The organism is Enterobacter cloacae complex sp. CDL013 (assembly GCF_049238805.1).
Classification (GTDB): Bacteria; Pseudomonadota; Gammaproteobacteria; order Enterobacterales; family Enterobacteriaceae; genus Enterobacter; species Enterobacter hormaechei_C.
This window is the reverse complement of the sequence record NZ_JBMKGT010000008.1, coordinates 113304-169025: the sequence shown is the minus strand read 5'-3', so window position 1 is coordinate 169025 and position 55722 is coordinate 113304. Positions and strand designations below refer to the sequence as shown.

Here is a 55722-nt window from a genome sequence, read left to right as displayed (position 1 = left end):
ATTTTGCCGTTGAGGCTCAGGTCCGGCGTGGTATACGCCAGCACGCAGACGATGCCGAACGGGATAGCGCCAAACAAAATCCATGGACGGAACTTGCCCCAGCGGCTGCGGGTGCGGTCGGCAATCAGCCCCATGCACGGGTCGGAGATCGCATCCAGCGCGCGGGCCAGCAGGAACATGGTGCCGACAAACCCGGCGGGAATACCAAAAATATCGGTGTAGAAAAACATCATATAAAGCATGACGTTATCAAAAATGATATGGCTGGCGGCGTCTCCCATGCCGTAGCCAATCTTCTCTTTTACTGAAAGTACTTCGCTCATATTTTTATCCTTCACGCTGTAGGGGGCGCTGAGACCGGTTGCATTGGTTTTAAACCATTGTTTCAGGAGCGGGTATTGCGTTTTCTGGTTAAGAGATTACGTTTCTTGTTTTTTGTGATCGGGATAAAAGTTGGTGAGCACGAAATGCTAACCTGAGGATTTTCTTAAGAATTAGCTGAAACAGGGGGATTCAGGTCAAAAGAGAGGTGAAAAAAGTGGTGTGGGGTATGTGGTAAATGCCTGAAAGTAGCTATAATGCGCCCCGCCTCCATGTAGCAATCGAGGCGCGGAAGATCGTCATCTCCGGTGAGGTGGCTGGACTTCAAATCCAGTTGGGGGCGCCAGCGTTCCCGGGCAGGTTCGACTCCTGTGATCTTCCGCCAAACCCCCTCCGCAGCCATCCGAGAAATTCTAAAAATTCCTTATTTTTTAATATATATAGTGAATAAATCATCCGTAACCGTCCGACAAGTTCTCCCTGAATCCGTGAAAAATATGTATAGTGATGTGTATAGATTTTTTATACATATTTTTGACTTATACACATGCTACTAACAGACATACAAATTAAACGAGCAAAGCCCCAAGACAAGCCCTACACATTGAACGATGGACAAGGCCTGTCATTACTCATCAATCCAGACGGCTCAAAGGGCTGGCGCTTCCGTTTTCGCTTTGCCGGTAAAGCACGGCTAATGTCATTTGGCAGCTACGACCTTGTGAGCCTCGCAGAAGCACGTGAGAAACGCGATAGAGCCCGTAAGCAGGTAGCAAACGGCATAGACCCAGTAGAAGAACGTAAAGCCCAAAAGCTGGCACAGCAAATCTCAACAGAGAACTCATTCGAAGCCATATGTCGAGAATGGCACACCAACAAAGCTGACCGCTGGACAGTAGCCTATCGCGAGGAAATCATTAAGACATTTGAACAAGATGTGTTCCCGTTCATTGGTAAACGCCCTATCAGTGAAATCAAACCATTAGAACTGCTTGAAGTATTGCGACGAATAGAGAAGCGTGGAGCACTAGAGAAGACCAGAAAAGTGCGCCAAAGATGCGGCGAGGTCTATCGCTATGCAATCATAACTGGCCGCGCTGAATACAATCCTGCGCCTGATTTAGCCATCGCTCTGGCCGTTCCTAAGCAAAAACATCATCCATTTCTATCTGCCGAAGAATTGCCTCATTTTATTCGGGATCTCGAAGCCTATACCGGTAGCATCATCACCAAAAATGCTACGAAGATAGTCATGCTGACTGGTGTAAGAACGCAGGAGATGCGTTTTGCTACGTGGGAAGAAGTAGACCTCGAAAAAGGTATATGGGAGATTCCAGCAGAACGTATGAAAATGCGTAGGCCTCACATTGTTCCTTTATCTACTCAGGTAGTTGACCTTTTTAAACAGCTTAAACCTATTACCGGCCAATACCCATACATCTTTATTGGCAGGAACAACCGCAGCAAACCGATCTCGAAAGAAAGCGTATCGCAAGTGATTGAGTTACTTGGTTACAAAGGACGTGCTACCGGTCACGGTTTTAGGCATACAATGTCGACAATTCTACACGAGCAAGGGTTTGATAGCTCATGGATTGAAATGCAATTGGCGCATGTAGATAAAAATACTATTCGTGGAACATATAACCATGCGCAGTATTTAGAAAAAAGAATCTCTATGATGCAATGGTACAGTGATAATATTTATTCAAACAAGGAGTTCACATGGCAAAAATAATAAGCATGATCAACTGGAAAGGTGGTGTTGGTAAATCGACCCTATCTTTACATATTGGCGTTGGATTAATGCTAGGTTCAGATGAAAGACCAAAAGTGCTACTTATTGATTTGGATCCTCAATCAAATTTATCATATTTAGCTCTTGGAGTGAAAAAATACGTACACCATGTATACACCAAAAAAAAACCCACATTAAAAAATATATTTGATGATTATTTTGACGGTAAAACATTCAATACCCGTGCAGCTATAATAAAACAACCAATAGCCGCTGGCCCTGGAGAAATTTGGCTTAATGTTGATTTACTACCCTCCCATCACGAATTAGTACTCGTTGACATGATGTTAGCAAGGGAAAAGAAAAGTGCATCATCTCACCAAAGGGAAACAGAGCTTGAACTTGATAAGATGGCAATTATTAAAAAAGCAATAGATCAAGTTGCAGATGAATATGATTATATTATCCTTGACTGCCCGCCAAATATAAACCTTGTTACACAGAATGCATTCTTTGCGAGCGAATTATACCTAATACCTGCAATTCCAGATTTTCTTTCTACTGTCGGTATTTCTCTTATTAAATCAGAAATGGATAAGCTAAATAAAAATTTCAGAGGAATGATTCAATATTCAAATTCAAATATTGAATTTAATGACACTGAAATGCTTGGGATCATTTTCAACATGGTAAATGAATATGGTGAGAAGCCCAAAGCGACTCACGAGGAAACAATAGAAGATGTAAGAAAACAACATCCGAATATGGTATTCGAAAATTATATTACAGATGGTGATGGAATATCTGTCGCTTCTGAAAATAACTTAACTGTTTTCAGTTACGGATCTTTACCTCGCTCTAAACCTAATGCAGAAAAGCAAAGCCATTATCTGACTAAAGTCGTTAGCGAACTCTATGAAAAATTGGAGAATATATAATGAAGACTCATGAGTTAATTTCCTTAGCTGAATATATATCTAAGATAATGGCTCACTATCCAAACAAAAGTGTAGAGTATGCTCTGGATGATATATTAAATTTGCTAGAAACACGCAACAGCGAAACATCGCTCACCAATAAAAAAGAACCAAAAACGCAAACACAAATAAATAGTAGATTATCTAAATCTATAAAAGACAGCATTTCACTACAATATGTCTTTGGAGGAAACTCGAAACCAGACGATGAAACTAGTGAATCATTAAGTAATTTATCTCTCGCCGAGCTAAAAGAAATAGCAACTAAAATGGGCATTAGGACATCATCAAGGCAAAATAAAGGTGTGTTAGTTATGAATATATCCAAAACAATGGAACGGAGAAAGATAGATTCAACAATTAAAGATAAAGATAAAGATAAAGATAAAGATAAAGATAATTAATGCCGTCTTTTAAACATAGTTTTCGCCCTCTTACATTTAGGGGGCGACAAGGGTTAATTATTATAAAAAATAACTTAATACACTCATCACCATTTGATTGTACTATACGGTAAAATACATAAACTCTGCAAAATTAGTAATAACTGATTCAACTAGATGGCCGAGTTTAATATTAAAGATAGCCAAATGCCGCATAAGCGGCATTTTTAATAACACAGTGTAAAATGATTAAATTTTCTCAGATATAGCCTTACAGATACTTGCGTTTTTAAATAAAGTAGCAAGGAATTTATCTTTGTAGTTCTCTTCAATTTCTAACATTAATTTCTCAAGCATACATGCTGTGCTTTTCTGCCAGTCAATTGTATTAATATCAAAATCAAAGTTATTTGCAATTTTATGGATTGCCAGTGTTCTAAAAACTAGAAATGCTAACATTCTATTGCCATGAACAAGAACTCCATATTCCTTACCCGATTTTTTAGGTAGGTTTGCAATCATTGAACCAATAATTTCATCTATTTTTCGCAAGGCGAAAACAGTATTCCGCAAGTAAATACCATTAGTTTGTGGGTTGAAAATGGTTTTATATGGCGCTTTCTTAAGATTGTCATAAAAACGACCAATTTCTCTTTTTGCCTGAACTGCCAGACCAACTTGCGTAGATGCGCAAGCCAATGCAATAGTCGCCTCAGATAAATCAATTATGGCGGTAGAAGTTTTAACGTTCTCACTCCTGACTATATTATACTCAATACCTTCAAGTGACAATTCTTTTTTCAACCGTATTTGTTCGTCATCTAAGGAGACAAAGTCTCTACTCTCGATCCTATTTTGACGGTTGTTGGTTTTTGTCACACTAGCACCAAAGTCCTCAGGCGCTCCTTCTAGTGAAATTAACCGGATAGGTAAACGTAATTTATTAAGGTTCGCCCCGCCATCCTGCGCATATTTACCAATTACGCTTACTGTTTGTGCACCATTAACAATACTAATATTATTCGCTTTAAACGAACCAATATCTCTACTATTTCCACCAACCATTGATTTCTTTATGGATTCGGCAACAATTGTTACACCGTTATTGTAATACCAAAAATTCTCAGGTTGTTCTTCAATTGTTCTCTTAACTTCATCATTTACTTCAGTGGCACCTAACATTTGTCTAATATTTTTGGCAAATAGTCTTTTCCCTTTTTTCACCCACCAATTTGCAACTTCTTCGCCAGCTACAATCCCGAAGAAACCTTGATGTGGTTCTTCAATTTTTCCCCATTGCGAGAGACCAATCTCAAGATCGATTGGTTCACCATCCATACCAGATGCAAGCCCACTATGTATTATCGCCTGATTTAGATGGTGGAAATTAACAACATCCTCACTAGTACCATCACCAGCATCGTTTAACTCATTAAGTATTGAGTCCATTACTTGCTGGTTATGTTTACTTAGAGTATTTGAACCAGTATGAATTAAAACAAGATCGAACTTCGTATCAAATTCACCTAAAGCAGTTTCAATCATCTGCTTTTTAAGATTCACTTTATTGTTAAATTTATCAAGTTCAAGATTAATGAGATCCAATACACCATCTTTAAACTTTCTTAAGTCACCGTTATCAGGCTCTCCTGTTCCATCTTTTTTCCATTTAGATTGAACAATGATCATTCTTTTACTTGAAGGAGAATAATGAATTGCATCAATACCATTATCATCGGCACCATCAACAACTGCTGACGCAGCTTCATCTATCGATGTATCTCCAATACAATAAACGGCGTATGCAGAAAGACAACGGGTTAATATTTTAGTTTGTATTTCTTTATCTATAGGATTGAGATCACTGCTATCAATTTTATCAGCGAATAACGCATTAATTTTGCTTCCAATTTGATTTACGTGAATAATGCTCATTTTTTATTTATCCTTTAAGGGGAGCACTGAGAGGGGTTAAAATTTTCATACCTTTTTCTACGCGTTTTTGGCCGTTGAATCAATTACTTTAGTCAGTTCTGGCGCGCAGTGCTCTCCCCGCCACGCCTGCACGCTTAAGGGGGCGCTTTTAATGCAGGCGCATGACCGGCCTCAGAGCGCGCCAGTGCTGGCGCTGGCGGGGAATTCAGTGTTGTTAAAACGCATGCAAAACCATGCACCTATGCATGCATGGCTTTTATACGTAAAAATGGCGGGATTTTCGGGGATTTTTAAGCGGACTACTGCACGGCCAGTTCTGCACGGCGGCGGGTGTAATTCAGGTTCTGTGCAGGCGTGAATTTTTCACGATTATCATCGCGCGAAGCCGCATCAGGCCTGAATCCGATGGCCGTTAAAATGTCATTATCCTGCGCCGAATAATTAATTTTTTCACCGGCGACCAGCCAGAGCTGTAGCGCCTCACGCAGACAGTCGAGTGAATGCTGCATGGCACAGCGCTGAACGGCGGAGTGTTGCCCGGAATAATTCATCAGCTCCGGGGCAAGGGCGGCGGCCAGCTCCGCGCCGTGTACCTGCATAAAATCATTTAAACGGTCGCGGATACTGATGCGCTGCACCTCCTCATGCGAACGGATATAGCGACCGGCAGCCTGATTAATTTCCCATTTTTTCACGTCGATAATCTCGCGCAGGGTTTGCAGGCTCCGGCCGCTGTGGCCGTTACCGGCAAGCTGTTCGCGGTATGTCTGTTCGGCCTGCTTCAGTTCATCCCGGCGTTGCAACCAGGCGGATTTGTTTGCCTGACAGGCCTCAAAGGCTTTCTGTAGAGTCAGTATGGTCACGTATGTTTCTCCTGATGACTGGCCGTGCTTACGCACCGGCACGGTTAACGATGGCCGCCGGTGCGGGTACCGGGATGACCGGCTCTGTTGCCGGTGAACGAATAACCCCGTCGATGGATTCAAGCGTGCGGAACGTGGCCGAGCACTCGATGTTCATGCACTGGTGATAGCGCTGTTTGACGTTATCGGACAGATACCGACTGGTGCGGGAATGCGCGCTGGTTTTGCAGAACGGGCAGTGAAACATGCTTACCCCTCCGCTTTTGTCTCGCCATTTTCAGCCAGTTTTCTGGCAAGCATCATTCTCTTCGCAGGGCTGCGTAACAGCTCCGTATCAACGTCAGTAATCTGCGGCCGGTGCATGCCCGTCACGGACAACACCGGCTCCTGCGTCATATCGAAGTGATACAGGCTGCCCTGACGACTCAGCGCATCGCGCAGCTCGCCAGTGGCCACGGACTGCGGGGCGCTTTCTCCCTTCATTTCGAGGGCACGAATGCGCAGCAGGAAAGCGCGGATGAGGGTGACAGGAACCGCATTGACAGCCTGAGCCCATTCCGCACCGGCATAAGCGGTAAAGGCATCTTCATGCGCTGAAAGGTATTTATTGCCGGTGGAGCAGGCAGTCAGCATGGCGCGCGTCCGGTCGGCCTCCAGCTCCGCAATCAGGCCGGTAAACTCGTCGGCCAGCTCGCGACTGGCGATACGCCTGCTGTGCTCAGCTTTCATTTCAGGCGTGAGACTGCCGCGCAGGGTGCGAAAGCGGCTGCGCCAGTCCTGCTCCGCCTCAGCGCTCTCATCGAGGGCTGTCTGCCGCTCCTGCTTACAGCGTTCAATGGACGTATCAATCTCTTTCAGCGCCTGCATGCTGGCCGCGTGGGTGTCTCTGGCCGCAGTGAATGCGCTCAGCTTGTCGGTGATGTGCGGACTGTTCTCTGCGTACTGCTGAGCGGCTACATCTTGCAGGGCGGTGATGAGTGTTTCGGGTTTCATGTTCAGGCTCTCCGTTTATTCAACCTGTAATGATTCTGCCCTTCATCACACAACATCTCGATTCATTGCAGTTGTGGCAGTTCTGGCACAAACAGCACTCAAAACCCGGCTGGCCAGAGAAAGGTCTCAGCAAAACCTTACTCATCGTTTGTTTTTTTACTTATAACTATTCACCACTGTTCACTGAAAAGAAAAAGACAATTAATACAGTAAGATAAGGGGTGAACAGTTGAGGTTGTGACTGTTCACCAACTGTTCACCAACTGTTCACCAACTGTTCACGCTATAGAAATTTAGCATTGCCTCATAATTACGTTAATTTCTATTAATTAACATATAACCATAGGTGTAATTAATCGAAGATAAATTCTTATTTCCGCCTGAAGCCATTTAAAGTCATTTAAAGCAATTTGAAATTTTGCTGCTCAAAATTCAGACAGTCTGTGCCATGCCTCATACAAAATTCACTTGTTGCATCAGACCAAAATATTCACAAAATAGAGCGCTACCTGATACCGGACGGAAACGTCCGGATCTCTGCGGATATTAACGAGGTAGCGTTATGCATACAGTTTCATCAGCACTATCGACCCACACTGGCACGCACCCGATGCCGGTTTCATCCCCGGCTCAGGAACGTTTTTTACGTCTTCCGGAAGTAATTCATCAGTGCGGCCTGTCCCGCTCCACGCTCTACGATTTAATTGCCCGTGATGCTTTCCCGGCTCAGGTTTCCCTCGGGGGTAAGAATGTCGCTTGGCTACAATCTGAAATCACGGCGTGGATGGAAGAACGTATCGCCCACCGTAACCGGAAATACAACGCATGAATCAGAACCGTTTTCACAAAGCCCCTTTTTCTGGCTTGCATCTGTTGTGTGTTTCCTGGTACAGTTTTGTCGCTGTCGCAAAATCGACAGCCGGGCGTAGGAACCCGTGTTACTTCAAGGCGACACCAGACGCGCCATGCGTCTTTTTTTACGTCGTTGCTCAGGCACACCTTATTTTTGGGCTGTGGTGGTTTCACACCAGCCTGTATCAGATAATGGTGGTCCGGGCGGGGCAGCCCTCGGGCTGGCCGGTTTCCTTGAAGGCCGGTATTCCTACCCCCGTCCGGGCTACCACCCATGAGTGTAGGAACTCTGGTGGTAGCAATAACTGCTACTTCAAGGAGGTTGCCCCTATGGCTACGACCCTCACCCCGTCACACCCGCAGTTTGTCTTTGTGTTTGCTGCCGTCCGTCGCGCAGACCGTAAGCCCCGTATCTGTATGCTCCGCACCGTTGCCGGTGACGAGCTGGCCGCCCGTCGCACCCTTGTCCGCGAATACGTGCTTTCCCTTGCCGCCCGTCTGCCGGTTGTGGAGGTGTCACATGCCTAATAAAAACACACCTCAGACCGTCTCAGCGCGTCGTGATGACCTTAACCCCATGCAGGAACACCTCAGCATAGAGGCGTACCATAAACTCAATCGCGCAAGCGCCGTCTCACAGTTCATTGGTGGAGATTTGCTGCACCGTGAACTGAACGGTCTACACCAGCTATACCTGCCGCAGATTTTTAGTTATATCCATGAGGACGTTAGCTACGTACTGGAAGAGCTGAAAGCCAAAGGCCTGTGCCGTGACTTTCTCGCCACGACATCGGGGAACGGAGGGGAGCACCATGTTTGATTTCCCTCAGCCGGGTGAAACATACCGTTGTTCAGGCTTTCCTGACGTGGTGGTGTCAGGCATTCTGGCCGACGGTATTCCATGGGATATGCCGTACCGCTGCCCGGGGCAAGTCTGGAATCCCTACCGGCGCACCTACACCATCCTCATTCGTATTATCGCTACTGGTGATATGGCAGAAATTCCACTCGGTCGTTTTTTGCGTGAATTTACCTGCGAGTCTCCCGACGTATTTAAACGCAGTCCTGAAAACCGCCATGCTGTTCTGAGTGAGCTTGCCGCAGACCCGGAATTACAGAAATACCGGGTGCGGAATATCGATAAATATCCTGACGATATTCCCCCGGTTAAACGCCCGGCACCGGTGGCGTATAAATGGCGAAATAATTTCAGGCCGGAAACGGAAATAAAACCGGATAACAGCTACCGCCATTATCTGTAATTACAAAACGATAACGAATATTAAATGTGCGTATCTGCGCAGGGATACGCACGACCTCAGGAGACGAAATTATGCCTGTTAACAGTGCAGAACGGCCGCAAAATATAAATCAGCCCACCATCAGCCGGGCAGACCTTGAATGCCTTGAACACCTTCGCAACGTCGGCCAGCTCGTCGGCGATCTGATGCAGGTGCAGGACTGCACGGCCATTCGTCGTGACCCTGCGCAGCAGTTACAGCTCACCTCCGTGATTTACCTCATGACCGCCCAGCTCGACGGCGTGGTCGAACACTGCAATCAGCGCTGGCTGACCGGGGAGGGTAACGTATGAAAAAGCTACTACCGCCCATATTACGCGCCGCGCTGTATCGCCGCGCTGTCGCCTGTGCGTGGCTGACAGTATGCGAACGTCAGCACCGCTACCCGCACCTCACTCTCGACGCGCTGGAAAGTGCCATTGCCGACGAGCTGGAGGGCTTCTACCTGCGCCAGCATGGCGAGGAGAAAGGTCGCCAGATTGCCTGTGCACTACTGGAAGACTTAATGGAAGCCGGACCACTCAAAGCCGCGCCGTCGTTGTCCTTTCTCGGGCTCGCAGTGATGGATGAACTCTGTGCCCGTCACATGCAATCGCCTGTTATGCACTGAGGGAGAAAATAACGATGAAAATGAACGTAACAGAGACGGTAAAACAGGCGTGCGGCCACTGGCCGCACATTCTCCCGGCGCTGGGTGTGAAGGTCATTAAAAACCGCCATCAGGCCTGTCCGGTGTGCGGCGGCTCTGACCGCTTCCGCTTTGACGATAAAGAGGGGCGCGGCACATGGTTCTGTAACCAGTGCGGTGCGGGTGACGGTCTTAAGCTGGTAGAGAAAGTGTTCGGCATGAACGCATCAGAGGCTGCCGGGAAGGTGAACGCCGTGACCGGCAACCTGCCGCCGGTTGCCCCGGAAGTGATTGCAGCCGCAGAGGCTGAAACCGATACCGACCGCAAAGCGGCGGCCGCACTGGCCGTCAGGCTCATGGAGAAAACCCGACCGGCCAGCGGCAACGCCTACCTGACCCGCAAGGGCTTCCCCGACCGGAAATGTCCGGTACTGTCGGCCACACACAAAACCGGCGGCGTGACGTTTCGCGCCGGTGATGTGGTTGTCCCGCTGTATGACGATACCGGCGCACTGGTTAACCTTCAGCTTATCAGTTCTGACGGTCTCAAACGCACCCTGAAAGGCGGGGCGGTAAAAGGAGCGTGCCACACCATCGAAGGAAAAAAACAGGCCGGAAAACGCCTGTGGATAGCGGAGGGCTATGCGACCGCGCTCACCGTGCATCACCTGACCGGTGAAACCGTTATGGTGGCGTTGTCGTCCGTGAACCTCCTTTCTCTGGCGAGCCTTGTCCGCCAGAAACACCCGGCCTGTCAGATTGTCCTCGCCGCCGACCGTGACCTTAACGGTGACGGCCAGAACAAAGCCGCTGTGGCCGCAGGAGCCTGCGAGGGCATTGTCGCCCTGTCGCCGGTATTCGGTGACTGGAATGATGCGTTTATGCAGCACGGCGAAGAGGCAACGCGGAAAGCGATTTATGACGCCATCCGGCCACCGGCTGACAGTCCTTTCACTACCATGAGCGAAGCGGAATTTACCGCCATGAGCACCAGTGAAAAGGCAATGCGAGTACATGAGCATTACGGCGAAGCGCTGGCCGTGGATGCGAACGGCCAGCTCCTCTCCCGCTATGAGGCCGGGATATGGAAAATCATTCCACCGTCTGACTTTGCGCGCGACGTGGCCGGGTTGTTCCAGCGTCTGCGCGCCCCGTTCTCGTCGGGGAAAATTGCCTCGGTGGTGGAGACCCTGAAACTGATTATTCCGCAGCAGGATGCCCCGGCACGGCGTCTGATTGGCTTTCGCAACGGCGTACTCGATACCGCCACCGGCACATTCAACCCGCACCATAAATCACACTGGCTGCGCACGCTCTGTGATGTCGATTTTACCCCCCCGGTGGAAGGTGAAACACTCGAAACCCACGCCCCGGATTTCTGGCGCTGGCTCGACCGTGCCGCCGGTGGCAGACCGGAAAAGCGCGACGTGATACTTGCCGCCCTGTTTATGGTGCTGGCTAACCGTTACGACTGGCAGCTCTTTCTCGAAGTCACCGGTCCCGGCGGGAGCGGAAAAAGTATTCTGGCCGAAATTGCGACGATGCTTGCCGGGGAAGATAACGCCACGTCGGCCACCATCGAAACGCTGGAATCACCCCGCGAACGTGCGGCTCTGATTGGCTTCTCGCTGATTCGCCTGCCTGACCAGGAAAAGTGGAGCGGTGACGGGGCAGGACTAAAGGCCATCACCGGCGGGGATGCGGTCTCGGTAGACCCGAAATACAAGGATGCATACTCCACCCATATTCCGGCGGTGATCCTGGCCGTGAACAATAACCCGATGCGCTTTACCGACCGCAGCGGCGGTGTTTCCCGTCGCCGGGTGATCCTGCATTTCCCGGAACAGATTGCCCCGGATGAACGCGACCCGCAGCTAAAAAACAAAATCGCTCGCGAGCTGGCCGTAATTGTGCGCCAGCTTATGCAGAAGTTCAGCGACCCGATGACTGCCCGTGCTCTGCTCCAGTCACAGCAGAACTCCGACGAGGCGCTCAGTATTAAACGCGATGCTGATCCGACATTTGATTTTTGCGGCTATCTGGAAGCACTGCCGGAGCCTGAGGGTATGTATATTGGCAATGCCAACATCATTCCGCGCCAGCCGCGCCTGTATCTGTATCATGCCTATCTGGCGTATATGGAAGCCCACGGCTACAAGAATACACTCAGCCTCACCATGTTCGGTAAGGGACTGCCGGCCATGCTGAAAGAGTACGGGCTAAGTTATGAGAAGCGCCGAAAAAATCAGGGCATACAGACAAATCTGGCACTCAGAGAGGAAAGTAACGCCGACTGGTTGCCAAAATGTGATGACCCTATAGCGAAATAACCTACCCTGACCGGCAATAGCCGGTCTTTTTTTACCTGCAAAACGGCAAAAGTGAACAGTAAAGTATTCACTGTTCACCAACCGTTCACTACATAACTATTTGAATATATTAAACAAAATACCGTAGTGAACAGTGTGAACAGTTTTTCCAAAAAAAAGTTTTTTTAAAGAAATTTATCACTGGTGACTTATAAATAGATAGTTTGTCAATATAGAAAATGTGTATAGCAATGTGTATAACAAATGGTAGTTAAATATATAAAAATCAATGAATACAATGTGTTATATGAAAAACAGAACTCCTGTGATCTTCCGCCAAAATTTTAAATCCCCCCCATAAAATTCATTAGAAATTTAACTATCCTTCCTAAATACATTATTATAACACCTACTATCATTAAAATTAAGAATTAATAAAATGAGAATTACTTAAGCCAGAATTAACACAATGCGTTTTATTATCTCTGAATCCATAAGAATTGATGATGAGATTTTTAAAGCATTGAAAAATAAAAATTACAATGAATTTCTTCAAAAAGAGTATGGGGAAGGGTTGGCTGGATTAGGCATGTCTATAAGCTCACCGAATGATTTCACTGAAGAATATAAACATGACCTAAGAAGAGAAATAAAACTTTCTAACAAATCTAAATCTGCCATACTTCATATGTTAAATGAACTCATTAAAGAAGTAAACTTAGAGATGAACTCAACAACCAATGAGTTTTATATTGAATTTAAAAAGATATTTTATAATCATTTCTTTCTTGGTGATGGAAATATAGATCATGATGGTTGGCTTAAAATACTTAATGAAGTGGTCAATAGAATAAAAGACAGTCTACTCGACGAAGATTTTTATTTCCCGATACTAGCCAACGGTCTAGAAAAAGATGAGATAAATTTAGGTATCGCTTCGATCATTCCCAAAGAAAACATCTTCTCGGATATCCAACCCAATTTTACAACCGACGTAATTGAACTAGCCGAAGAGTTTTGTAATTCACAATTACATCCTTATAAACACTTCCTTAAAATAACCATAAAAAACTGCTCTAAAGAGAGAAGGAAGTATTTATCTAAGCAAATCGCCAACTTTATCGTTGGAATAATACAATTATTTAGTGAACATTTTCAAATAGATTCAGACGTGGTTGCTTTATCATTAAACCCGTATCCTAACTACGAGTCCTTTTACATTACAAATAATGATGATGGATACAATTATTGTTTTTCGAGCAAAGGAACAATTGTTCATAGCGCAGTGTTTTGGCAAAAATTCAAACAAGAGAATGCATCAGAACTTGGTAGCATAATAAAACAGATTATAATTCATGCAACAACCCCAAAATCGAATCCCGTTTTGGTGGATAGGCTCATAGATGCAATATTTATTTTTAGAAGTGCAATGCAAGATAATGATGACTCATCAAAAATCGTAAAACTAACTACAGCACTTGAACGCCTTGTAAACACACAAAAGATAACATCACTTCCACATTTATAAGTAGAGTTACACTTCTGCTGAATATGTACCATAAAGACAACAGCGACTGGAGTAGCATAGCAAAAGAAATGTATAACTATCGCTCAGAAATCGTACATGGTTCATGGTCGCTTTATCGTCAAACAAAACCGTTATATGCCAGCCGATATAGTGAACTTACCAGCAAAGCTCTTATATCAGCATGTATAGGTTTCTTTCACGTTGGCTTAAAAAGAGAGGATGACATAAAGTTAATTAACTCTTTTTATGATTATCTTTCTAAAAATAACCAATCCTAACTTACATACCTAACCTTCAATCAGTAATTAAATCCCATTGGGAAATTAATCACCCTCTTGGTTCTTTTCCTTTCTTCCTTAGCGCTTCCCTCGCTAGTTCTTTCAACCAACTAGCAAGACTCACCCCTTCCTCAGCTGCCACTGCATCCAACTGTTCCTTCAATGCCGGATCAATACGCATCTTAAACTGCGGAGATTGTCCGCCGCCTTTTGGTTTTTTTTCGCGCGATACGATTGACATGAGGCCACCTATCCATCTACTCTGACACATATAGGAGGCCACCTAAACCTCCTCTACTAGCAACGCTCCTATGTGCGGGAACACAATCGGAGCGTCTAACCTCACCAACTATCAAGGAGTTGATTATGGCTGATTCGCATTCTACCCCAGACACCGACCAATCCGGAACCGAGCGTTCGTTAATTGTGGGATACCGCCCGAATGTTTTCGACAAATCCACGCCGAAAATCATCCTTTCCGGCAAGTGGCTGCGCGCGGCGGGGTTTGATACCGGACAGCAGGTCACGGTAAAGGTCATGAAAGGATGCATCGTTCTAGTGGCGTATAACGAGCAGGAGCAAAGGATTCTGGACGATTACAAACGCACTAAAGCAAAGTTATGCCAGATCGAGAACACGCTGGCGAGCCTGCAATTATCATAACCGTTCCCACTGTTATCAAGTTGGCTGCTGGGCATGCAGCCAACATAAAAAACAATATAGAATGCCAGATTTCTTCCATAACATCCAAAAAGCAATCGAACCCAACATGTAATGCTAACTTACAAGTTCAATATTTGATGACATTCATCATTTCAATACCTGATGCTATTTTTACTTAGCATTTATCTTACGATGGCAACGAAATCATAATTCAATGTTATAATTTTTGGAAATATATTTGAGAAACTTATACATCGCAAAGAGCAATTTTAAGTCCCACTTCCATATTTTATTTTCTTTTCTATTTTGAAATAAATGTCACAATTTAAATCCATAATGAAGCGTAGTTTCCCTCAGTCTATAAAAGGAGATTGAGATGGCTACACCTGTTTACTTATGGCTTGAGGACGATGCAGGCCGGAGAATTAAAGGCTCTGTCGATGTAAAAGATCGCGAAGGCTCAATAGAAGTTATTGAATTTATGCACTCAATCGAACAACCTATTGATAAGCACTCCGGAAAAATCACTTCAAAACGTATTTGTAGCACCTATGCATTCATGAAAGAGATTGATTCCTCATCCTCATATCTATACAAGGCCTTGAGCACTGGACAAACACTAACAAGAGCAGAATTTATATTTTACAGGATCAACTATAACGGGCTCGAAGAGGCTTACTTTAAGACAACTTTAGAAAATGCAAGAGTAGTTCAAATTGAACCACTCATGTTTGACATTAAACTACTGCAAAACGAACGCTATACACATTGTGAATATGTAGATCTAACATATGAAAAAATTACATGGCATTACATAGATGGAAACATCATTCATTCTGATACCTGGAAGGAACGCGCTTAAGGAGAAAGTATGTCCTGGGAATATAATGTAAAAGTGCACAAATTTTATCTTGATGGTGTTTATCAGTTCGATGCAGATTATGCAGGAGCAAGTGGTTACAAAAACGATCCATCTCAAGAATGTGTAAAACACAGTGGGCCTCTACCTCGAGGGAAATACACAATTGGTTCCCCTCATAATTCTGCCCACACAGGAAAATATACCCTCAGCCTCACGCCCTACTCGACAAATGATATGTGTGGCAGAGACTCATTTAAAATTCATGGTAAAAGCAGTTTGCACCCTGATGACTCTTCAGAGGGCTGCATTATTGCTCCTTTGAGTGCGAGAAGAAGCATCTGGAAAAGCAACGATACGGTGTTGATTGTCAAATGAAGCGTTTAATTTGTTCATTGCCATTACTCGTTGCAGTCAGTTCGCACGTCTCAGCATCTGAAATGACCGGCTTCGCAACACAGTATTACGATGAAGACGGCTCGCTGACGGAAATTTCAACCATAGTGCCCCTTTCCCCGACCATCACGATCGGCAAGAAAACGGTTCAGATGGAAGTTACTCATCTGTCTCAGATTTTCAGTACATACGTGGAGAAAGACAGCTCCGCGCACTGGATCTGCCTTCATGACGACGATGGCACCAATTATTGGTTCATTTCAGATAACGAAATGGGTGCAGGGCTGTTAACTGCGCTAGCCATATCCAGGGATGGCATCCATAAAGAGTGTGTGAATACAACGGAACGAGTCAGTGTCTCAGTCTCTGGCGTTCCATTGTTAAATGCCACTCACGGGGATTTAGTTGAATTGTTCGGCAAAAAAGCAATCGGCAACAGAAAAAAGATCCTGCTTTATCAGGAGACACCTGTACAGGATGGATTTGTTCAGAACAATACCGTCTCTTATTACTTTGATGGCGAAAAATTGCGCGGCGTAATTATCGGGCAAATAACCAGTAACTAGCTTGCAGGCTCCCTCTTTTACAGAAGAGGGCGTTAAGCCTGTCCACTCAACCGCATATGCAACAGCGGAAACGGATTCCCCTGCCCGTCCAGTGCCGAGCGCCCGACCTGCTCAAACCCCATATGACGATAAAACGCCACCCCCTGCGGATTCTGCTCGTTCACATCCACTTCATTTACGCCGAATTCTGCAATGGCATATTGCAGCAGCATTTTCCCGATACCCTTCCCCCGGCTCGCATCATCCACAAACAGCATTTCAATGCGATTTTTATCCACGCCCAAAAAGCCGTGAATAATACCCACGTCATCCCGGGCAATCACAACCCTGAGATTAGGCAAATATGCGTTGAGCAATAACGGACGCAGCGCCGCGATATCGCTTTCCTGCAAAAAGCGGTGCGTGGCGCGAACTGACGACTCCCAGACTGCGACGAGGCGTTCAAATTGCGAGGGGTGTGCGGCTTCTATTTTCATGGTGATATTCCGGTTGAGTAAAGTTTCAGGGCAGCAATGTAATGATATTCAGCTCTGCGACGTGCGCCACACGCCAGGCGTACAACCATACTCCGTCTGGAAATGACGAATAAAGTGCGCGCAGTCGCTGAATCCCATCCGCTGCGCAATATCCGTCACGCTTTGCTGTGAGTTCTTCAGCAGCCAGCAAGCATAGCGCAGCCTGGCGCTGCGGATAAATTCGCGGGCCGTTTTGCCGAATTCTGCGTGGAACAGGCGGTTGAGCTGGCGTTCACTCAATGCCACTTCTCGCGCAAGCCCGGCGGTGGTGAGCGGCCGGGTCAGGAACTGTTCAATCAGCATGACGGCGCGGCGCAACCGCGAGTCAGGGATAAGCGCAAGATTCGCCGGACGTGGGGTGGCAATTTCATGCGGAACGAGCGACAAACGCTGACAGGTGGTGCTGGCGATATCATCCCCGGCATGGGCGCGGATAAGCTCAGTTGCCAGCGTCAGGGTGGAAATACCGCCCGGGCAGGTCAGCACATCGCCATCGTCGATGAAATCATACCCTTGCTCAGCATAAACCAGCGGGAAAGCCTGCCGAAATGCATCAAGGTGGAAAGGATGGATGGACGCTCGTCGTTCATTCAGCAATCCTTCCTGTGCGAGGACAAAACTGCCGGTGCCAATGCCAATGAGCGGAACCCCGGCATGGTGGGCATGTGCCAGATACGCTTTATCCCCCTGATACCCTAAGTCCAGATACTGCAATTCACCGCCGATAACAGCAAGGTAGTTAAAACTGTCCGGCGGCGCATGGGTGGAATCCGGTCTCATGATAATCCCCGCATTGCTGATAATCGGGATATCAGGAAATTCACTTATCAGGCTGATTTTAAATGCTAATTTATCCTGAGCTTTCGCTGCATAACGCAGCGCCTCCAGCAACCCGGAGACGGCCAGGAGTGAATAACGGGGCCATAATATCAACCCAATATGCAGACACTTTTCCGGTACTGATTTCCCCCCATCGGAGGAGTCAAATACACTTTTCATTTACTTGCCAAATTTAAAATTAATTACATTATCGCAACATGATCTGTCGCACTTTATATTTCTAAGATAATCCTGATATTTTAAATCAAGCATAAATGAGAAGGGAGGGAAATATAATGTTTTTCTCGTTTATATCATTCTTTTTTTGAACCACGACACACATATGTCGGTAATGTTCCTAAGGTAAAGATATAGTTACCATTATGTTGTTCATTGATCCGCATATAAATACTCTTGCCCGGATAGACAAAAAATTGCGGTTCATATTTTTCCAGCCAGCTGTCGTCAACATTATCGTCCGGGAACGTCATATTTTTTTCTGACGTCAGCAAATAGAGATGATCTTGTCTCTCCACCCGAAAGGAAATTTTCCTGTCGATGGTTTTACCCGGATCGCTCTTTGCCCGGCCATTCATGCTCAGGGTGCCGAATTTCCCGTCGAAGGTGTAATTCAGCCAGACCGTCAGCGTCTCATCCGGATGGTGCTGGACCAGATTAGCCTGGCATGAAAAAGGCTGAACGTAAGTTCGGTGCCACAGGTAATAGCCCGTCAGCACACCTGCCGTGACGAGGCCCGTCACGATGATATACAGCATCTGCCGAAAACGAGTCATGCTAGCTATCCTTCAGGAAATAATCAGATATACAGCGGTTCGGTTCTTTCATTGGCCGGTCGCAGCGAATAACCGACGCACGAGGAAGCAGAGCGTACCAGCTGATGTAAACCCAGGGATATTGCGCGCATTCAGCCTTGAATTGTTCCACATAGGTCAGCGCGGAAGCGCGTTCAGCGTGAGTCTGAATGTCGTTCGCAAGATAAACGCGACAGGCTCCGACGGATGCCGCAAAACGGTAATCCTCAACAAAACGGTTTTCTGTGGCGTTCATATATCCCGTCACGCCTGCCCCGGCCAGGACGATCAATAGCCCCATGACAACAGCCAGCCAGCGCGTGGGCTTCCTGGCAACGGGCGTTGCTGGCGCGGAGGATGCAGAGACCTCCTCGATCGCTGGCGCCTCCACACATTGTTCCTCTGCGGGTTGAGGCGCGACAGGTGAAGACTCTCTGACGGTTATTTGCGTGTCGCTTGCCAGCGTCAACCCAATCCGCGGAATGGTAACGATAGGGTCAGTTTCAAAACCAATCTTTTTGAGCCCTTTGCGCAGGATGGAGATGTTCTGGTAATAGGTATTGGAGGAGACAAGCATGCCGCGGCTTTGCCAGACAATATCAAGGAACTCTTGCTGAGTGACAATCGACCCCGCTCTGTCGATTAATAACAACAGGCATCGGCCTGCTGGCGAATTTAACACAACCACACGGTCAGGATTGTTGATATCACGTAACGTGCTGGCCGCAGGATGAAATTCGACGATATTATTTATAATGTAATGCTTATGCATAGGGGCAGTATGAATTCTCCGGTTAACAGATGTTGAACCTGGGTCACCGCATGTATGGGATGACATTCACGTCGGGATTAATGTGACTGATTAACGGCATGCTGTATATCTTCGCCATTGGCGAAAAATCTTAATTTATATTTCATCCCTTAAGCTTCACTGAACCTGCATAAGAACTCAACCCTTGTAGAATGCGGCTTGCAGAGCCACTTCATCCGCGATCATCCTCATTATGATGTTTTGTGAAGTGAATTTCCGCTCCACAGAAGTATCTCACTACCGGCAGCATCTCATTTATCAGAGCCTCACCTTTTGGCGCACTCCTCGCCTCTTGACATTGACAAATACCTACATAAAAAAACATTGTACGCCACGGACATGCGTGTCTGAAATATTCAGCACCCTTAAGCCTTAACTTTTCTCAACCAGAACAATATCAATAACTTATATGGTTTTTGTATGCTTTTCAGCCACCTTTCTATCAGTTTTTATCGATGATAACATTCGTAAATTGTTATTCCCCGTCAGCAACTTCACACCCGCACTGACACCAGACGACAAACTCCTTACAAAACATTTATCAAAGCTAAATTTTCATTAAAAATAGAAGCTATCATAATTTACAGAAAGCGAAGCGGAATAAGACCAATCAGAGGGAAGCGTCGTAACCGGTCTCGATCTTAGTAATTAATACAATTTTAGATTAATTCAGATTACCTCTTTATTGGCCGACGTATAGTAGGCCTACACTATGCAATACGTCATTGCTTCGAGAATACTGGCGATAACCTTATAAATAATTCGCCTGATTACTATTATAAATCGAGGATTAACATGACGAACAATAGCCAAATAACACAGCATATAACTGTTGCACTGATGGGCGGCGATCATTATGCAAGAAACGGCATTAAAACATTATTAAGCAGCATCCGCGACGACCTTCACATCATTATCATCGAAGGAGGTTATCAGGAACTGGATAAGGCGCTGTCGTCGATTCGTGTCGATATCTTATTTATATCCGGCGCAGAGAAATACCATACAGGGTATGACTCACTGAAATATTTAAAAAAAATCAAAGCCACGCACCCTGAAGTGATGATCTGCCTGTACTCAACCTCTGCCCATTCCCTGTTATGGGTCCGGGAAGATATTGATGCCTATATCTCGCTACAGAACACGGTTTATCAGTGGCGGATAAAGCTAGCAAAAATGGTCGATAGCCATTATCGGCCCCAAAAGCAGCCAGCGGCGTTATCGCTGACGCCTGGAGAAAGGAGGGTATTAAAGGAACTCAGGAACGGACTGGATATACGTTACATCGCAGAACTGGAGAAACTTTCTTATCGCCGCGTGAGCGCCTTAAAAAGCTCAGCGATAAGGAAACTCGGGCTCAGGAATAAGACAGATTTGCTGGTCTTTTTAACCAGTTAGACCTGCCGCTTTCAGAGCAAATCTCGTAATAAAAAAACCAAGGAACTATGAAATGAAAGCACGCCTTACTTGCCATTCTCTGCTGGCATTAAGCATTGCCGCCCTGCTGCCAGCGGGCTCAGCACTGGCCGCCGCCACCAGCGGCGGCACGGTTAACTTCAGCGGTAAAGTGGTGACCTCCGCCTGTGCCATCAGCGCCGGTAGCGCCAATATCGACGTCGACATGGGGGAAGTGCGTACCGCCACGCTGGCTGCCGCAGGCAGTGAAGCCAGTACCGCAAAAGCCTTCTCCATCACCCTGGAGGATTGCGAAATCGCCGATACCTCCGCGTCCACGGAAAATAACCCCATCGCCGCAACGACCGTGGCTATCACCTTCACCGGTACGCCGGACAGTACCGATGTGAATAGCCTGGCCGCGGGAGTAAACGGCGGCGCGGGCTCGGCGCAGCATGTCGCTATCCGTCTTTATGACGAACAGGGCAACGTCGTCAGGCTGGGTGAGCCGGCAGCAGCGATCCCCCTGCGTGCGGGGGCGAACACCCTGAACTTCAGCGCGAAATATTACTCCCCACTGGGCAACGCCACGGCGGGTGATGCCAGCGCGGTCGCCACCTACACCGTGACCTATTCGTAATCTTCAGGCCCGGTCTGCTGGCCGGGTCTGACTCAGCTTTCAGGAGACGCACTATGCGCGTAAACACATGGATTTGTCTGGCTGGCACGTTATGTTCATCCGCCGTGTATGCAGGCGGCGTGGGGTTAGGCGCAACGCGGCTGGTCTACATCGGCGCGGCTACGCAGACGATGATGCAGGTAAGAAATACCCACCCTGATGCCACGTTCCTGATCCAGTCATGGATGGAAGACGAGAAAGGGAGCCGTACCAACGACTTCGTCATCACGCCGCCGCTGTACGTCATGAAGCCCGCCAGCGAAAGCGCGGTGAAAATCATGTTCAGCGGCAACGCCCTGCCAGCCGATCGCGAGACGCTGTACTGGATGACGGTCAAAGCTATCCCACAGCAGGTTAAAAACGGTTCCGGCAATTCGCTGCAATTCGCCTCTGCCAACCGCATCAAGGTCTTTTATCGCCCGGAGCGGCTCAGGGAAGGTGCAGGGGAGGCATGGAAAAACCTTGCCGGCGCCTACCGCGCGGGCAAGGTCACGCTGACCAACCCAACGCCGTATTACCTCACCACCATTAACGTGAAAATTGATGGCAGGCCGGTATCGCCCGTCATGGTACCGCCGAAAGCCAGCGTGACGCTGGCAGACACCTTCAGCCATGCGAGCAGCATGAGCTACCAGACGATTAACGATTATGGGGCCTGGACGCCCGTCACCCGCACGTCATTGTCCCAATAATAAAAACAGTAAGGCGTGACCACATGAAAATTAAAATCCTGTGCGCCACGGCGATCGCCCTGGTGATTCGGCAAGCCGTGGCTGCCGAAAGCGAGCTGCAATTTAATCCTGCGTTTCTCAACGGCGAGCGCGCCAACAGCGCCGATCTCGCCTGGGTCAACGCCGGGAGCGCGTTGCCGCCGGGCGAGTACAATCTTAACGTGTATATCAATACCCAGTTCGCGTTCACAGGTAACGTCACGTTTCGCGTCGCTGAAAGCACCGCCGGTGAAGCCCTGCCGTGCCTTACGCCTGCACAATTCGCCGCACTTGGCATCGACAGCCGTCAGGCTAAAGGGGGTGAGCTGGCGCCTGCGCAGCGCTGCATTTTTTTAACCCAGTCATTCGCCGATACCCGGTTTGATTTTGACCAGAGGACGCTTACCCTCAACTTCACCGTACCGCAAAGCGCGATGCGCGCTCTGCCGCGCGGATACGTCAGCCCGGAGAGCTGGGAGTCCGGCATCCCTGCCGCGTGGCTGAACTATGTGGTCAATGGCGCGAATAATGACTACCGGGGCGAGACGCGCACGCGGGAACAACAGCTGTTTGTGAGCCTGAACAGCGGCGCCAACCTGGGCGCATGGCGGCTGCGTGATTTCACCACGTGGACCAAAGAGAGTAACGAGCTCACCCACGTCCAGACCTGGCTACAGCGGGATATCCGCGCCCTGCGTGCCCAGGTTTATGCCGGTGAAACGTTCACCTCCTCGCAGGTGTTTGACGCCGTTGGCCTGCGTGGGATTGCCCTGAAGACCGATGACAATATGTTGCCCGCCAGCCTGAGCGGTTACGCGCCTGAAGTGCGCGGCATCGCGCGCAGCAATGCCACGGTGACGGTTCGCCAGAACGGTAACGTCATCTATCAAACCTCCGTTCCGCCGGGGGCGTTTGTGCTGAAAGATCTCTATCCGACCTCTTCCGGCGGCGATCTCGCGGTCACCATTCAGGAGAGCGACGGTAGCCAGACGCAATACACCCTGCCCTTTGCCAGCGTGCCGAATCTGGTGCGTAACGGTCAGGTCAAATATGCTCTGGGTGCGGGGAAATACCGCCCTGCGGGCAATCAGATCTCGCCCTCCTTCGCGCAGGGCGAGCTGTTCCTGGGCTGGCGATACGGTCTCACGTTTTATGGCGGGGCGCAGTTTTCCGATCGCTACACCGGCCTGGCCTTCGGGATCGGGCAGAATCTCGGCCGCTTTGGCGCCTACTCTCTCGACCTCACCCATGCCCGCAGCCAGCTGGCTGATAACCAGCACTACACCGGTGATTCGGTGCGCCTGCGGTACAGCAAGCTGCTGAACGATATCGGTACGCGAGTCAATTTCTTCTCGCTGCGTTACTCAACGGCAGGGTTTTATACTCTCAGCGATACCACTTACAAAGGCATGGCGGGCGGAGCGCCAGAACAGACCGTGGAAGACGATGGCACCGTCACCACTCACTACGACACGGTTTACAACCTGCATATGTCGCGTAAGGCAAAAAATCAGCTGCTGTTGTCGCAGCCGATGGGCGAATACGGCGCGCTGTCGCTGTCCTGGGATCAACAAACCTACTGGAATACGTCAAAAACCACGCAAAGTTTGCAGTTCGCGTGGAACGCGACGTTTCGTAACCTGTCGCTTGGCATCAGCGCCCAGCGTAGCTCTGGCCTGTACGACAACAAGAAAGACAATATCCTCGCGTTGTCCCTGTCGGTGCCGCTGGGTAATCCGGCGCTGTCGACCCGTCTCCGTTTTACCGCTACCCATGCGGATCCCGCTGGCACCACCGCCAGTACCGGTGTCAGTGGTTATCTGCCGGGGCAGGAGAATCTTTTCTATAGCGTCAACCAGCGCTACAGCGCGCAGCAGCACTACGGCGGCGATGCCGCGCTGCAATACGAGGGCGCGTGGGGAGACTATAACCTGGGCTACAGCTACGCCGGTGACTCCCGCAACCTCAGCTACGGGATGAGCGGCGGAGCGGTGCTGCATGAGGATGGTCTGACGCTGAGCCAGCCGCTCGGGAACACCAATATTCTGGTGAAAGCCCCGGGCGCCAGCCATGTCGCCGTGCTCAACCACAAGGGCATCAAAACCGACAGCCGGGGCTATGCGGTGATCCCGTACGCCACGCCGTATCGCGTTAATCAGGTTGCGCTGGATGTCACCGCCGTGGGCAATGACGTGGAACTTGAGAACGCCATCGCCAATAAAATTCCCACCGACGGGGCACTGGTTCGCGCCACCCTCACCACGCGTCAGGGAGCAAAAGCGATGTTTATCGTACGTCACGCTAAAGACGTGCTCCCCTTCGGCACGCTGGTCTCGTCAGAGGATGACAAAGCCAGCGGTATCGTCGGCGACGGCGGCAGCGTGTATCTGACCGGCCTGTCAGCGCAGGGAACCTTGCATGCCGTATGGGGACGCGACAGCGCCCAGCGCTGCACGATCCGCTATGCGTTGAACCCGCAGAATTATCACGCCCGCACCGGGCTTTATTCCCAGGAGGCCATATGTCAGTAACCGTCCGTTTCCTCCCCCTGATCCTGCTGATGGTCATCACCGTCCCCGCGCGCGGCTATGACGTGCTGGTTTCCGTGACCGGCAACGTGATCGGCAATACCTGCATTGTCTCGGAAGATTCGAAGGAGCAAAACGTGCCGCTGGGCACCCTCGGCGTGAAGCAATTTAGCGAGGCGGGGGCGGTCAGCAATATCAAAACGCCCTTCACGCTCACCCTTGAAGCGTGCGGCCCCACCTTTGCTGGCGTGAAAATCCGCTTCAGCGGTACGCCGGATGACGAAAACCCGCAGCTTCTGAAAGTCGCTGACGGTGGCGCGACCGGCGTGGCAGTGCAGATTCTGGATAAAGACAGCGTACTTATTCCGCTGGACACCCAAACCGCTGCTTACGGCGCGGCGGGGGATGACAGCGTAAAAATGACCTTCTATGCGCGACTGACCGCCACGGGTGCGCCGGTCAATGCCGGAGACGTTTCGGCAGTGGCGACCTGGACGACGGAGTATCAATAATGCGTTTACTGTTTTTAGCCCTGTTTTTTATGTCCTCTCAGGCACTTGCCCTCTCCTGGACATCGGATATCACCCTTTCGCCAACACCCATGTCATGGTCCGGCCCGGCAGACTCCATCGTGCCTGGAAAGACGATCGGCTCTGAATGGAGCGCCTCTGCGAGCGTCTCGGAAGTGTTCTGGTGCGGCCTGGTATTTACCTGCTCCAAAGGGACGCTGGAGCCGAGCAGCAGTATAACCGCCACCGGCATCACGGTTATTCTTGATGGCGCAAATTACATGGTATTTGAAACGGGCGTGCCCGGCATCGGCTTCATTCTTGGGCTCAAAGATTATAACGGCACCACCTATGTGCCGATGCAGACGGGCATTACGCAGAGCTATCCGGCCGATGGGACTAACGGTTACGCCACCGCACTGGGCTGGTCAGCAAAAGTGACGTTTATCAAGACCGGCGTTCCGCTGAAATCCGGCGTATACCAGACCCCGACCATTAACGCGGCGATCCTGACGGCCTATAACAACGAAGTGAAAACCGCGCAGGTGATCATCAACCCCACCACCATCACGGTGACGGCAAGCGGCTGCACGGTAGGCACAAAAAGCGCCAACGTCGACCTGGGCACCATTGATGTTCACACGCTGCCCAGCGTAGGCAGCACCTCGCCGTCGGGGGAGTTTAACGTCAGCCTGACCTGCGATGAGAACGTGGCGGTTAACGCAGTGATGACCGATCAGACCACACCGTCAAATATCTCGTCGGTCGTGACGCTGACCGGGGACTCCACGGCCTCCGGCATTGGCGTGCAGTTTTTCTATAACGGTACCGGGCCGCTGATGATGGGGCCAGACAGCTCGGCCGCAGGCACGACGGGACAGTTTTTCATCCAGACCACCAGCGCAGCACAAACGCTGTCGCTGCCGTTCCAGGCGCAGTACATCCGAACCGGAGACCTGGTCCCCGGCTCGGCCAATGCCCTGGCAAGCATCACCTTTTCGTATCAGTAGGTTAGTGCTTCACCCACACCAGCTGATCGACCCGGAAGCCCAGACCGCGTGCGGTGTTCAGGTAGTCCTGTTTTACCGCATCCGGAATGGTCGGGGTGCGCGATAAAATCCACAGGTAGTCACGGTTCGGGCCGCTGACCAGCGCGTACTGGTACTTATCGTCCAGCTTGATCACGTTATATCCGCCGTAGAACGGGCCGAAGAACGATACCTTCAGCGCAGCCGTAGTCGGTTCGCCGGTAAAGTACGCCTTTCCTTCGCTCTCATTCCATTTGTTCTTCACCGGATCATAGCCGCGGTTCAGTACGCTGATACCGCCATCGCTGCGCTTGCCGTACGTCGCGGTGACCTGTTCCAGACCGCGCTCAAAGCGGTTTTCCAGTCGGGCGACTTCATACCATTTGCCGAGATAGCGGCTGGCATCAAAGCCGGTAATGGGCTGCACGCCTTTCGGCGGCGTGGGAGATTTACAGGCAACCAGAGTCAGCGCAATGGCGACACCGGTAACTACAGGCCATAGCCTCATGAGAACTCCTTTCATTTACGCGGTTGGACGTTAAGTGTAGCGCACCCGTGCGGCGCTTCATCCCGTCGGAGAATATTCGTAGTATATTGAGACAACTCCTTCTCTTCGGATGCAGACATGGCTTACTCCATCGGCGAATTCGCCAGACTCAGCGGCATCACCGCCACCACGCTGCGGGCGTGGCAGCGACGCTATGGCTTGCTCAAACCCGAGCGTACGGACGGCGGTCACCGCCTGTACAGCGATGAGGACGTTCAGCAGGCGCTGAAAATCCTCGACTGGGTAAAAAAAGGCGTACCTATCGGTCAGGTTAAATCACTGCTGGAACGCCCTGTGCCGCGCCGCGCCAATAACTGGCAAACCCTGCAACAGGCCATGATGCAAAAGTTGCAGGAGGGGAAAATTGAATCCCTGCGTCAGATGATTTACGACGCCGGACGCGAATACCCAAGGCCAGAGCTGGTCACTAACGTGCTGCGTCCGTTGCGCAGCCAGATATCGGCCAACGTCGCCGCCGCCATGACGCTGCGTGAGATCCTCGACGGCATCCTCATCGCCTATACCTCGTTTTGCCTTGAGGGCGATAAAAAAGCGCCGGGCGATAACGTTCTCATCAGCGGCTGGTACCTCAACGACCCGTGTGAAATCTGGCTCGAAGCGTTAACGCGCACCGGCCAGGGCCACCGCATCGACATCCTGCCGGTTCCCCCTGCCGCGCTGGCCCCGGAAATTTTCCCGGATCGCAAATGGCTGCTGGTCACCAGCGGCAAACTCACCGCCGCGCGGAAAAAGCAGGTTGCGCAGTGGCAGCAGCAGGTTTCCCTTGAGGTAATTATCCTCTGATTATTTTCTGCTGTGGCAATCTTCACGAAAAGTTGAATATTTTTTCGCGCAGCGAGTGCTAACGTTTTCCTGTCACCGACAACTCAACAGGAAAACACGATGAAAAAGACACTCCCTCTGATGATGCTGGCTGCAATGGCTTTCGCGCCTGCCGCATTCAGCGCCCCGGCAGGCACCCTGAGCGTCCACGTTCTGGACCAGCAAACCGGTATGCCGCCAGCGGATGTGACCGTTACGCTGGAGAAGCAGGAGCAGGACAAGTGGACCCCGATTGCCAGCGGTAAAACCGACCACGACGGGCGCATTAAATCGCTTTATCCGCAGGATCAGGATATGGCACCTGGCGTGTATAAAGTGACCTTCAAAACCGCCGATTACTTCCACGGCAAAAAGCTGGACTCCTTCTTCCCGGAAGTGCCGGTGCTGTTCACCGTCACCCGCACCAATGAAAAACTGCACATCCCGCTTCTGCTCAGCCAGTACGGTTACTCAACCTACAAGGGCAGCTGATTGCTCTTGATTTTAAAGACGATTAAAAAATAATCCCGCCAATACTTGGACAAACTCGCATTGTTGTGTAACTTTTAGATATGAGATCGGGAGGTGCACACCATGACAACAAAACCTGTGCTGGGTATTAGCGGATGTTTGACCGGTTCCGCCGTTCGCTTTGACGGCGGGCATAAGCGTATGGGCTTTGTGATGGATGAGCTGGCGCAGTGGGTCGCTTTCCGCCCGGTATGCCCTGAAATGGCTATCGGCCTGCCCACGCCTCGTCCGGCGCTGCGCCTGGTGATGACCACCGGCGGCGAGACAGAAATGCGGTTCAGCAAAGCGCCCCACGATGACGTCACGCAGAAGATGGCTGCATTTACGGCAGATTATCTGCCGAAAATCGGCGATCTGTCGGGGTTTATCGTCTGTGCAAAATCCCCCAGCTGCGGCATGGAGCGCGTGCGGCTGTACGACGAAAACGGCAACCGGGGCCGCAAGGAGGGTGTCGGGCTGTTCACCGCCGCCCTCCTTGAAACTTTCCCCTGGCTGCCCGTCGAAGAAGACGGTCGCCTGCACGATCCGGTACTGCGGGAAAACTTTGTTGAGCGCGTTTTTGCCCTCCACGAACTGAACGTAATGCGTAAAAATGGCCTGACGCGCCGTGCTCTGCTGGACTTTCACAGCCGCTATAAGCTTCAGCTTCTGGCGCACCATCAGGCAGGCTACCGTGAAATTGGCCCGTTCGTGGCATCACTGCACGAGTGGGACGATCTGGACGCGTTTTTCGTGGCCTATCGCGACAAACTGATGACCATCCTGAAAAAACCTGCTTCGCGGAAGAATCACACTAACGTGCTGATGCACATTCAGGGCTATTTCCGTAACCAGCTGAACAGCCGCCAGCGCGGAGAACTGCGTGATGTGATCCTGCATTACCGGGACGGACTGCTGCCGATCCTCGCGCCGCTGACGCTGCTTAAGCATTATCTGGCTGAATACCCTGACCGGTATCTGATGACGCAAAACTACTTTGATCCCTATCCTGATGATTTGGGTCTGCGTCTTGCCGTTACCTGATAAGAAAGAAGCGAAGGCCCCATTGACCCACAGAGGCCCAAAGCTGTACCCCGTTTAGACGACACCCTCACTGTCGTCTTTTTTTTGCGCTCAGCGTAAAATACTGTAATTCTGTACAGGTTAAGCGTGCACAGCGGAGTAACCCGATGATCAAAAATCTGCATATTCAAAACTACCGCTCAATTCGCGATATGTCGCTTGAGCTGGAACAGCTCAATATCGTGTTCGGCCCCAACGGCACCGGAAAATCCAATATTTATAAGGCGATTTACCTGATGCACAGCGCGGCGCAGGGGCAATTCTCCCAGGCGCTGGCAAACGAGGGGGGCATTTTGAAAGTGTTCTGGGCGGGCAAAACCCGCAGCGACCAGCTGCGGCGCATGAACCTGGCGGTGGAAACGGAAACCTATGAATATGAGCTTCAGGTCGGGTTTGTGGAAAAGCTGCCCTACCCCTCACAGTTTCAGCTCGATCCGGTGATCAAAGAGGAATCTATCTGGCTGAGCGGCCAGCACCGTCGTCCGTCGTCACAGCTGATGAAGCGTAAGAACCAGGCCGTATTCCTGAACAACGTACATCACGAAAAAGTGACCCACAGCGGTACGCTGTATGAGAACGAGTCAGTGTTCGGTCAGCTCGGTGAACCGCACCTCTACCCCGAAGTGTCGCAGATGCGTGAGTCCCTGCGTAACTGGCGCTTTTATCATGAGTTTTCCGTTTCATCCGGCTCGGCGATCCGCGCGCCGCAGGTGGGTTTCCGCTCCCCGGTGCTGGCCAGCGACGGCGCGAACCTGGCCGCCGCGTTTCAGACCATTGTCGAAATTGGCGACGAGCTGCTGCTGATGCGCATTCTCGACCAGGCCTTCCCCGGCTGCGTGTTTTACAGCGACAACACCGGCGGGCGCTTCCGCATGATGATGCAGCGCGAGGGGCTGAGCAGACCGCTGGAACCGGCAGAGTTCTCCGACGGCACGCTGCGTTTTTTATGCCTGGCGGTGGCGCTGTTAAGCCCGCGCCCTCCCGCATTTATCGCCCTCAACGAACCGGAAAACAGCCTGCATCCGCAGATGCTGCCCGCCCTGGCAAGCCTCATTGCCGAGGCCAGCCGCTATTCGCAGATCTGGCTCACCAGCCACTCGCCGGAGCTGGCGCATTTGATTGAGAAGCACCGATCGTTTTCGCTGTATCAGCTGTCGATGGCGGAGGGGGAGACACGGATGGAGCGGCTGGGGTAATGCACTTCTTTTATGCTGTCACCACTTTCAAGGTCGCCATCAACGACGAAGATGATTTCCGTCGGTATATACCTTCGGCGAATTCTGCGCTCGCGACAGATTATCCAATTTATTGTTGCCAGTTTCTGATGTCAGGATAATCTGTAAACGTTGGTTATCAGATGAGAAAATTAAAATGGATATTGTAATTTTCCCTGGTCAGAACGCCCGCGCATGGGCTGAAACAATGATAAATCTTGAAGCCCGCAAGCTCATCAATACTGCGAATATTGTCGGAGGGCAACATCTCAGCGACGGACTCGCACGGATTAAATTTATGGATGATATTCGGCAGTTTGTGATGCAACAATTTAGTGCTACCCGGGCAGCCAGAAGTGATGAGGAGTGCATGGAATGCCTGAAAAACATCCGGGCTGAGAACGAAAGTCTTCTTGAGCAAAGCAGAATGCTTCGCTCCGGTACAGCTCAGCTTTTTGCTCAGATTGAACTGGTTAAAGAAAATAACAAAGTCGTCGGTTACGTTATCTCATCGATTAAGGTTGTGCTTTCAGGGTTACAGATTGTTGCAGGTGTTGGTGCAATGATGACAATGAATCCAGTGGGTGCGCTTGCAGGAGCGATTCTGGTTATGGATGGTGTAAATGCCATTTCAAAAGAAATTAACAGAACGCTTCAACATCAACCAAACTCCGAAGGTATGCTGGCAGATGGCGTCATGGATATCGCTCAGTTTATGGGATTTAAACGTGAATCAGCACTTGGGGTATTCAATAGCGTAAGCCTGGCAGCAAGCGTCTATACGGTATTTGGCGCCATCCGGAAACCCGAATCATGGCGTCTGTTTCGTTATCTCCCGCTGGATTTCTACCGCAAAGTCGACGGAATGAATCGCGCAGCGCTCACTATGAAAATTGTCGGCTGGGGTGTCTCTGCAAAAGTCTCGTTTGATTTAATTTCTAATGCGTCTGGACAGAACTAATGTATTTCTTTCTGAAGCGCCAGGCTTTGTAGGTAATGATCGGGGGTTGAAAAAACCAGGCAATAATCAATACGATGAAAAGAGAAATGCCACCGGAAACAATATTATAATGTTCAGCGAAAAAAAGAAGCGCCAGGAAAATCAGGGCCACAGTCGCAGTAATACACAGAACCATGATAAATCGCTTACCTAACTCAAGCACTACCTCGAGCAGGGATGAACCATAACGGCTAATGTTTCGGTTCAGATACGCTAATTCTTTTACGGTGAAACCTGATTCAAGTAACTGCGTTTCAATATTGTTCATGCCACTACCTTTTCTTCTGGAAAGTAACGTGGATTATCTTAACCGGAAGAGAAGTGCTTGTAACCCGTCTGATGCATATCCATTGCCGCCAGCTTTAAAGGCAAAGAAGCCGCCCACGTCTTTTTATTCCATCGCGCCAGCATTATTTTTCGCTGCATACGGCTTAACGCGAAACGTCTTACGCCACTCCGCCGGACTGACACCAAAGCGCGCCTTAAACTGCTGCCGATACGTCACCGCTGATAAAAACCCCACCTGCTCAGCGACGCTTTCGATTGGCAGACTGCCGGACTCCAGCAGGATCTGGCTGCGCCGCAGGCGCTCGGCGGTAAGCCAGTCGGCAACGCTCATGCCCGTCGCCTTGATAAAATGGCGGGTCAGCGTGCGTCGGCTCATCGACACCACGTCCGCCAGCGAATCCAGGTTATGCGGTTCGGAAATGTGCTGCTGAAGGTAGTCAATGAGACAGTTAATCCGCCCGTCGCGGGTATCTTTCGGCACAGGTTGCGCAATAAACTGCGCCTGCCCGCCCTCGCGGTGCGGCGGGACGATCATCCGGCGGGCAATCTGATTGGCGACAACGCTGCCAAAGCGCTGGCGGATGATATACAAACAGCAGTCGAGCGCGGCGGCGGTACCTGCCGAGGTGATCACATTGCCGTCGTCCACGTAGAGCGCGTTGATGTCCAGTCGAACGTCCGGAAACAGCGTCTGAAACTGGTGTTCAAACTCCCAGTGGGTGGCGGCCCGTTTGCCGCTGAGTATGCCCGCATAGCCCAGTACAAACGAGCCCAGACACAGCCCAACAATTTCCGCCCCGTTGTCTCTGGCCTGAACCAGGCTGTCGAGCAGCGTCTGAGGCGGGCGCTCCAGCACGTGCTGCCAGTAGGGTACAACCACAATTTCAGCCGATGCGATTGCAGAAAAATCCTGCGTCGCATGCAGGGCAAAACCGTCTTTCGAGGTCAGGAATCCCGGTTTTTCAGCGCAGATCGTAACGTTAAAGCGCTTTTCCCCGGATACCGTATCGCCAAACAGAATGCAGGGGACGGAGTAGTGGAACGGGCTAAACCCGTCCACCGCGACAATAGCAACGTTAACAAGCGGCATCTGTCTCTCCTTTCCCCTTTAACACTCAGAATATAACGGTTTCGCCGTCCTGAGGAATGCTCACCGCGTCACTTATCTCGTTGGCGTCAACATACTCGCGCAGCGCGCGGCGGGTCAGCAGGCAGTGGTTGATAGCTTCCATATGGGTCGCCACGATTTTCGCCTGCGGCAGCAGGAAATGCACGTTAAGCAGATCTTCTTCCCCCATGATAATCGGCCCAAACCCAATGACATGAGCGTAACCGGCGTTGAGCACGACGATATCCGGCTGGTGCTTTTGCAGATCGGCCGCCACCGCATCGCGCCAGATGGTATCCCCTGCGATATAAAGCGTCTTCTCATCGGGATGACGGAACACCACGCCGCAGGCTTCCCCCAGAAACTCTGCCAGCTCCGGCACGGCGTAAGCGCGGTCAGTACCGTGCTGGCCGCCGTGGGTTTTCACTATCCGGATATCGCCGTATGTTGTTTCCCCGGTCATGATCGTCAGGTTGGTAAATCCCTGGCTGCGCAGCAGCGCGGCATCGCTATCATTTTGCACGTAGATCGGCTTGCCTTTGGCGATCAGCTCAACGGCGTACTGATCCCAGTGATCGGCATGGGTATGGGTGACGATCACCGCGTCAGCATCCAGAAGCGTTTGAACGTCAACGGGAAGCTCGACCATCGGGTTGCGAATATCAGCCCGCGCCGTGCCGGGAAAACCCGGATAAGTGCCTTTTGGCGCCAGCATTGGGTCGATTAAAAAGCGTTTTCCCGCGTAAGTGATCAGTTGGGTGGCATTGCGAATTTGCGTAATGTTCATGGGCTATCCTCCGGTTGGTATGAGAAGGAGAATAGCCCCAGGGTGCCGTTAAGAATGTGGGCCAAAGGGCGATGATCGATGAAATCGGGTCAATCGATAAACCGCTTGCGCACCCTTTCCAGCGGGGCAATCAGCAGATTGATAAGCGGCTTACGATCGATAACGATATCGGCGTTCACCGTCATCCCGCCCATCAGCATGCGCTTTTTCTTGTCCGGGTCGGTAAACCAGGAGGGGACGCGCACTTTAGCCAGGTAGTAGTTCTGCCCTTCCTGGAGCGGGATCAGCGCCGAATGGGCATCAATGTTTACCTCATAGAAATCGGACAGCGTCGCCTCCACGGAACCGTATTTGTCCACGGGCCAGGAGTCGAAGCGCAGCTTGACCTTATCGCCTTTCGCCACGCGCCCCACCCCCGTTGCCGGAACATACAGGTACCCCTCCATCGTCGCCGCGGTATTTTTACGGATCACCACCACCACCTCGCTATTTTGCGTAATGGCCCGGCCAGGCGGGAAGTTAATCGCCACCACGTAACCATCGGCAGGGGCCAGCATCGCCATGGTGGAACTTCCCCGGCTGGACAGGTTGCGATCGATTTCGCTGATGCGGTTTTTCACATACAGCTGCTCTTCGCTCAGAGAGTCAATTTGCGACTGGGTGCTGTCGGTCAGGCTGGTTTTGCGTGCCTCAAGCTCAAGAATAGTGCTCTCCTCCAGCGTCAGGTTGAGCTGCGCATTGAGCACATCATTGTGGCTTTTATCGAGATCCACTCTGGAGACATAGCCCTTCCCGGAGACGGATTTCCACGCCTCGTAGGTGTCGGTGCTGTTTTTTAACAGCGCGCGCAGCTTCTTCACCTTATCGCGGGAAACGGCGATCTGCTTGTCGGTGAGAGCCAGCTGCTGCGCCAGATTTTTGCGATACGACGCAATCGAGTCCTCAATGGCCTGAATGCGCTGCTCGCTGCGCTTCTTCTCCGCTTCCATCTGCTGGCGGTCAAACTGCACCACCGAGCCCTGCTTGCCGCCATAGTCCTGCGACACGGTGAACAGCGGATCGTTTTCCTTCACGTACTGACCGGGCCGGACGGCAAAATCGACAAGGGTACCGGACTCTCTGGCGCGGACTTCCACATCGCCCTGCGCCGGGATCAACACCCCGCGTGCCAGCGTGGTTTCCGAAAAATTAAAGACAATCGCAAAGACCAGCAGGCAGAGAAAAAAGGCGATGAACAAGGTCAGCACGGCTTTCAGCCGTGGCGCGTTGATGTGATAGCTTTTTGAGAAGTGATGCGGGATCAGCGCCCGCCGCTGTCCGCTTCGGTTTTTTAATTTCACGATATGTCATCCATGATAAATCACTGAAAGATCATCCCATGCACTCCAGAGCGTGGGGGTTTTGCGCAGCGCGTTCAGCGTGTCGGCGGCGGCCTGACGGTAATCCTCCGGCGCATACGCCTGACTCTCCAGCCCAAACTCCGCCGCGTGCAGCGAACAGATCGGCAGCAGCGTTCGGACGCTGTAGCCATAGCGCGATAAAAACCGCGTTGAGACGTCCGTTAACCACGCCTTTTGATCCCCTGCCTGGGTGGAGAACAGCGGCGCATCCGGCAGGCGTTCGTCCATCAGCAGCACCGTCACCAGGCGGTGAGGGGCGAAAAACGAGCTGGCGCGTCGGCCTTCGTGCGCGGCCATCAGCTTATGCAGCGCAGGGTGACGGGTAATAAACTGAAAGCGCACATCGGCTGGCGCAGTGGCGAGCAGCGCATCCACGATCAGACCAAAGCCCGCCCAGCGCATGCCCAGTAGCAGGGTGCGAGATGAACTGTAAAATGCCTGCTCCCGCGTCCACTGCGCCACGTACCCGTGCAGATCAAAACGAACGTTGCGCGCCCAAAGCGCGGGCGGGAAGATCTGCTCCACGAAGTTAAACCCGCTCAGCTCATGCGCATTCTGATGCAGAAAATCAGCCGGAACATCGGCCTCCGGGCAGCGCATAAACTGGCTGTAGTTTTGCGTGATCCGGTTTGCCAGCAGCGTGCGCCCGGCCTGGCGCGCGCAGAGTCGCGCATAGAGACGCGGCAAAAGCATCATTGCTCACTCTCCCGCAGGGTGCCGTTTTCCATGGTATAGAGACGCCCCTGACAGCCCACCACGTCCGGCGAGTGGGTGACAAACACCAGGCCAATCCCCAGGCTACGCAGGTTCGCCAGCACTTTCTGCGCGGTCGTTTTATCCAGGTTCGCCGTCACTTCGTCACAGAGCAGAAGCTTAGGCTGGCTGTACAGGGCGCGCGCCAGAACCAGACGCTGCATCTCCCCGGCAGAGAAAAAGGTGTTCCCCGGCAGCATCTCCGTTTCGTAGCCGTGCGGCAGCCGGGCGACGACGTGGTCCACCTCCGCCAGCCGACACGCGGCAATGACCTGCTCTTTATCCGGTGCGCTGTCAAAGCAGGCGATGTTGTCCAGAATCGAGCCGGTGAAGAGAATATCGTCCGCATGGACGATGCGGATGTGCTGACGCAGCGAGGAAAGATCGCACTCCTCAATGGGGATCTTATTGATCCGCAGCGTGCCAGACGATGCCAGCAGCATGCCGGAGATCAGACGCAGCAGCGTGGTTTTTCCCGACCCGCTCTGGCCCACAATCACCGCTTCTTCGCCCTGCTTCAGGGTCATGTTGATATGCTGTAGCGTGGCCTCCCGGCCAGGATAGGCAAATGAGACATCCTCAAATTGCAGACAGACCGGCGAGGTGACAATCCGCTTCCCAAACTGGCTGGTTTCAGAGGGGGCAAACAGCAGGTCGCCCACGCGATCCAGCGGCCCCTTGAGAGCATTTTTGTCCAGCAGCTTCTGCGCCACCTGCACCATGGCATCGGAAAAATAGCGCTTATAGCTGATATAGGCGTAAAGCATCCCGATGCTCATCTGCCCTTCCAGGATCAGCCACGCGCCAAAGCAGACCACCAGCAGCTGCTCGGCATTGATCACCAGCAGCGAAGCCACGTCAAAGCGGGCCAGTAGCCGCTCTTTACGCATCAGCCCGGCGATGTGCTCGCGCTGGGATTTGTCCATCACCGCATCCCGGGCCTGCTCCATGTTGTTCGCTTTGAGCGTTATGATCCCTTTCTGCGTCTCCACCAGCAGAGACTCATACTGGGCGGTGCGCTCGATGGAGTCATCCACCGCGCGTTGATAGGGGCCGATCAGCGAAAAGCGGATCAGAAAAAACACGCCCATCAGCAGCATTGTCAGCAGCGCAATTTTGACGTTATACAGCAGCATAAACAGCAGGCTGGTGACGGCGATCAGGCTGGAAAAGAGAATTTGCACGTAACCATTGCTGATGAACTCCGCGCAGGCGTGGAGCGATTTCTCAATAGCCAGCACGATGCCCGGCGGGCGCGAGCGGAACCAGCTGGTCTGGGTGCGCAGCATGTAGTGGCGCACGGACTGGCTTAAATCGTCATAGGCAATGTTACGCATCAGGATCTCAAGCAGCTGCTTGAGGAATTTACCGATGACTTCAAAGATAAAGACGATAGCGAAGATCGCGGTGAGCAGGATCACCAGATCGCTGTCGCTGCGGGAAATGGCCTCATCCATAATCAGCTGCACGTAGGTGGGGCTTGCCAGCATGGTGATGAGAGTAAAAATACAGAGCACAAACAGCAGCAGCTGGCGCTGGAACAGGCTCGGAGATTTATTGGCTAAACGGCCAAGCGTGAGCTTTTCATCCGGGGATTTCTTTTCGAAGCACGGCGTGGGCTTAAGCTCAAGCACATAGCCGGAAAAGAGTTTTTCCGCCTCTTTCAGACGGTAACGACGCACGCCGCTGGCCGGGTCGTGAACGGTCACGCTGCGGCTGTCGATCTTCACGATGACCACGAAATGGTTGCCGCGCCAGAAGGCGATGAGCGGCAGCTCAGACGTTTCTATTTCAGTGATTTCGCCTTTAAGCACCCGGCCAGACATATTTTTATCGCTGGCAAGGGTCATCAATTCCGCCATTGAGGTTCCCGCATCGGCGGAAACGGAAATCTCCCGGCGCAGCTGGCTGACGGAGACATGGTGGTCGTAGTGCCCCAACACCATCGCCAGGCAGGCCAGTCCACATTCGGTAAATTCATGCTGGCGAATAACAGGGGTCTTACCCTGTTTTTTATACTGAAAGAGCGAAAACATAATGATCCGTGGCTGAAATAAAAAAATGGCCCGGCAATGCGGGCCATGCGTACAACGTGCTTCTCGCTTAGGCGCTGAAGAAACCGCCGATGAAGCCGCCCACCAGGCCGAATACGCCGCCGATGGTGCCGCCCAGCGCGCCTAACATCTGGCTGCCCGCGTTATAGCCCGCACTTGCGCCCTGAATAGCGGCAGCAAACGGATCCCAACCACCGATGATGGCCTGTGCTTTTTTGAAATCGATAACTTGCATGATACTTTTCCTGTTAACGTGAATTAGTTGTAGCTACCAACCAGCGCGCCCAGGAAGCCCATTGCGCCACCCAGAACTCCGCCAACCACACCGCCAACCATGCCCATGATGCTGGCGCCGGTGTCGTAACCCAGCTGTGCACCTTTAACCAGACCAGCGAACGGGTTTAACGCGCCGCCAATAATGTCTTTCGCTTCTACGAATGAAATCGCTTTCATTTTTATCTCCTGTAGTGATGGATCTTTAGCATGATGCTAAAGGCTAATTTCCTTTTATGAAGGAAAGCGGTTGCTACGGGCAGGTGGTCAGCGGAATGATTTTATTGCCATAAATAATCATCCGCCTTGCAGCCTGCCCGGCATTATCTATTTCCAGCCGTTGCCCCGGTGGAATATATTTTGAATTGTTGTATTGCGTACTGCACCCGACCGAGGAAACATATTTAAAATAGGTATTCCCGGTATTACTCACCACCCCGTTGCTAAACGCATAATCAAAATGTCGTGTCCATGGGCGGACAATCAAAATAGCCTCAAGCGAGACCACCACATCCGACTGGATGCGCTGGCCTTTGCGCGTGATCACCTTTGCCTGGAGCGGCGTCTCGGTGAATTTTACGCGATAGTATCGCTCTTTGTTGTCATGCGGGCCGGTATAATAAAATTTAAAACCCGCGCGTTCACCGCTCCCCAGCGTTAATTGCTTAGGCGAATACATGACTTCGCCGTCTTTTATTTCGGTTTCTTTTCCCTTCTCTTTAGGAACGTCTACCTGAATAAGCGACACGGTATAATTCTGACGCTCGCTGGTATCGTTTTTTATCGGCTGAAAAACAACTTCTCTTTCGGGAAGAAAATCAATATTCAGACTTTCGATAATTAAAGCATTTGCCCCTGTGGAAATGAAGCAATTTATTGCAAAAATAGCCAGGAATTTTCCAGTCATGGTTGATTAATTCCAGGATGCGCTAACATCTATTCTTCCCTGCGCGGTCACTTCACCAAACCAGCTATTTCCGTCATAGGTGGTTTTCGATACCGGATTATCCATAACGAACTGGAGGATCAGCGGTGTTTTCCAGAGCCACATATCGGTCACGCCGGAACTCATTTTGTCCCACTCTTCCGCATGGGTGGCCGGCGCCGGGATCGACAGTACTTCGCCTTTACAGTTGTGCGCCATCAGCGTCTGGCTTTTCCCCACCAGCACGTTGCCCGGAATGGGAACCGTAAAGCCGTTGCCGCTAAAGGCGCAGTAGTCCACCCCATTCAGGCTTTGGGTAGGCCCGGTGACTTTTACCGTGACCGCAATCGCCGCATCTTTTTGCGCCCCGCTGTAGGTGATGGTGTAGGGGATCTCAATGGGCGCTTCGCCGATAGTGCCTTTCCCTGAGCCGCCCAGACCGTCAGGATCGAGGGTGTAATCCGGGTTGTCTGGCACAATTTCCAGCCCGGGTTCGATAGGGTTAATCACCAGGCCGCCCCCCGGCTGGAAGCAGAAATCCGCCGCCAGCGAGCTGTTGCCGGGCGTCAGACACAGGCTGACGATATTGCCAATGTTGCTGCCGTCCCCCGCCTGCGCCACGCTCAGAATTAACGCTTTCGGCAAAAAGATTTTAAGGTACGCTTTGCCGCCGTTTTTCTGCGGCGCTGCAAGGAAGGTGTTCGCCAGGACACGCGTATCGCTCAGGATACCGCCGGAGATACTGTACCAGGTGTTTTCATCGAAGGTCAGCTCGGCGGCAAGCCCGGTGCCGCCGCTCATGTGCGATTGCAGCACGCTGTTGACGCGGGAAGAGGTGAGCGCCAGCCCTCCGTTGTAACCGGAGATATCTTCCCCAACAAACGTGTATTCGAGCAGGTCGCACAGGACGCCAGAGACCGTATTACGGGTGTACTTGGTGCAGGTGGCCCCCGTTGATCCATCGACAATCGTCACCTCGCCGCTGATCGGGTCAATACCCAGGTTAAGCGCTCTGGAGTTGGTCATGGTCAGCGTGCCCACCTTGTGAAGCGTATTGGTGGTGGTCACTTTGTTGATTGAGCTGATTTGCGGCGTGGAGGTGATGGTCACTTCATCCCCTGGCGCGGCGTTGAGCAAATAGTTAAAGAACGGATCGCCCAGTACCCAGCGCCCGTATGACGTGCCGGGCTCCATCACCGGCGGCTTAACCACCATCGACGTGTCGGTATAGCTGGTCGTCGGGGTGTACCCCGTGTTGCCGCAGGACGAGGAACACGCCGTCCCTTTAAAGAACGGAGAAGCGCTGGAACCGGTCACCGAAAAGTCGATAGTTAACGCGCTGCCTGCCGGGCCGTTGAAGCTGTTGTCCGGGATGTAAGTGGCGATACCGTTATTCGTTTTCGCACTCAGGGTCGGCCACTCGCGCGAACCGTGTAAAAACGCGGTCGACGTGCTGTTCAGACTAAACAGCCCCGCGCTGTTTCCCGTACCGTTATTGTCCGGGTTATTAATGGCGAAATAGGGCAGCTCCTGCGCCTGGGCCGCCGCGCTCATCAGCAGTAAATTAAGAGCGAATATCTTTTTCATCGTCACGTTCCTGCGTTCCTTTTGCTTCCTGCCAGACGAAATCGCCTTTGTCGCAGGAGATGTCCCCAAGCCACAGCGCACCGCGGTTAGACTCGATGTCCAGGCGCACTTCGCAGACGCTGTCGTCCGGCGTGGCGATACTCAGGACAGGGTTGTTCTTATCAACGTCGATCACGAAGCGTCCGTCGTTTTCCGTCCGGGTCAGCCCGACGTGGTTTTTGATCTGCATGGCGCCAATCGGGGCCCCGTTTGCATCCACAAGACGACCAAACAGAGTGACGATTTTCTTCACCTGCGGCTTCATCACCACTGTATTGCCCGGATAAACCGTGATATGGCGACGCGCATTCGCGCCAATCTCATAGCTTTCCGTACCGGTTTCACTGTTCATCACTTCCAGGTCATAAGCCTGGTATGCCGGCAGCGACAGCCAGGTCTTATCCCCTTTGATGCGTTCTGCCCGGCCGTTAAGCTTCAGGGTCAGCGCTTCATCAGATTTGAGACCGGTACTGACAATCACCCCTGCGCTTTCGGTGCCTTTCCCGGCGGCGATGGCCTCTTTGGACCAGCCCACGCTGCCGTCACTGGTCAGCGTGGAGTTCCAGCCTTTACTCATGCCGCTCTGGACGCTGAGGATGTTGCTGTTCCACGGCGTGTCGAAGTTCACGCTGCCGCCGCCGCTTACGCTGCGATCCTAGCGGCTGTTAAAGGCTTTCGAGACGTTGGCGGTAGCCGATTTCAGGTAATCGCCTTCAAACTGGCGGCTGGCGCTGACGTTCAGCGCCGTGCCGGTATCGCGATTGTGGGAAACGCCAACCGACACGGTATTGCCGAGCGGTATAGCGAAATCGAGCATCACGTAACGATCTTTCTCTTCGTAATACCCGTCGTATTTGTTGCGCGACATTCCCACCCGCAGGCGCGCCGTACCGTAGCGACCGGCGTATAACCCCTGGGAGTAGTCCAGCTGATAGCGTTTATAGCGATAGAGGTCGTCCTCCTGGCGCATCAGGCTCAGGTTGCCCGCCGAGGGCAGACCGAACGACGGCAGGCTAAAGGAGGCGCCCCAGGTATTGCCCTTGCTCTCATAGATATCGAGGAACTTGCCACTGGAGAGCTGTTCATGGGAGTACCACACCGAGCCGATCTGCCACGGCAGGCTGAGATTCGCCCCATAGTTGGCGCGATAGGTTCCGTCGGAGGCGGCCATGGTCTGGGTATTCACCGAGAAATAGCCCGTCAGGTTCAGGGAGGCCCACAGCTCGCTGACGATGTGTTCCCGCATCATGTAGGTGGAGGCGTTCCAGTCGACCATCCCGCTGCGCTTGCTGAACGAGGCTCCCACCAGCGACATGGTGTCTTTATGTTTGGTGTCGTAATCGTAGTAGTAGGTGTTGTCCTGCTCGTTTTTGCGTTTCGCGTATTTTTTATAATTGACGACGGATTTATCGCGGCTATACATCCCGCCCCACATCTGCCAGCGCAGCGTTTCCGACACGTTGCTGGAGAACGGCTTATTTACGGTGTACATGTTACGCGACACGGTGCGGCTTCCGCTCACCACCTCAACTTCGATGCTGTAGATCCCGTAGGGCAGGCTGCTGGTGTCAATTTCATGGTTGCCGACGTCAAAGCGCTGAATGCCGATAAGCTGCCCGTCACGACGAATACGGGCCTCGCCCGCCGTGGGGAAATAGACCACCACCGGCGTCAGAGAGAGCGTGTTATCGCGTTTGCGGGAGTTGGCCTGGTTGCCCATGGAAACGCCGTAGACTTCACCGCCGGAAATCCCGCTGACGCTCGCCAGAGACTGCATCGCCCAGCCGTTCAGCATGCCTGCGGCGTAGCGCATCCCCTGATAGTCGCGCTCCCACATAACCGCGTTCATCTGGGTATCGCTGCTGCTCTCGTTGACGTAGCCAGAGCCATCGATCAGCACATGATCGACGCCCATTGAGATCCAGTTTCTCGCGTTCAGATAGCCCGACGACCAGCTGTCACCGTAGCCGCTCTCGGTGTGATACGCCCCGAGGTTGTAGGAGAACGTGCCGCTCAGATCGTCAGACTCCGGCGCATCAATGTCCACCTCACGCGGGCGAATATTCACCCCGTAGTCGCTCTGCGACAGATTCAGCAACAGGCGCATTTTTTTCTGATCCAGCTCGAACGCGGACCCCGTACTTACCGGAGTGCGCATCTGGTCATCAAACTGCTTATCGTTAATGCTCTGCAATAACGTTCTCATCTCTTTTGACAGACGAATGCCGTTATCAGACTCCTGAACCTGAACGTCCCTCAGCCCCAGCTTCAGATCTTTTGCAAAGAGCGTCACGTCACCGATACGAACATATTCGCTCGCCGTGCCTTCGTGGTTCCCTTGTTGTGCTGAGTGTGGACGCGTATTCACCAGATAGACGGGAATTTTGATCCCCTGCTCCAGCAGTGCATAAAGCGAGTCGGGAAAACGGTAATTAGCGATAACCACGGAGCTTGAGGCTGCATGCGCAAGCGCGGGCAGCGTGCCGGATGCGCAAGCCATCATCACCGGCAACACTAATTTATTTTTCACCATGCATCCTTACTTAACAGGAATGAACTGTTTCAGGTCCCATATTCCGAGATGAAAATGGTTATCCGTAACGTTGATATCCTCGATAGCGCGCGAGGTCTCTGGCATCAGGTAGAAGTTTTTGCTACACGGCGTGCCGGGGGATTCCGGATTCGGCTTCAGGCAGGTCCCGGTCGCATTGACGCGAAACGAGGTGTTCCCTTTATTGGTTATTTTTCCCGCCACATAGACGAAATCAATCTTCTTATCCCGGGGCTGAACCACCAGAATGGTGCTCACCACCGCGCGCGTCATCCCGGTGCCGTTTTTTGGCGAACCGCTGTCCACCTCTTCGCTTACCCCTTCATCCGTGAAGGTAATGCGGTAGTAACGCTCTTTGTTATCGGCGTTCCCGTGATAGTAAAATTTGACGATATTGCTGGTACCGGCGGGCATCACCATGCGCGTGGGCGTCAGCAACAGTTCGTCCACTTTCTCCGGATTAATGACGATCCCTTCATCCATTGGGCTGCTGATCCGCTGTGCGCGAACAGAAACAATGCGCACGCTGTCTGCTTCGTTTTTTATTTCCTTGGCGGTGGAGTCAGCATCCGCAGAAATAATGGTGGTGACTTTTCCCACATTAATGGCCAGCGCGGAGGAAGAGATAAATAATAAAAATAAGAAGGCGGATTTGAGGTTAAACATGCTATTTCCCTAAACAGGGGCTTGCGCCCCTGGATCGATCAGGCCTTAGCCCCAGGTTGCGCGGAACGCAACAGACACGGTCCCTTCTCACAGGCTGTTGGTCAGGTCTTTGAACTCTTTCGCCGTACCGGCATTGTCCTGAGCGGAGTCAACGTAGAAGACGAATTTGTCCTGGCCGGTAATTTCGGTATCTGCCGCCGCGCCTGCGCTGGTGGTCAAGTTCCACAGGCCAGAAGAGACGCCGGTGTTAGAAGAGGAATCAACCAGCGTGGTCCATGCGGTTGATTTCGCCCCCACGGTGCCACCGATAGAGCCCAGGTCGTTACCGCCCCAACGCGCACCCACTTTCAGCTTGGTCGCTTCACCACCCACGCTGAACAGCGTGTTGTTTGAATCGTCGAGGATAGCTTCGAGTTTGAAGCTGGTCGCCGTAGAGTGATCGCCACGGATAGCCACATCAAACAGACCGGTGTCGGTGTTGAAAGATTTGGTGTTGGCGCTGTAAACAAAGTTCAGAGCACGCGTTGGCGTAACAACCAGATCGGATTCGCTGTCTTTGGTCGCGGTTGCCTGCCATGTGGCAGAAGCCGTCGTTTCTGCTGCATTAACTGCGCTCAGGGCAGAAACAGACAGCAGGGAGCCCAGAACGATAGCGTTCAGTTTGTTCATTTATTTAGTCCTTCAAAAAAGAATCCACGTGTATAAAAAGGGGAGCCCCTTTTTCGAGGCGGAGTATAGACAGCCGCAAAATAACGAGGCAATACAGAAAAATTCACTCGACGGAGAGCAACAATAAAAATATAAATAAATTTCTCGTATCTTATTGTTACGTATTGAGTAAATTACTAATTTTCCCGAGCAATAGATAAATATCGATTTTTCAATAAAGAGAAATATCAGGACGTCGGGACAGCCACACACATCATTACAGGCAACACCAGCCCCTTAATTAACCACGCATGTTTTTTTACGCTGGTAATATAGAAGAAGTTGATATTATCAAGTAACATTTCGTTTACAACGCCATCCGGCGCCGCATCATCTTCAGATTTATTCAGCTTTTTATCCTTAATATAAAAGATATTGCTTCCATCGACTTTTTCCACGCTGAGCGTGTAATTTCGGTCAATCAGGTAGCTTTTGCCCTCTTTCTTGAGCACGCCTTTATGAATAACCGTCACAACATCTTTGTTGTTAAACAGGAAAAGCGTGGTTAGCGACATATCGGTTGACTCACCCGTGGAATATGTTTTCCAGGAAATGGTATCTGACTGGCAGCCAAACCCCTCATCCTGCGTTCTGGTAAAATAGATCTATAACAACGCGATGACAGACAGCGCCAGTACGATACTGAACAGTACACTCATTTTAGTCCTTGACATATTTTAACTCCCGGTCAGGCTTCTGTAAGAAATGCAGTTCTTATAATCGTCGATACTGTCCTGCTGATAACAGATGGCCAGGAAATAATTTTCTATCTGCGACTTTTTAAACCTGGAATAGTAAGCATCTGCAACCTGATGTTGACAGTCGATATGTTGACTGGCGATGACCTCTTTTACGTGATTAAAGTAGTGCTGTCGCGGCTGATACATATTCTTATCGATCAGGTATACCGTACACCGGTCCACTTTACCGAGCAGATGCATATCAGAATCTTTCAGGCTCTCGGCATAGGAATCCCTTTGGTGCAACAGTAAAACAGCGGTGCCGATAACGGTAATCAGTAATAACGTGCAGAGAGAAATAAAGAGTCTGTGCAGCGATATTAATTGTTTAGGCGGATCGGCATCTTTCTTATGCGCTAGCGTATCGAATGCTTCAGAGGCAGATTGTTCACTAAGCGTTGAAACAACCGGCGGCCTGACCGTGTGGTGTTCAATATGCGCGGCAAGGCTAAATCCCTTGCCACGTATCGTTTTTATCAGTAAAGGGTCGCATCCTAATGTACGAAATGCTTTTCTGATTTCACTTATGGCAACATTCAGACTCACCGAAGAACCAGAGAAACCATGATCCTCCCAGACCTTCTTTATCAGGTCGTCTCTGTCGAGAGTTTTACCATTATTGATGATAAGTTCATAAAGCAGACGACCCGCCTGGTTAGATAACTTAATGGATGACTCTTCCTCTCCATTAATCATGATCATACCGGTGTCGACTTCATAAAGCATTGTAATATCAATGAGATACTTCATATTATTATTACGCCATTGTTAAAATTATGTGCATTTGCCAGGCAATAATAAGTCTAAAGTTTGTGTGGTCAAGTCGCGTGATATTAATTGAGAGATGAATTCATAAAGCTTCATTAATTAACAATTATTAAATCATTAATAAAAATATTTGAACCAACGCATTTAGGTTAAAACATTAAAAAAACTAACACACAAGATTATAATCTTAAACTTTAGAAATTGTTGGAATAATGTTTTGTTATGTACTTTTTTAGTGCAACATAATATCGTCAAAGCATTCTCCCGAGTCGCCATGCGTCTAGCCGGTACATCAGGGACATGTGTAGCCGATTAACATTCATTTTAAATAACACAAATCTTCATGGAGTTTATCATGTTCAAATCGATCATGACCGTATCACTGCTGGCCGCTGCTATTGCCTCTACCAGCGCAGTGGCCGCAGACAATTCGGCGGGTGGTATTATTAACTTTACCGGCGCTATTACCGATACAACCTGTACCATTAACGGCGGTAAAAGCGCAGACTTTACCGTTGCGCTTTCCCCTATTTCGGTAAAAGATGCAGGCACCACGGTTGGCCTGATCACTAAGAATAAAAAATCTATTGCGCTGACTTTCTCAGGTTGTTCACCAGCAGCCGGAACGACCGGCACCCCGCTGAAAGTGTATTTCTCCAGCGCGGATAATATTTCCACTGACGGTAAATACCTGCTGAATAACAGCGTGAACGAAAGCGATGCCAGCGTGGCACGTAATGTCGGTTTTGCGCTAGTGGAGCCAGGTTCGTCCACGCCAATTACCCTGAACCAGCCTTACACCACGGATATTATGGGTACAGCGACCGCGCCAGATTCCGAGACGCTGACGCTGGATGTTTATTATTATAAAACGAACGCCGCTGCCGCCACCGTGGGCGAGTTAAGCTCCAACGTAACGTATACCATTTCCTACCTGTAATAATGATTATTCAGGCTCTGTTTTCGCAGAGCCTGTATTTAAGGTTGCAATCATGCGCAAGGCAATTTTGCTGGCAGGTTTACTGCTAAGCACCTGTCACTCGTGGGCCAATATTGTCATTAATGGCACCCGTGTCCTTTATCCTGAAAATAACAAAGAGGTGATCGTCCAGTTAATGAATACGGGCGATGCGCCCGCTCTGGTGCAATCCTGGATAGATGACGGTGATATTAATTCCACGCCGGAAACAGCCAATGTGCCGTTTTTGCTGTCGCCGCCAGTGATAAAGGTTAACGAACATAATGGCCAACAGCTTCGTATTAAAAAGCTGCCGTCCAGCTTGCCTGCGGATCGCGAATCCGTCTTTTTCCTGAATGTTCTCGACATTCCGCCCAGACCTGAAAATCTGCAAAATCAGAATACCGTTCAGCTGGCGATTAAATCCCGTATCAAACTTTTTTACCGGCCCGCTGCGCTGAAAGGCACGCTGGATGACGCGGTGGCGAAACTGACGCTCGCCGCCGAAGGCGATCGCTTTCGCATTACAAATAACAGTCCGTTCCATATTACGGTCGCCAATATTTCGCTGGGTAAAACGAAATTGCTCCAGGAGTCCCCTATGGTTTCCCCGTTTGGGCAGCTGACGGTCGCCGCAAAAAATACGGTTAAGCGCGGACAGACCTTCCAGCTGATGTATGTGGACGATCTTGGCGCGTATAAAACCCGGACTTTCACCAGTCAGTGATCGGAAAGACTCACCATGAAAATGAAACAAAACAGACTCTGTCTGCTGGCAGTCTGCACGCTTCTGCTTTCGCATAAATCAGGGGCCGTCTCGTTTGATCCCTCCCTGCTTGCTGGCGCATCCGGTGAGTCCGATCTGTCTCGCTTTTCCGAAAACAACGCCATGCCTGCCGGCAGCCAGGAGATGGATATCTACGTAAACGGCAGCTGGAAGGGACGTTATACCGTCATCTACGGCGAGCAGCGTGACGACATCCGCATTGCCTGGAAAGATGCCCGGTCGCTTGGCATCAACACCACGTCCGTGCCTGCGCCCGCCATTGCGCACGGGCAGGTTCAGCGGCGCGATCTGGTTCAGGGCGGTGAAGTCAAAACCGATACCAGCACCCTGAGTCTGGCGCTTACCGTTCCGCAGGCGGCCGTGCTGCGTACTGAAGAAGGTTACATTGCCCCCCAGTTCTGGGACGAGGGGATACCGGCGCTGATGCTCTCGTGGAACACGACCTGGTACAACACCCGCGCGAAAGGCGCTGCGAAAGACACAAATGATGATTTTTATGCCGGGCTGGATTCCGGCGCCAACCTGTTCGGCTGGCAGTTTCGCGACAGCAGCGCCTGGCGGAAAACGGCCAGCGGAGAGAGTAGCTGGCAGAATAATACCCGCTACCTGCGCCGTCCCCTGGCCTCGCTGAAATCCAACCTGACGCTGGGTGACTTTTATATTCCTGGCGATCTGTTTGATTCCCTGCGCGTGCGCGGCGTGTCGCTGGCGTCGGACATGAAGATGCGCCCAAATTCACAGCAGGGTTTTTCACCGGTGGTTCACGGCGTGGCACGGACGAACGCCCTGGTGAAAGTTATCCAGAATGGCAACGTGATCTATCAGGAGAATGTGCCGCCGGGCCAGTTTACCCTCGACAGCATTCAGCCTACCGGCTCCGCGGGCGATTTGCTGGTGGTGGTGCGTGAAGCGGACGGTTCACAGCAGTCCTTCACGGTGCCGTTTTCCGCCGTACCCGGGATGCTAAAAGAAGGGGTGAGTCAGTACAGCGTGGTGGCGGGTAAAGTGCATCAGAACACGCTCGATGCCGAACCCGCATTCATGCAGGCCACGCTGCGCTACGGGTTTAATAACCTCATCACCGGGTATACCGGGACGATTATTAGCGATAACTACCAGGCCGGGCTTGTCGGTACCGGGTGGAACCTTCCCTTTGGCGCGGTCTCGTTTGATGTCACCCACGCCAAAACCACCCTACAGGATCGCACCAGCAGCGGTCAGAGTTATCGCGTGTCGTACAGCAAATTTATCGATACCACCGCCACCAACTTCACCCTGGCGGCCTATCGCTATTCCACTAAAGGCTATTACAGCTTCAGCGACGCGCTCTATTCGCGCGAAGGGTATCAGCGCCTGAGAGCGCAGTACGACGACTATGAAGATCGGTTTGGCGTTGCGCCCGACATGTCGCTAAGCACCTGGGACGCCCTGCGCGCGGCGCAGCCCAAGAATACCTTTACGCTTAACCTTAATCAGCGCCTGCTCAATAACTGGGGCACGGTATTTGTCTCCGGCACACAGCGCGATTACTGGAACTCACAGCAAACCACGCGCGAATACCAGATGGGCTATTCCAACGCCATCGGCCGCGCCAGCTATACCCTGTCGGCCAGCCGGGTACGGAACAGGGACAGTGAAGAAGAGACGCGCCTTTACCTCTCCCTCAGCCTGCCGTTCTCGCTGTTTGATAATAATGCGTGGATCACCTCCAGCCTGACGGCCAGCGATTCGCATTATGAGCAGAGCAATATCAGCATGAGCGGGAACGCGCTGGCGTCGAACCGCCTGAGCTATACCCTCTCCGGCAGTAATGCGCGGGGGGGGTAAAAATGCGGCAAGCGTTAACGCCGCGTACCGTTCGAACTTCGCAACACTCGGTGGCTCTTACAGCGAATCCTCCGACTACCGCCAGACCGGGCTCAGCGGACGCGGCAGCCTGGTGGCCTACCCGTGGCACGTTCTCGCCTCAAACGAAACCGGCACAACCATGACTATCGTCGATGCGCCAAAGGCGGAGGGGCTGATGGTGAACGGCGATGAAAGCATTATGACGAACCGCGATGGCGTGGCGCTGGTGCCTTACGCCACCCCGTATCGCAAAAACGCCATTACGTTAACTGAAACGGAAAACAGCGCTGGCGCGGAATTGATCGGCAATATGGCTAACGTGGCTCCTTACGACGGGGCGGTGAGCTATATCCGCTTTGAAACCGACAAGCGCCAGTCATGGGTACTTCATGCGACGCGCGCCGACGGCAAACCGCTGCCCTTTGGCACCGAAGTGCTGGATGAACATGGTGAATCTGTCGGGTATGTCGGACAGGCCAGCGTACTGTATATCCGTGCTGAACGGCCGCCACGCGCGCTCAACGTGCATCTCCGCGGCGGAAAGTGCGAAATCTCCTCCCCGGCCTGGGGGCTGAACAGCCCCTCATCGGTTTGCCATTAATTACGGATTATCAAAATGTTACGATCATTCATGTTCCTGCTCCTCACCAGCGTTAGCGGGATGAGCTATGCCACCTGCTCCGGCAGCAGCATCGTTTATGGCACACCGATTACCATTGATTTATCGGATAAGCTGAGCCCGGCCACGCCCACATGGACCGGCAGCTTCACCACCCAGTACAGCGGCTCGTTCAACTGTACGACGGGTAATAGCGAATTTTCTTACACGCCGATCCTCTCGACCGACAGCAAATACGCGACCATCCTCGGATTCAGCAACAACAAGTATATGGTGCGGGCGGAGATCACCAATCCCCCGGCCAATAAAACCCTGTCTGCCAGCGGTAGCCATACGGCGTCTGAGCTGAATACACCGTTTACGGTTCGCTTCACCCTCGTTAACCAGAGCGGCACCACCCTGACGGGGGATACGGCGAACATGAGCGACGTTCTGTTCGTCAGCGACATGAGCGGGTTATCTATCTGGGAAATCATCACCTGGCCAATCAATCAGGTCATCAAGATAGCGCAGTGGTTATTCAGCGGGTTCAAGTGGCCTTACGACAACCGCGATATGTTTGGTCAGCCGATGATCATCAAATACGCGCCGAAACTGACTACCTGTTCCTTTGATAATGCGGGGCTGACCGTGGCGCTGCCGACGCTCGGCATTCCCCAGCTCAGTGCATCCTCACAGCCGGGGCTGACGCCTTTTTCACTGAACATGAGCTGTCAGAACGTCGGGGTTAATGGCAATTCCGATCGGGCAATTGAGATGTTTCTGTCCAGCACGCAGCTGCTTTCGACCGACAGCTCGGTGCTGATCGACAGCAGCAGTAGCGCGGCGCAGGGCGTGGGGCTCCGCCTGATAAAACGTGACGCCCCGCAAACGCCGGTGACCTTCTCTAACTCGACCACCAGCCGTGGCAACGCCACAATGATCTTCAGCGTGGCGGCTGGCGCGGCGCTGGACGAACATTTCACCCTTCCGATGGCGGCGTACTATTACGTGTGGGCACCCGCCCAGGTGAGCCAGGGTAAGATCAATACATCGGCTACGCTGAATATTATCTACCCCTGATGTGGACTATTCCTCCATCTTTCCAACCGTCTGCACATACTTAATCAGTTCGCTGTGGTTGGAAAGATTCAGCTTTTTCATCGCATTATGCTTCTGCGTCGCAATGGTACTGACCGAACGGTTTCGATGACGGGCAATCTCCGTCGTTGAAAATCCTTCCACAATAAGATGAAGCACCTCCCACTCTCTGGCCGAGAGGATGGAGCGCGCCCGGGAGCCGGACCGCATTACCCGCCTGAGCCACGAAGAGATCGACGGTTTTTGCCCGTCCGCCATGAGCAACGCGGGTAATTCCTTTTTCAGTTCAGTCAATTCATCCTGCTGACTGATGGTTAATTCAAATTTCATCTCCAGAACTTTTTTTAACAGCCCGTAAGGCAGCTCGGGCACCAACAGAACACGCCTGACGTGATGGGTTTTACATAAAGATGTAAAACGGCTGCTGACCTCCGCGCTCCACTCTTTATGATTAAGCAGATAATTAAATTCAGTGAAGAAAACATCCACGTTATTATCCGCCACCGCCGCCAGCGCCTGTTCTGTGGAATCGACCTGAGTAATGTTCAGTACGTAATCGGGTAAAAGATCCTGGAGCGCCCGGAATATTATCTCTTTAAATATATTTATTTTGTAAAACACCATTACCCTTACGATACGTTCAGTATTATTCATGTCTTTTCTAAATTCTCGTGACCGGAGGAAAATGATAATAGTTTATGTACTCACCACTCACAACCTCTTCGCGCCAGGATTTTATCCTTCTCAGGCTTAAAAATCTGAACAAGGACATTAAATTCATAGAAAAAATTCTATTTTATTCTGCGCGCCGTTTCCCCTTGCAGATAAAGCCTTGTCGATAACCCTGCCACGATCACAATTTTTCTTACAGCAATAGCATTAAGCCACTGAAAAATCGGTGGATTAACCCCATTAATTAACCGTCCGATGCTTATTATCCGCTCATTTACAGAATAAAAATCTGGCATGAATATTATTAGAAGATTAAAACAATTGCATATACCATTAAAACCCTTTTTCAATTTTATCTTCCTCTAATAATTGGCATCAGCTTTACTCGACGGTTTGTATTGGCTTACATTGATGCCATCGCATCGCGTTATTTAAAAAAGTGCTCGCTATTCTTTTAATAAGAGAGTGCGAACCGCCATTTTCTCTTATATGAACTGTTTACTCAGCGAAAGGAGAATGCCAATGCAAAATAAAAAAACAATTCACGTTGCCGTTGTTGACAGCTGCGAATTCACGATGATTGGCCTGCAATCGCTTGGAAAGCGTGAGCCTGATGAAAAACACGACGTTATTTTCCATGGGTTTACCCATATCGAAGAACTTGCTATGAGTGAACAACTCTTTGATATCATCATTTATGATCCGTTGAATACGCGTCATTTCCGGGTGACGACGAATGACGACATTCTCTGCATTAAACAGAACAAGTGACGGCGAAGATCTATATCTATTCGTTATCCGCCGGCTATTTGAAATTTAAACATGTTAATGGGGTCATCAGTAAAAGAGTCTCCCTGGGGGATATCAAAGCGCTGTGGCAAATACTGATGAGCCAGACGCCGCAAGAGTCTGGCCGTTACAATGTAGGCATGACGACCCGCTTACGCACCCCGGCGAGGCTGTCCAGCGAGGAGGCCAGCGTATTGCGCGGCTATTCCTGTAATCTCAAAACCAAGCAAATCGCCCGTCAGCTGGGGTGTAACGTCAGGCTGGTTTACTTTTATAAGAACAACGCCATGAACAAGCTTAAAGCCGTGCGTGGCCCCTCGTTTTACCAGAGCATTCGCTGGATCCTGAATTAAGAATTTGACCGTGTGTCGTTTGCCTTTTGTTCCCGTGTCCGCGGGAACCTTTTTTTCATTTTCTGAAGGCTGTTCCATGTATACCGTTCTTCCCTCTCCCCTGTTGCAACGTATCTCAGGGCTGCGCTTCCAGCCGCTTGTCGATCTTCATTCGGGCCAGGTGTTCGCGCATGAAGTGCTTGTGGAGATCCGTAACGTCAATCTTGAGGTGCTGTTTGCCTCGCTGCCCTCGCGCAGCGCGCTGCAAATCTTCTTCTGGCAGGCCAACACTCTCTTACAGATACCCGCCCGGGACGGTTACTGGCTAAACCTTCCGGCAGAGCACCTTCTCGACGAACGCGCTATCCGGTTGTTGCTGGCGTTACGCCATCAGCAGCGGTTAACGATTGAAATTCAGGATCCCCTGACCATCACACGGCTGAGCGAGGCTGAGCAACGTCATCTTCATGCCACGCTTGTTCGGTTAAAAGAGGCGGGATGGCAAATCTGGCTGGACGATTTAACCCGGGAGTTGGCTGAGGCGTTCGCGCGGCTTGCGCTACCGCTGGATGGGGTAAAAATTGACCGCTCAGCGCTGCGCGAGCGCGCGCCGCTTGCCCCGTTTGTGCAGGAGGTCAGGACAGGTATCGCGCAATCAATTCTTATCGAAGGCATCGAAAACTCGCGGGATCTGGCGCGCGCCCGCACGTCCGGCGCACAGTCTGGCCAGGGTTTTCTGTGGCCCGAAAGCCGAACCGATGCCCGCGTAACGCTTTGACGGCCAGCGGAGCGCTGGCCTTTTTACCGGGGCTTACCAGCCCGGCACCGCGCCACCGTTAAAAAGGGTCTCTGCCGCTTTCGCCACCTCCGGCGACTGATAGGACTGGATAAATTCCTTCACGTTTTCAGCGTCTTTGTTGTCTTCACGCGTGACCACAATATTCACATAGGGTGAGTTTTTGTCTTCAATAAAGACGCTGTCGTGTACCGGAGACAGCCCCGTTTGCTGGAGATAGGTGGTACTGATGATGGCCACATCCACTTTCGGATCGTCCAGCACGCGCGGCAGCTGCGCCCCTTCCAGCTCCATAATCTGTACGTTTTTCGGGTTCGCGGTAATATCCAGCGCCGTTGGCAGCAGGCCAACATCCGGTTTAAGGGTAATCAGCTTCTCTTTTTGCAGCAGCAACAGCGCGCGACCAAGGTTGGTGGGATCGTTTGGAATCGCAATGGTTGCGCCGTCCTTCAGCTCAGACACCGATTTAATCTTTCGGGAGTAACCCGCCATCGGGAAGACGAAGGTATTGGCCACGGCGACCAGCTTGTAATTGTGCGCCTTGTTATCTTCTGCAAGGAAAGGGCGATGCTGGAAGACGTTGGCGTCCAGTTCGCCCTGGTTGGTGGCATCGTTGGGTAGCAGCGAGCCGCTAAAGCCCACCAGCTCAACATCCAGACCGTATTTTTCCTTTGCCACCTTTTTGGCGACTTCCGCCACGTCCTGCTCAGCGCCATTGATTACGCCGACTTTAATGTGTCTGGCATCATTGCCGCCCTGGTCACAGCCCGCGAGCAGCAGGCCAGTCAGGAGAAGCGCACCCATTCGAAGTTTCACGAGACAGTTCCTTTTGAAAGACGTTTTGAAGACTATATCGACAACGAGACGGCAGGCTAAAAAACGAAAAGGAATCAGTAAGACGGTTAAGTTATATGCGGCCTGTTGCCGGGTGGCGCTGCGCTTACCCGGCCTACGTGACGGGGGAAGTGTAGGCCCGGTAAGCGTAGCGCCACCGGGCGATGGGCATCAGGCTACGGTAGTCCAGGCGCAAGCAGAACCGCTAACCTCACGCCTGCCGACGCAGCGGCGCTTCGCGCAAAAACCACGACAACACAAACGCCAGCACCATAATCCCCGCCGCCAGCATGAACACCGCATGGATCGCCGAGCCGAACGCATCCAGATAGTCCAGACGCAGGGCATCAGGCAGATGGTGTATGGCAACGGGATTAAGTTCACGCGGCAGTTCCGCCCCTTCAGGCAGCCTGTCGATCAGACCTGATTGCAGAATATGGGTGAACACCGCGCCAAACAGCGCAACGCCAATCGCCCCGCCAATGGAGCGGAACAGCGTCACCCCAGACGTCGCGACGCCGTATTGATCGGCTGACACGCTGTTTTGCACCGCCAGCACCAGCACCTGCATCACCAGTCCCAGCCCCATGCCCAGCACGCCGGTAAACAGGTAAAGCTGCCAGGTTGGAGAGGTGATTGAAATGCGCGTCAGTAACATCATCCCCACCACGCCGAGCAGCGTGCCGAGGATCGGGAACAGACGATATTTCCCGGTACGGCTGATGATGCGCCCGCTGATGATGGAGGTGAGCAACAGCCCCCCCATCAGGGGGATGAGCTGCAAACCG

Annotated in this window: 62 protein-coding genes, 1 tRNA gene and 1 pseudogene (2 of these 64 running past the window's edge); 34 read left to right on the top strand and 30 right to left on the bottom strand. The window is 51.4% G+C overall.

The window, feature by feature from the left end; genetic code table 11:
* On the bottom strand, positions 1–323 hold the 5' end (the start) of the coding sequence (locus ACOTXD_RS17825; protein ID WP_032646751.1) for a glycoside-pentoside-hexuronide family transporter. 1069 nt of this gene lie to the left of the window's left edge; only the first 323 of its 1392 coding nucleotides appear in the window; it begins with the start codon at positions 321–323; the stop codon falls past the left edge of the window.
* 288 nt (positions 324–611) lie between these two features.
* Here ACOTXD_RS17825 and ACOTXD_RS17820 point away from each other — a divergent pair.
* From ACOTXD_RS17820 to ACOTXD_RS17805, 4 genes are all read left to right on the top strand, one after another.
* Positions 612–706 (top strand) — tRNA-Sec (locus ACOTXD_RS17820).
* A 162-nt stretch (positions 707–868) separates the two neighbouring features.
* Positions 869–2059: a tyrosine-type recombinase/integrase gene (locus tag ACOTXD_RS17815; protein WP_343459381.1), complete on the top strand. Its 1191-nt coding sequence runs from the start codon at positions 869–871 to the stop codon at positions 2057–2059.
* A complete protein-coding gene (locus ACOTXD_RS17810; RefSeq protein WP_069597627.1) occupies positions 2047–2997 on the top strand; it encodes a ParA family protein in 951 nt (316 codons plus the stop codon). Before ACOTXD_RS17815 ends, ACOTXD_RS17810 begins: the two co-directional genes overlap by 13 nt.
* Positions 2997–3440: a hypothetical protein gene (locus ACOTXD_RS17805; protein WP_421766474.1), complete on the top strand. Its 444-nt coding sequence runs from the start codon at positions 2997–2999 to the stop codon at positions 3438–3440. Before ACOTXD_RS17810 ends, ACOTXD_RS17805 begins: the two co-directional genes overlap by 1 nt.
* Before the next feature lie 228 nt (positions 3441–3668).
* Here the strand turns inward: ACOTXD_RS17805 and ACOTXD_RS17800 are convergent, their stop codons facing one another.
* The 4 genes from ACOTXD_RS17800 to ACOTXD_RS17785 all read right to left on the bottom strand — a co-directional run bounded on the left by ACOTXD_RS17800 (position 3669) and on the right by ACOTXD_RS17785 (position 7210).
* The gene (locus tag ACOTXD_RS17800) at positions 3669–5354 is read right to left on the bottom strand and encodes an AIPR family protein (protein WP_069597626.1); all 1686 of its coding nucleotides are present in this window, start codon (positions 5352–5354) and stop codon (positions 3669–3671) included.
* 299 nt (positions 5355–5653) lie between these two features.
* Positions 5654–6217 (bottom strand): phage polarity suppression protein, encoded by a 564-nt coding sequence (locus ACOTXD_RS17795; RefSeq protein ID WP_069597625.1) that lies wholly within the window; start codon positions 6215–6217, stop codon positions 5654–5656.
* Positions 6218–6245: 28 nt separating this feature from the next.
* Complete coding sequence (locus tag ACOTXD_RS17790) at positions 6246–6464, bottom strand: ogr/Delta-like zinc finger family protein (RefSeq protein WP_023304273.1); 219 nt, start codon at positions 6462–6464, stop codon at positions 6246–6248.
* A 2-nt stretch (positions 6465–6466) separates the two neighbouring features.
* The gene (locus ACOTXD_RS17785) at positions 6467–7210 is read right to left on the bottom strand and encodes a capsid protein (protein ID WP_343459379.1); all 744 of its coding nucleotides are present in this window, start codon (positions 7208–7210) and stop codon (positions 6467–6469) included.
* A gap of 562 nt (positions 7211–7772) precedes the next feature.
* Between ACOTXD_RS17785 and ACOTXD_RS17780 the strand changes: the two genes are divergently transcribed.
* The 8 genes from ACOTXD_RS17780 (at position 7773) to ACOTXD_RS17745 (ending at position 13828) form a co-directional block, all read left to right on the top strand.
* Positions 7773–8039, top strand: a complete 267-nt coding sequence (locus tag ACOTXD_RS17780; RefSeq protein ID WP_026094409.1) for a helix-turn-helix transcriptional regulator — start codon at positions 7773–7775, stop codon at positions 8037–8039.
* The gene (locus ACOTXD_RS17775) at positions 8036–8590 is read left to right on the top strand and encodes a host cell division inhibitor Icd-like protein (RefSeq protein WP_343459378.1); all 555 of its coding nucleotides are present in this window, start codon (positions 8036–8038) and stop codon (positions 8588–8590) included. Before ACOTXD_RS17780 ends, ACOTXD_RS17775 begins: the two co-directional genes overlap by 4 nt.
* On the top strand, positions 8583–8882 hold the full coding sequence (locus tag ACOTXD_RS17770; RefSeq protein WP_017694617.1) for a hypothetical protein: 300 nt from the start codon (positions 8583–8585) through the stop codon (positions 8880–8882). Before ACOTXD_RS17775 ends, ACOTXD_RS17770 begins: the two co-directional genes overlap by 8 nt.
* Positions 8875–9324, top strand: a complete 450-nt coding sequence (locus ACOTXD_RS17765; protein ID WP_017694616.1) for a hypothetical protein — start codon at positions 8875–8877, stop codon at positions 9322–9324. The genes ACOTXD_RS17770 and ACOTXD_RS17765 overlap by 8 nt, the downstream gene beginning before the upstream one ends.
* A 71-nt stretch (positions 9325–9395) precedes the next feature.
* On the top strand, positions 9396–9656 hold the full coding sequence (locus ACOTXD_RS17760) for a hypothetical protein (RefSeq protein ID WP_044488962.1): 261 nt from the start codon (positions 9396–9398) through the stop codon (positions 9654–9656).
* The gene (locus ACOTXD_RS17755) at positions 9653–9973 is read left to right on the top strand and encodes a DUF5375 domain-containing protein (RefSeq protein ID WP_343459377.1); all 321 of its coding nucleotides are present in this window, start codon (positions 9653–9655) and stop codon (positions 9971–9973) included. The genes ACOTXD_RS17760 and ACOTXD_RS17755 overlap by 4 nt, the downstream gene beginning before the upstream one ends.
* A gap of 14 nt (positions 9974–9987) precedes the next feature.
* Positions 9988–12321: a primase-helicase zinc-binding domain-containing protein gene (locus tag ACOTXD_RS17750; protein WP_343459376.1), complete on the top strand. Its 2334-nt coding sequence runs from the start codon at positions 9988–9990 to the stop codon at positions 12319–12321.
* A gap of 448 nt (positions 12322–12769) precedes the next feature.
* On the top strand, positions 12770–13828 hold the full coding sequence (locus ACOTXD_RS17745) for a hypothetical protein (RefSeq protein WP_061856877.1): 1059 nt from the start codon (positions 12770–12772) through the stop codon (positions 13826–13828).
* Positions 13829–14155: 327 nt separating this feature from the next.
* Here ACOTXD_RS17745 and ACOTXD_RS17740 read toward each other — a convergent pair whose 3' ends face one another.
* Complete coding sequence (locus ACOTXD_RS17740; protein WP_061856903.1) at positions 14156–14347, bottom strand: toxin-antitoxin system HicB family antitoxin; 192 nt, start codon at positions 14345–14347, stop codon at positions 14156–14158.
* Positions 14348–14472: 125 nt separating this feature from the next.
* Here ACOTXD_RS17740 and ACOTXD_RS17735 point away from each other — a divergent pair, with 125 nt between their 5' ends.
* The 4 genes from ACOTXD_RS17735 to ACOTXD_RS17720 all read left to right on the top strand — a co-directional run bounded on the left by ACOTXD_RS17735 (position 14473) and on the right by ACOTXD_RS17720 (position 16590).
* Positions 14473–14769, top strand: coding sequence for a SymE family type I addiction module toxin (locus tag ACOTXD_RS17735; RefSeq protein ID WP_032660962.1), 297 nt, complete (start codon positions 14473–14475; stop codon positions 14767–14769).
* A gap of 376 nt (positions 14770–15145) precedes the next feature.
* Entirely contained in the window at positions 15146–15631 is a 486-nt protein-coding gene (gene tssD / locus ACOTXD_RS17730; RefSeq protein ID WP_061856878.1) for a type VI secretion system tube protein TssD, read from the top strand.
* A 9-nt stretch (positions 15632–15640) separates the two neighbouring features.
* Positions 15641–16006 carry a tlde1 domain-containing protein gene (locus tag ACOTXD_RS17725; protein ID WP_073970497.1) on the top strand — a complete coding sequence of 122 codons (366 nt, stop codon included), beginning with the start codon at positions 15641–15643 and terminating at the stop codon, positions 16004–16006.
* Positions 16003–16590, top strand: coding sequence for a hypothetical protein (locus ACOTXD_RS17720; RefSeq protein ID WP_023295690.1), 588 nt, complete (start codon positions 16003–16005; stop codon positions 16588–16590). The genes ACOTXD_RS17725 and ACOTXD_RS17720 overlap by 4 nt, the downstream gene beginning before the upstream one ends.
* Positions 16591–16622: 32 nt before the next feature.
* On the opposite strand, the gene ACOTXD_RS17715 is transcribed toward ACOTXD_RS17720, so the two are convergent.
* The 4 genes from ACOTXD_RS17715 to ACOTXD_RS17700 all read right to left on the bottom strand — a co-directional run bounded on the left by ACOTXD_RS17715 (position 16623) and on the right by ACOTXD_RS17700 (position 19508).
* Entirely contained in the window at positions 16623–17066 is a 444-nt protein-coding gene (locus tag ACOTXD_RS17715; protein WP_045332974.1) for a GNAT family N-acetyltransferase, read from the bottom strand.
* Between the two features lie 48 nt (positions 17067–17114).
* A complete protein-coding gene (locus ACOTXD_RS17710; RefSeq protein ID WP_263740538.1) occupies positions 17115–17885 on the bottom strand; it encodes a GlxA family transcriptional regulator in 771 nt (256 codons plus the stop codon).
* Positions 17886–18238: 353 nt separating this feature from the next.
* Positions 18239–18718 carry a hypothetical protein gene (locus tag ACOTXD_RS17705; RefSeq protein ID WP_017693981.1) on the bottom strand — a complete coding sequence of 160 codons (480 nt, stop codon included), beginning with the start codon at positions 18716–18718 and terminating at the stop codon, positions 18239–18241.
* 1 nt (position 18719) lies between these two features.
* Entirely contained in the window at positions 18720–19508 is a 789-nt protein-coding gene (locus tag ACOTXD_RS17700; protein ID WP_022650133.1) for a winged helix-turn-helix domain-containing protein, read from the bottom strand.
* Positions 19509–20342: 834 nt separating this feature from the next.
* On the opposite strand from ACOTXD_RS17700, the gene ACOTXD_RS17695 reads away from it, so the two are divergent.
* Genes ACOTXD_RS17695 through ACOTXD_RS17670 form a run of 6 tightly spaced genes read left to right on the top strand, consistent with a single transcriptional unit; the run spans position 20343 to position 26378 of the window.
* On the top strand, positions 20343–20945 hold the full coding sequence (locus tag ACOTXD_RS17695; protein WP_022650132.1) for a helix-turn-helix domain-containing protein: 603 nt from the start codon (positions 20343–20345) through the stop codon (positions 20943–20945).
* A gap of 52 nt (positions 20946–20997) precedes the next feature.
* Complete coding sequence (locus tag ACOTXD_RS17690) at positions 20998–21582, top strand: fimbrial protein (RefSeq protein WP_003860947.1); 585 nt, start codon at positions 20998–21000, stop codon at positions 21580–21582.
* A gap of 53 nt (positions 21583–21635) precedes the next feature.
* Positions 21636–22313 carry a fimbrial biogenesis chaperone gene (locus ACOTXD_RS17685; protein ID WP_061856879.1) on the top strand — a complete coding sequence of 226 codons (678 nt, stop codon included), beginning with the start codon at positions 21636–21638 and terminating at the stop codon, positions 22311–22313.
* A gap of 23 nt (positions 22314–22336) precedes the next feature.
* Entirely contained in the window at positions 22337–24862 is a 2526-nt protein-coding gene (locus ACOTXD_RS17680) for a fimbria/pilus outer membrane usher protein (RefSeq protein WP_061856880.1), read from the top strand.
* Positions 24853–25371 (top strand): fimbrial protein, encoded by a 519-nt coding sequence (locus ACOTXD_RS17675; RefSeq protein WP_023323943.1) that lies wholly within the window; start codon positions 24853–24855, stop codon positions 25369–25371. Before ACOTXD_RS17680 ends, ACOTXD_RS17675 begins: the two co-directional genes overlap by 10 nt.
* Positions 25371–26378: a fimbrial protein gene (locus tag ACOTXD_RS17670; RefSeq protein ID WP_022650128.1), complete on the top strand. Its 1008-nt coding sequence runs from the start codon at positions 25371–25373 to the stop codon at positions 26376–26378. The genes ACOTXD_RS17675 and ACOTXD_RS17670 overlap by 1 nt, the downstream gene beginning before the upstream one ends.
* 1 nt (position 26379) lies before the next feature.
* Here ACOTXD_RS17670 and ACOTXD_RS17665 read toward each other — a convergent pair whose 3' ends face one another.
* On the bottom strand, positions 26380–26904 hold the full coding sequence (locus ACOTXD_RS17665; protein ID WP_003860954.1) for a lipocalin family protein: 525 nt from the start codon (positions 26902–26904) through the stop codon (positions 26380–26382).
* 117 nt (positions 26905–27021) lie between these two features.
* Here ACOTXD_RS17665 and ACOTXD_RS17660 point away from each other — a divergent pair, with 117 nt between their 5' ends.
* The 5 genes from ACOTXD_RS17660 (at position 27022) to ACOTXD_RS17640 (ending at position 31533) form a co-directional block, all read left to right on the top strand.
* Positions 27022–27747 (top strand): MerR family transcriptional regulator, encoded by a 726-nt coding sequence (locus tag ACOTXD_RS17660; RefSeq protein ID WP_023323942.1) that lies wholly within the window; start codon positions 27022–27024, stop codon positions 27745–27747.
* Positions 27748–27846: 99 nt separating this feature from the next.
* Positions 27847–28257, top strand: a complete 411-nt coding sequence (gene uraH / locus ACOTXD_RS17655) for a hydroxyisourate hydrolase (protein ID WP_022650126.1) — start codon at positions 27847–27849, stop codon at positions 28255–28257.
* A gap of 102 nt (positions 28258–28359) precedes the next feature.
* The gene (locus ACOTXD_RS17650; protein WP_022650125.1) at positions 28360–29319 is read left to right on the top strand and encodes a YbgA family protein; all 960 of its coding nucleotides are present in this window, start codon (positions 28360–28362) and stop codon (positions 29317–29319) included.
* Positions 29320–29465: 146 nt separating this feature from the next.
* Positions 29466–30554, top strand: coding sequence for an AAA family ATPase (locus ACOTXD_RS17645; protein ID WP_006812462.1), 1089 nt, complete (start codon positions 29466–29468; stop codon positions 30552–30554).
* A gap of 175 nt (positions 30555–30729) precedes the next feature.
* Entirely contained in the window at positions 30730–31533 is an 804-nt protein-coding gene (locus ACOTXD_RS17640) for a DUF4225 domain-containing protein (protein WP_061856881.1), read from the top strand.
* Here ACOTXD_RS17640 and ACOTXD_RS17635 read toward each other — a convergent pair.
* From ACOTXD_RS17635 to ACOTXD_RS17560, 16 genes are all read right to left on the bottom strand, one after another.
* Entirely contained in the window at positions 31511–31840 is a 330-nt protein-coding gene (locus ACOTXD_RS17635; RefSeq protein ID WP_023315117.1) for a hypothetical protein, read from the bottom strand. The two genes, ACOTXD_RS17640 and ACOTXD_RS17635, sit on opposite strands and share 23 nt — an antisense overlap.
* 123 nt (positions 31841–31963) lie before the next feature.
* Entirely contained in the window at positions 31964–32950 is a 987-nt protein-coding gene (locus ACOTXD_RS17630; protein ID WP_022650122.1) for a GlxA family transcriptional regulator, read from the bottom strand.
* A gap of 25 nt (positions 32951–32975) precedes the next feature.
* Positions 32976–33755 carry an MBL fold metallo-hydrolase gene (locus ACOTXD_RS17625; protein ID WP_022650121.1) on the bottom strand — a complete coding sequence of 260 codons (780 nt, stop codon included), beginning with the start codon at positions 33753–33755 and terminating at the stop codon, positions 32976–32978.
* Positions 33756–33844: 89 nt separating this feature from the next.
* A complete protein-coding gene (locus ACOTXD_RS17620; protein WP_023315115.1) occupies positions 33845–35095 on the bottom strand; it encodes an HlyD family secretion protein in 1251 nt (416 codons plus the stop codon).
* Between the two features lie 6 nt (positions 35096–35101).
* Positions 35102–35851: a hypothetical protein gene (locus ACOTXD_RS17615; RefSeq protein WP_045332981.1), complete on the bottom strand. Its 750-nt coding sequence runs from the start codon at positions 35849–35851 to the stop codon at positions 35102–35104.
* A complete protein-coding gene (locus ACOTXD_RS17610) occupies positions 35848–37944 on the bottom strand; it encodes a peptidase domain-containing ABC transporter (protein ID WP_017383654.1) in 2097 nt (698 codons plus the stop codon). Before ACOTXD_RS17610 ends, ACOTXD_RS17615 begins: the two co-directional genes overlap by 4 nt.
* A gap of 67 nt (positions 37945–38011) precedes the next feature.
* The gene (locus ACOTXD_RS17605; protein WP_001196016.1) at positions 38012–38197 is read right to left on the bottom strand and encodes a hypothetical protein; all 186 of its coding nucleotides are present in this window, start codon (positions 38195–38197) and stop codon (positions 38012–38014) included.
* Between the two features lie 23 nt (positions 38198–38220).
* Entirely contained in the window at positions 38221–38415 is a 195-nt protein-coding gene (locus ACOTXD_RS17600; RefSeq protein WP_022646586.1) for a hypothetical protein, read from the bottom strand.
* A gap of 73 nt (positions 38416–38488) precedes the next feature.
* The gene (locus tag ACOTXD_RS17595; protein ID WP_006812468.1) at positions 38489–39142 is read right to left on the bottom strand and encodes a hypothetical protein; all 654 of its coding nucleotides are present in this window, start codon (positions 39140–39142) and stop codon (positions 38489–38491) included.
* Between the two features lie 6 nt (positions 39143–39148).
* A complete protein-coding gene (locus ACOTXD_RS17590; protein WP_421766473.1) occupies positions 39149–40747 on the bottom strand; it encodes a receptor in 1599 nt (532 codons plus the stop codon).
* Complete coding sequence (locus ACOTXD_RS17585; RefSeq protein WP_241237771.1) at positions 40725–41414, bottom strand: CS1-pili formation C-terminal domain-containing protein; 690 nt, start codon at positions 41412–41414, stop codon at positions 40725–40727. The genes ACOTXD_RS17590 and ACOTXD_RS17585 overlap by 23 nt, the downstream gene beginning before the upstream one ends.
* A gap of 27 nt (positions 41415–41441) precedes the next feature.
* A complete protein-coding gene (locus ACOTXD_RS17580; protein ID WP_241237772.1) occupies positions 41442–43316 on the bottom strand; it encodes a TcfC E-set like domain-containing protein in 1875 nt (624 codons plus the stop codon).
* Positions 43317–43325: 9 nt separating this feature from the next.
* On the bottom strand, positions 43326–44003 hold the full coding sequence (locus tag ACOTXD_RS17575; RefSeq protein ID WP_022650117.1) for a hypothetical protein: 678 nt from the start codon (positions 44001–44003) through the stop codon (positions 43326–43328).
* 87 nt (positions 44004–44090) lie between these two features.
* Positions 44091–44672, bottom strand: coding sequence for a common pilus major fimbrillin subunit EcpA (locus tag ACOTXD_RS17570; RefSeq protein ID WP_421766472.1), 582 nt, complete (start codon positions 44670–44672; stop codon positions 44091–44093).
* Positions 44673–44899: 227 nt separating this feature from the next.
* Positions 44900–45226 carry a hypothetical protein gene (locus tag ACOTXD_RS17565; protein WP_239660092.1) on the bottom strand — a complete coding sequence of 109 codons (327 nt, stop codon included), beginning with the start codon at positions 45224–45226 and terminating at the stop codon, positions 44900–44902.
* 162 nt (positions 45227–45388) lie between these two features.
* Positions 45389–46201: a winged helix-turn-helix domain-containing protein gene (locus tag ACOTXD_RS17560; RefSeq protein WP_061856883.1), complete on the bottom strand. Its 813-nt coding sequence runs from the start codon at positions 46199–46201 to the stop codon at positions 45389–45391.
* Positions 46202–46574: 373 nt separating this feature from the next.
* On the opposite strand from ACOTXD_RS17560, the gene ACOTXD_RS17555 reads away from it, so the two are divergent.
* The 4 genes and pseudogenes from ACOTXD_RS17555 (at position 46575) to ACOTXD_RS17540 (ending at position 51493) form a co-directional block, all read left to right on the top strand.
* Complete coding sequence (locus tag ACOTXD_RS17555; RefSeq protein ID WP_022646579.1) at positions 46575–47159, top strand: fimbrial protein; 585 nt, start codon at positions 46575–46577, stop codon at positions 47157–47159.
* 52 nt (positions 47160–47211) lie between these two features.
* A complete protein-coding gene (locus tag ACOTXD_RS17550; protein WP_061856884.1) occupies positions 47212–47904 on the top strand; it encodes a fimbrial biogenesis chaperone in 693 nt (230 codons plus the stop codon).
* A 15-nt stretch (positions 47905–47919) separates the two neighbouring features.
* A pseudogene (locus ACOTXD_RS17545) lies at positions 47920–50413 on the top strand (fimbria/pilus outer membrane usher protein).
* 15 nt (positions 50414–50428) lie between these two features.
* On the top strand, positions 50429–51493 hold the full coding sequence (locus ACOTXD_RS17540) for a fimbrial protein (protein ID WP_045336002.1): 1065 nt from the start codon (positions 50429–50431) through the stop codon (positions 51491–51493).
* 6 nt (positions 51494–51499) lie between these two features.
* Here ACOTXD_RS17540 and ACOTXD_RS17535 read toward each other — a convergent pair whose 3' ends face one another.
* Entirely contained in the window at positions 51500–52135 is a 636-nt protein-coding gene (locus tag ACOTXD_RS17535) for a LuxR C-terminal-related transcriptional regulator (RefSeq protein ID WP_032608163.1), read from the bottom strand.
* A 570-nt stretch (positions 52136–52705) separates the two neighbouring features.
* On the opposite strand from ACOTXD_RS17535, the gene ACOTXD_RS17530 reads away from it, so the two are divergent.
* The 3 genes from ACOTXD_RS17530 to ACOTXD_RS17520 all read left to right on the top strand — a co-directional run bounded on the left by ACOTXD_RS17530 (position 52706) and on the right by ACOTXD_RS17520 (position 54082).
* Positions 52706–52954, top strand: coding sequence for a hypothetical protein (locus ACOTXD_RS17530; protein ID WP_421766471.1), 249 nt, complete (start codon positions 52706–52708; stop codon positions 52952–52954).
* Positions 52955–53070: 116 nt separating this feature from the next.
* A complete protein-coding gene (locus ACOTXD_RS17525) occupies positions 53071–53325 on the top strand; it encodes a helix-turn-helix transcriptional regulator (protein ID WP_003861012.1) in 255 nt (84 codons plus the stop codon).
* 76 nt (positions 53326–53401) lie between these two features.
* Positions 53402–54082 (top strand): EAL domain-containing protein, encoded by a 681-nt coding sequence (locus ACOTXD_RS17520; protein ID WP_023315105.1) that lies wholly within the window; start codon positions 53402–53404, stop codon positions 54080–54082.
* 33 nt (positions 54083–54115) lie between these two features.
* On the opposite strand, the gene nlpA is transcribed toward ACOTXD_RS17520, so the two are convergent.
* Together nlpA and ACOTXD_RS17510 are read right to left on the bottom strand one after the other, a co-directional pair.
* Positions 54116–54916: a lipoprotein NlpA gene (nlpA, locus tag ACOTXD_RS17515; protein ID WP_061856887.1), complete on the bottom strand. Its 801-nt coding sequence runs from the start codon at positions 54914–54916 to the stop codon at positions 54116–54118.
* A 229-nt stretch (positions 54917–55145) separates the two neighbouring features.
* Positions 55146–55722 carry the end of an MDR family MFS transporter gene (locus tag ACOTXD_RS17510; protein WP_061856888.1) on the bottom strand. It continues 923 nt past the right edge of the window, so 577 of the gene's 1500 nt are visible here — the last part of the coding sequence; the start codon falls outside the window, past its right edge; its stop codon occupies positions 55146–55148.

Excerpts from the sequence above, each read along its gene's own strand:
- ACOTXD_RS17535 (WP_032608163.1), bottom strand. The coding sequence starts at position 52,135 with ATGGTGTTTTACAAAATAAATATATTTAAAGAGATAATATTCCGGGCG.
- ACOTXD_RS17675 (WP_023323943.1), top strand. The coding sequence starts at position 24,853 with ATGTCAGTAACCGTCCGTTTCCTCCCCCTGATCCTGCTGATGGTCATC.
- ACOTXD_RS17640 (WP_061856881.1), top strand. The coding sequence starts at position 30,730 with ATGGATATTGTAATTTTCCCTGGTCAGAACGCCCGCGCATGGGCTGAA.
- ACOTXD_RS17745 (WP_061856877.1), top strand. The coding sequence starts at position 12,770 with ATGCGTTTTATTATCTCTGAATCCATAAGAATTGATGATGAGATTTTT.
- uraH (WP_022650126.1), top strand. The coding sequence starts at position 27,847 with ATGAAAAAGACACTCCCTCTGATGATGCTGGCTGCAATGGCTTTCGCG.
- ACOTXD_RS17710 (WP_263740538.1), bottom strand. The coding sequence starts at position 17,885 with ATGAGACCGGATTCCACCCATGCGCCGCCGGACAGTTTTAACTACCTT.
- ACOTXD_RS17700 (WP_022650133.1), bottom strand. The coding sequence starts at position 19,508 with ATGCATAAGCATTACATTATAAATAATATCGTCGAATTTCATCCTGCG.
- ACOTXD_RS17630 (WP_022650122.1), bottom strand. The coding sequence starts at position 32,950 with ATGCCGCTTGTTAACGTTGCTATTGTCGCGGTGGACGGGTTTAGCCCG.
- ACOTXD_RS17685 (WP_061856879.1), top strand. The coding sequence starts at position 21,636 with ATGCGCGTAAACACATGGATTTGTCTGGCTGGCACGTTATGTTCATCC.
- ACOTXD_RS17570 (WP_421766472.1), bottom strand. The coding sequence starts at position 44,672 with ATGAACAAACTGAACGCTATCGTTCTGGGCTCCCTGCTGTCTGTTTCT.
- ACOTXD_RS17530 (WP_421766471.1), top strand. The coding sequence starts at position 52,706 with ATGCAAAATAAAAAAACAATTCACGTTGCCGTTGTTGACAGCTGCGAA.
- ACOTXD_RS17610 (WP_017383654.1), bottom strand. The coding sequence starts at position 37,944 with ATGTTTTCGCTCTTTCAGTATAAAAAACAGGGTAAGACCCCTGTTATT.
- ACOTXD_RS17805 (WP_421766474.1), top strand. The coding sequence starts at position 2,997 with ATGAAGACTCATGAGTTAATTTCCTTAGCTGAATATATATCTAAGATA.
- ACOTXD_RS17800 (WP_069597626.1), bottom strand. The coding sequence starts at position 5,354 with ATGAGCATTATTCACGTAAATCAAATTGGAAGCAAAATTAATGCGTTA.
- ACOTXD_RS17605 (WP_001196016.1), bottom strand. The coding sequence starts at position 38,197 with ATGCAAGTTATCGATTTCAAAAAAGCACAGGCCATCATCGGTGGTTGG.
- ACOTXD_RS17715 (WP_045332974.1), bottom strand. The coding sequence starts at position 17,066 with ATGAAAATAGAAGCCGCACACCCCTCGCAATTTGAACGCCTCGTCGCA.
- ACOTXD_RS17760 (WP_044488962.1), top strand. The coding sequence starts at position 9,396 with ATGCCTGTTAACAGTGCAGAACGGCCGCAAAATATAAATCAGCCCACC.
- ACOTXD_RS17660 (WP_023323942.1), top strand. The coding sequence starts at position 27,022 with ATGGCTTACTCCATCGGCGAATTCGCCAGACTCAGCGGCATCACCGCC.
- ACOTXD_RS17680 (WP_061856880.1), top strand. The coding sequence starts at position 22,337 with ATGAAAATTAAAATCCTGTGCGCCACGGCGATCGCCCTGGTGATTCGG.
- ACOTXD_RS17780 (WP_026094409.1), top strand. The coding sequence starts at position 7,773 with ATGCATACAGTTTCATCAGCACTATCGACCCACACTGGCACGCACCCG.
- ACOTXD_RS17550 (WP_061856884.1), top strand. The coding sequence starts at position 47,212 with ATGCGCAAGGCAATTTTGCTGGCAGGTTTACTGCTAAGCACCTGTCAC.
- ACOTXD_RS17740 (WP_061856903.1), bottom strand. The coding sequence starts at position 14,347 with ATGTCAATCGTATCGCGCGAAAAAAAACCAAAAGGCGGCGGACAATCT.
- ACOTXD_RS17785 (WP_343459379.1), bottom strand. The coding sequence starts at position 7,210 with ATGAAACCCGAAACACTCATCACCGCCCTGCAAGATGTAGCCGCTCAG.
- ACOTXD_RS17635 (WP_023315117.1), bottom strand. The coding sequence starts at position 31,840 with ATGAACAATATTGAAACGCAGTTACTTGAATCAGGTTTCACCGTAAAA.
- ACOTXD_RS17815 (WP_343459381.1), top strand. The coding sequence starts at position 869 with ATGCTACTAACAGACATACAAATTAAACGAGCAAAGCCCCAAGACAAG.
- ACOTXD_RS17560 (WP_061856883.1), bottom strand. The coding sequence starts at position 46,201 with ATGAAGTATCTCATTGATATTACAATGCTTTATGAAGTCGACACCGGT.
- ACOTXD_RS17670 (WP_022650128.1), top strand. The coding sequence starts at position 25,371 with ATGCGTTTACTGTTTTTAGCCCTGTTTTTTATGTCCTCTCAGGCACTT.
- ACOTXD_RS17540 (WP_045336002.1), top strand. The coding sequence starts at position 50,429 with ATGTTACGATCATTCATGTTCCTGCTCCTCACCAGCGTTAGCGGGATG.
- ACOTXD_RS17665 (WP_003860954.1), bottom strand. The coding sequence starts at position 26,904 with ATGAGGCTATGGCCTGTAGTTACCGGTGTCGCCATTGCGCTGACTCTG.
- ACOTXD_RS17755 (WP_343459377.1), top strand. The coding sequence starts at position 9,653 with ATGAAAAAGCTACTACCGCCCATATTACGCGCCGCGCTGTATCGCCGC.
- ACOTXD_RS17575 (WP_022650117.1), bottom strand. The coding sequence starts at position 44,003 with ATGTTTAACCTCAAATCCGCCTTCTTATTTTTATTATTTATCTCTTCC.
- ACOTXD_RS17705 (WP_017693981.1), bottom strand. The coding sequence starts at position 18,718 with ATGACTCGTTTTCGGCAGATGCTGTATATCATCGTGACGGGCCTCGTC.
- ACOTXD_RS17600 (WP_022646586.1), bottom strand. The coding sequence starts at position 38,415 with ATGAAAGCGATTTCATTCGTAGAAGCGAAAGACATTATTGGCGGCGCG.
- tssD (WP_061856878.1), top strand. The coding sequence starts at position 15,146 with ATGGCTACACCTGTTTACTTATGGCTTGAGGACGATGCAGGCCGGAGA.
- ACOTXD_RS17725 (WP_073970497.1), top strand. The coding sequence starts at position 15,641 with ATGTCCTGGGAATATAATGTAAAAGTGCACAAATTTTATCTTGATGGT.
- ACOTXD_RS17565 (WP_239660092.1), bottom strand. The coding sequence starts at position 45,226 with ATGTCGCTAACCACGCTTTTCCTGTTTAACAACAAAGATGTTGTGACG.
- ACOTXD_RS17555 (WP_022646579.1), top strand. The coding sequence starts at position 46,575 with ATGTTCAAATCGATCATGACCGTATCACTGCTGGCCGCTGCTATTGCC.
- ACOTXD_RS17720 (WP_023295690.1), top strand. The coding sequence starts at position 16,003 with ATGAAGCGTTTAATTTGTTCATTGCCATTACTCGTTGCAGTCAGTTCG.
- ACOTXD_RS17615 (WP_045332981.1), bottom strand. The coding sequence starts at position 35,851 with ATGATGCTTTTGCCGCGTCTCTATGCGCGACTCTGCGCGCGCCAGGCC.
- ACOTXD_RS17520 (WP_023315105.1), top strand. The coding sequence starts at position 53,402 with ATGTATACCGTTCTTCCCTCTCCCCTGTTGCAACGTATCTCAGGGCTG.
- ACOTXD_RS17790 (WP_023304273.1), bottom strand. The coding sequence starts at position 6,464 with ATGTTTCACTGCCCGTTCTGCAAAACCAGCGCGCATTCCCGCACCAGT.
- ACOTXD_RS17735 (WP_032660962.1), top strand. The coding sequence starts at position 14,473 with ATGGCTGATTCGCATTCTACCCCAGACACCGACCAATCCGGAACCGAG.
- ACOTXD_RS17690 (WP_003860947.1), top strand. The coding sequence starts at position 20,998 with ATGAAAGCACGCCTTACTTGCCATTCTCTGCTGGCATTAAGCATTGCC.
- ACOTXD_RS17645 (WP_006812462.1), top strand. The coding sequence starts at position 29,466 with ATGATCAAAAATCTGCATATTCAAAACTACCGCTCAATTCGCGATATG.
- ACOTXD_RS17525 (WP_003861012.1), top strand. The coding sequence starts at position 53,071 with ATGAGCCAGACGCCGCAAGAGTCTGGCCGTTACAATGTAGGCATGACG.
- ACOTXD_RS17590 (WP_421766473.1), bottom strand. The coding sequence starts at position 40,747 with ATGAAAAAGATATTCGCTCTTAATTTACTGCTGATGAGCGCGGCGGCC.
- ACOTXD_RS17810 (WP_069597627.1), top strand. The coding sequence starts at position 2,047 with ATGGCAAAAATAATAAGCATGATCAACTGGAAAGGTGGTGTTGGTAAA.
- ACOTXD_RS17775 (WP_343459378.1), top strand. The coding sequence starts at position 8,036 with ATGAATCAGAACCGTTTTCACAAAGCCCCTTTTTCTGGCTTGCATCTG.
- ACOTXD_RS17595 (WP_006812468.1), bottom strand. The coding sequence starts at position 39,142 with ATGACTGGAAAATTCCTGGCTATTTTTGCAATAAATTGCTTCATTTCC.
- ACOTXD_RS17695 (WP_022650132.1), top strand. The coding sequence starts at position 20,343 with ATGACGAACAATAGCCAAATAACACAGCATATAACTGTTGCACTGATG.
- ACOTXD_RS17765 (WP_017694616.1), top strand. The coding sequence starts at position 8,875 with ATGTTTGATTTCCCTCAGCCGGGTGAAACATACCGTTGTTCAGGCTTT.
- ACOTXD_RS17650 (WP_022650125.1), top strand. The coding sequence starts at position 28,360 with ATGACAACAAAACCTGTGCTGGGTATTAGCGGATGTTTGACCGGTTCC.
- ACOTXD_RS17750 (WP_343459376.1), top strand. The coding sequence starts at position 9,988 with ATGAAAATGAACGTAACAGAGACGGTAAAACAGGCGTGCGGCCACTGG.
- ACOTXD_RS17625 (WP_022650121.1), bottom strand. The coding sequence starts at position 33,755 with ATGAACATTACGCAAATTCGCAATGCCACCCAACTGATCACTTACGCG.
- ACOTXD_RS17770 (WP_017694617.1), top strand. The coding sequence starts at position 8,583 with ATGCCTAATAAAAACACACCTCAGACCGTCTCAGCGCGTCGTGATGAC.